42 protein-coding genes and 1 pseudogene are annotated in these 48,995 nt (G+C 62.6%); 4 read left to right on the top strand and 39 right to left on the bottom strand.

The genetic code is table 11. From position 1 onward, the window contains the following. From PMI07_RS06545 to PMI07_RS06460, 19 genes and pseudogenes are all read right to left on the bottom strand, one after another. Positions 1–1,950 (bottom strand): MG2 domain-containing protein (locus tag PMI07_RS06545; RefSeq protein ID WP_024163619.1); only part of this gene is annotated, 1,950 nt, incomplete at its 3' end. Positions 1,951–2,086: 136 nt separating this feature from the next. Continuing rightward, positions 2,087–2,836: an SDR family NAD(P)-dependent oxidoreductase gene (locus PMI07_RS06540; protein WP_007754725.1), complete on the bottom strand. Its 750-nt coding sequence runs from the start codon at positions 2,834–2,836 to the stop codon at positions 2,087–2,089. A 2-nt stretch (positions 2,837–2,838) separates the two neighbouring features. Continuing rightward, positions 2,839–3,159, bottom strand: coding sequence for a DUF296 domain-containing protein (locus PMI07_RS35575; RefSeq protein ID WP_245277107.1), 321 nt, complete (start codon positions 3,157–3,159; stop codon positions 2,839–2,841). A gap of 555 nt (positions 3,160–3,714) precedes the next feature. Next, positions 3,715–5,343, bottom strand: a pseudogene (locus PMI07_RS35570) (acyl-CoA synthetase); the annotation flags it as partial. Beyond that, positions 5,340–6,509: an acetyl-CoA acetyltransferase gene (locus PMI07_RS06530; protein ID WP_007754722.1), complete on the bottom strand. Its 1,170-nt coding sequence runs from the start codon at positions 6,507–6,509 to the stop codon at positions 5,340–5,342. The gene PMI07_RS06530 and the pseudogene PMI07_RS35570, both read right to left, overlap by 4 nt. Positions 6,510–6,525: 16 nt before the next feature. After that, entirely contained in the window at positions 6,526–7,407 is an 882-nt protein-coding gene (locus tag PMI07_RS06525; protein ID WP_024163618.1) for an IclR family transcriptional regulator, read from the bottom strand. Positions 7,408–7,442: 35 nt separating this feature from the next. Further along, complete coding sequence (locus PMI07_RS06520) at positions 7,443–8,462, bottom strand: TRAP transporter substrate-binding protein (protein WP_024163617.1); 1,020 nt, start codon at positions 8,460–8,462, stop codon at positions 7,443–7,445. A 49-nt stretch (positions 8,463–8,511) separates the two neighbouring features. After that, on the bottom strand, positions 8,512–10,368 hold the full coding sequence (locus PMI07_RS06515; protein ID WP_037085690.1) for a TRAP transporter large permease subunit: 1,857 nt from the start codon (positions 10,366–10,368) through the stop codon (positions 8,512–8,514). Positions 10,369–10,695: 327 nt separating this feature from the next. Further along, positions 10,696–11,499, bottom strand: coding sequence for an SDR family NAD(P)-dependent oxidoreductase (locus PMI07_RS06510; protein WP_007774079.1), 804 nt, complete (start codon positions 11,497–11,499; stop codon positions 10,696–10,698). Between the two features lie 122 nt (positions 11,500–11,621). Beyond that, entirely contained in the window at positions 11,622–12,632 is a 1,011-nt protein-coding gene (locus tag PMI07_RS06505) for an amidohydrolase family protein (RefSeq protein ID WP_007774077.1), read from the bottom strand. An 18-nt stretch (positions 12,633–12,650) separates the two neighbouring features. Then, positions 12,651–13,430 (bottom strand): ABC transporter permease, encoded by a 780-nt coding sequence (locus PMI07_RS06500; RefSeq protein ID WP_007774075.1) that lies wholly within the window; start codon positions 13,428–13,430, stop codon positions 12,651–12,653. Next, the gene (locus PMI07_RS06495; RefSeq protein WP_007774074.1) at positions 13,427–14,242 is read right to left on the bottom strand and encodes an ABC transporter permease subunit; all 816 of its coding nucleotides are present in this window, start codon (positions 14,240–14,242) and stop codon (positions 13,427–13,429) included. The genes PMI07_RS06500 and PMI07_RS06495 overlap by 4 nt, the downstream gene beginning before the upstream one ends. Then, the gene (locus PMI07_RS06490) at positions 14,239–15,033 is read right to left on the bottom strand and encodes an ABC transporter ATP-binding protein (RefSeq protein ID WP_007774072.1); all 795 of its coding nucleotides are present in this window, start codon (positions 15,031–15,033) and stop codon (positions 14,239–14,241) included. The genes PMI07_RS06495 and PMI07_RS06490 overlap by 4 nt, the downstream gene beginning before the upstream one ends. Positions 15,034–15,095: 62 nt before the next feature. Then, positions 15,096–16,079 (bottom strand): ABC transporter substrate-binding protein, encoded by a 984-nt coding sequence (locus PMI07_RS06485; protein WP_007774070.1) that lies wholly within the window; start codon positions 16,077–16,079, stop codon positions 15,096–15,098. A 68-nt stretch (positions 16,080–16,147) separates the two neighbouring features. Then, positions 16,148–17,434 (bottom strand): MmgE/PrpD family protein, encoded by a 1,287-nt coding sequence (locus PMI07_RS06480; RefSeq protein ID WP_024163615.1) that lies wholly within the window; start codon positions 17,432–17,434, stop codon positions 16,148–16,150. Beyond that, entirely contained in the window at positions 17,431–18,486 is a 1,056-nt protein-coding gene (locus PMI07_RS06475) for an aminopeptidase P family N-terminal domain-containing protein (protein ID WP_007767232.1), read from the bottom strand. Before PMI07_RS06475 ends, PMI07_RS06480 begins: the two co-directional genes overlap by 4 nt. Beyond that, on the bottom strand, positions 18,483–19,595 hold the full coding sequence (locus PMI07_RS06470; RefSeq protein ID WP_007767231.1) for a Xaa-Pro peptidase family protein: 1,113 nt from the start codon (positions 19,593–19,595) through the stop codon (positions 18,483–18,485). Before PMI07_RS06470 ends, PMI07_RS06475 begins: the two co-directional genes overlap by 4 nt. 10 nt (positions 19,596–19,605) lie before the next feature. Beyond that, positions 19,606–21,315 carry a hydantoinase B/oxoprolinase family protein gene (locus tag PMI07_RS06465; RefSeq protein WP_007767228.1) on the bottom strand — a complete coding sequence of 570 codons (1,710 nt, stop codon included), beginning with the start codon at positions 21,313–21,315 and terminating at the stop codon, positions 19,606–19,608. A gap of 3 nt (positions 21,316–21,318) precedes the next feature. Next, positions 21,319–23,382 (bottom strand): hydantoinase/oxoprolinase family protein, encoded by a 2,064-nt coding sequence (locus PMI07_RS06460; RefSeq protein ID WP_007767227.1) that lies wholly within the window; start codon positions 23,380–23,382, stop codon positions 21,319–21,321. A 233-nt stretch (positions 23,383–23,615) separates the two neighbouring features. Here PMI07_RS06460 and PMI07_RS06455 point away from each other — a divergent pair, with 233 nt between their 5' ends. Further along, positions 23,616–24,524, top strand: coding sequence for a LysR family transcriptional regulator (locus PMI07_RS06455; RefSeq protein ID WP_007767226.1), 909 nt, complete (start codon positions 23,616–23,618; stop codon positions 24,522–24,524). 58 nt (positions 24,525–24,582) lie between these two features. Here PMI07_RS06455 and PMI07_RS06450 read toward each other — a convergent pair whose 3' ends face one another. Then, positions 24,583–25,164, bottom strand: coding sequence for a DUF2239 family protein (locus PMI07_RS06450; RefSeq protein WP_007767225.1), 582 nt, complete (start codon positions 25,162–25,164; stop codon positions 24,583–24,585). Between the two features lie 56 nt (positions 25,165–25,220). Beyond that, positions 25,221–26,327 carry an acyltransferase gene (locus PMI07_RS06445; protein ID WP_245277092.1) on the bottom strand — a complete coding sequence of 369 codons (1,107 nt, stop codon included), beginning with the start codon at positions 26,325–26,327 and terminating at the stop codon, positions 25,221–25,223. Between the two features lie 170 nt (positions 26,328–26,497). Between PMI07_RS06445 and PMI07_RS06440 the strand changes: the two genes are divergently transcribed. Then, on the top strand, positions 26,498–27,301 hold the full coding sequence (locus tag PMI07_RS06440; RefSeq protein ID WP_007767218.1) for an MBL fold metallo-hydrolase: 804 nt from the start codon (positions 26,498–26,500) through the stop codon (positions 27,299–27,301). 55 nt (positions 27,302–27,356) lie between these two features. Here PMI07_RS06440 and PMI07_RS06435 read toward each other — a convergent pair whose 3' ends face one another. The 17 genes from PMI07_RS06435 to PMI07_RS06355 all read right to left on the bottom strand — a co-directional run bounded on the left by PMI07_RS06435 (position 27,357) and on the right by PMI07_RS06355 (position 45,501). Next, positions 27,357–28,370 carry an amidohydrolase family protein gene (locus PMI07_RS06435; RefSeq protein ID WP_007767215.1) on the bottom strand — a complete coding sequence of 338 codons (1,014 nt, stop codon included), beginning with the start codon at positions 28,368–28,370 and terminating at the stop codon, positions 27,357–27,359. A 173-nt stretch (positions 28,371–28,543) separates the two neighbouring features. Beyond that, positions 28,544–29,323: an IclR family transcriptional regulator gene (locus PMI07_RS06430; RefSeq protein WP_007767212.1), complete on the bottom strand. Its 780-nt coding sequence runs from the start codon at positions 29,321–29,323 to the stop codon at positions 28,544–28,546. Positions 29,324–29,418: 95 nt separating this feature from the next. Continuing rightward, a complete protein-coding gene (locus tag PMI07_RS06425) occupies positions 29,419–30,669 on the bottom strand; it encodes a LysR substrate-binding domain-containing protein (protein ID WP_245277091.1) in 1,251 nt (416 codons plus the stop codon). 79 nt (positions 30,670–30,748) lie between these two features. Further along, on the bottom strand, positions 30,749–31,672 hold the full coding sequence (locus PMI07_RS06420; protein WP_007772282.1) for a hypothetical protein: 924 nt from the start codon (positions 31,670–31,672) through the stop codon (positions 30,749–30,751). Between the two features lie 92 nt (positions 31,673–31,764). After that, a complete protein-coding gene (locus PMI07_RS06415) occupies positions 31,765–33,177 on the bottom strand; it encodes an aminomethyltransferase family protein (RefSeq protein WP_007772284.1) in 1,413 nt (470 codons plus the stop codon). Positions 33,178–33,337: 160 nt separating this feature from the next. Further along, the gene (locus PMI07_RS06410) at positions 33,338–34,042 is read right to left on the bottom strand and encodes a GntR family transcriptional regulator (RefSeq protein WP_037085321.1); all 705 of its coding nucleotides are present in this window, start codon (positions 34,040–34,042) and stop codon (positions 33,338–33,340) included. Positions 34,043–34,251: 209 nt separating this feature from the next. Beyond that, entirely contained in the window at positions 34,252–35,124 is an 873-nt protein-coding gene (locus tag PMI07_RS06405) for a DUF1932 domain-containing protein (RefSeq protein WP_007772288.1), read from the bottom strand. Positions 35,125–35,139: 15 nt separating this feature from the next. Continuing rightward, positions 35,140–36,195, bottom strand: coding sequence for a 4-oxalomesaconate tautomerase (locus PMI07_RS06400; protein WP_007772289.1), 1,056 nt, complete (start codon positions 36,193–36,195; stop codon positions 35,140–35,142). Positions 36,196–36,246: 51 nt separating this feature from the next. After that, positions 36,247–36,918: a 4-carboxy-4-hydroxy-2-oxoadipate aldolase/oxaloacetate decarboxylase gene (locus tag PMI07_RS06395; RefSeq protein WP_007772290.1), complete on the bottom strand. Its 672-nt coding sequence runs from the start codon at positions 36,916–36,918 to the stop codon at positions 36,247–36,249. Next, positions 36,918–37,646 (bottom strand): PIG-L deacetylase family protein, encoded by a 729-nt coding sequence (locus tag PMI07_RS06390; RefSeq protein ID WP_007772292.1) that lies wholly within the window; start codon positions 37,644–37,646, stop codon positions 36,918–36,920. Before PMI07_RS06390 ends, PMI07_RS06395 begins: the two co-directional genes overlap by 1 nt. Positions 37,647–37,661: 15 nt before the next feature. Then, positions 37,662–38,618, bottom strand: coding sequence for a VOC family protein (locus tag PMI07_RS06385; RefSeq protein WP_007772294.1), 957 nt, complete (start codon positions 38,616–38,618; stop codon positions 37,662–37,664). Positions 38,619–38,899: 281 nt separating this feature from the next. Further along, positions 38,900–39,556 carry a TerC family protein gene (locus tag PMI07_RS06380; protein WP_007772295.1) on the bottom strand — a complete coding sequence of 219 codons (657 nt, stop codon included), beginning with the start codon at positions 39,554–39,556 and terminating at the stop codon, positions 38,900–38,902. Between the two features lie 377 nt (positions 39,557–39,933). Next, the gene (locus tag PMI07_RS06375; RefSeq protein ID WP_007772297.1) at positions 39,934–40,815 is read right to left on the bottom strand and encodes an ABC transporter permease; all 882 of its coding nucleotides are present in this window, start codon (positions 40,813–40,815) and stop codon (positions 39,934–39,936) included. A gap of 12 nt (positions 40,816–40,827) precedes the next feature. Next, positions 40,828–41,754, bottom strand: a complete 927-nt coding sequence (locus PMI07_RS06370) for an ABC transporter permease (protein WP_007772299.1) — start codon at positions 41,752–41,754, stop codon at positions 40,828–40,830. An 11-nt stretch (positions 41,755–41,765) separates the two neighbouring features. After that, a complete protein-coding gene (locus PMI07_RS06365; RefSeq protein ID WP_024163613.1) occupies positions 41,766–42,749 on the bottom strand; it encodes an ABC transporter ATP-binding protein in 984 nt (327 codons plus the stop codon). Then, on the bottom strand, positions 42,746–43,759 hold the full coding sequence (locus PMI07_RS06360) for an ABC transporter ATP-binding protein (protein ID WP_007775423.1): 1,014 nt from the start codon (positions 43,757–43,759) through the stop codon (positions 42,746–42,748). The genes PMI07_RS06365 and PMI07_RS06360 overlap by 4 nt, the downstream gene beginning before the upstream one ends. A 110-nt stretch (positions 43,760–43,869) precedes the next feature. Then, positions 43,870–45,501 (bottom strand): ABC transporter substrate-binding protein, encoded by a 1,632-nt coding sequence (locus tag PMI07_RS06355; protein ID WP_007775420.1) that lies wholly within the window; start codon positions 45,499–45,501, stop codon positions 43,870–43,872. A 402-nt stretch (positions 45,502–45,903) separates the two neighbouring features. Between PMI07_RS06355 and PMI07_RS06350 the strand changes: the two genes are divergently transcribed. Then, entirely contained in the window at positions 45,904–46,722 is an 819-nt protein-coding gene (locus PMI07_RS06350) for a sugar phosphate isomerase/epimerase family protein (protein WP_007775416.1), read from the top strand. A gap of 42 nt (positions 46,723–46,764) precedes the next feature. Here the strand turns inward: PMI07_RS06350 and PMI07_RS06345 are convergent, their stop codons facing one another. Beyond that, positions 46,765–47,457, bottom strand: coding sequence for a GntR family transcriptional regulator (locus tag PMI07_RS06345; protein ID WP_007775413.1), 693 nt, complete (start codon positions 47,455–47,457; stop codon positions 46,765–46,767). A gap of 250 nt (positions 47,458–47,707) precedes the next feature. Between PMI07_RS06345 and PMI07_RS06340 the strand changes: the two genes are divergently transcribed. Further along, positions 47,708–48,985 carry a cysteine desulfurase-like protein gene (locus PMI07_RS06340; RefSeq protein ID WP_024163612.1) on the top strand — a complete coding sequence of 426 codons (1,278 nt, stop codon included), beginning with the start codon at positions 47,708–47,710 and terminating at the stop codon, positions 48,983–48,985. The last annotated feature ends 10 nt before the right edge of the window (positions 48,986–48,995 follow it).

The following is a 48,995-nucleotide window of genomic DNA, read 5'->3' as shown; positions in this document are numbered from 1 at the left end:
GTAACCGCCGAGCGAGCCGTTGTTGACCATGCGCCGATCCTCGACGCCATCGGGGCGCAGGAAAACGAAGGTGAGCGGCAGGTTCTCGATCGCCGTCGCATCGATATTGCGGGCAATCGCAGAAGCATGAACGGTCTCGCCGGGTCGGTAGATGCCGCGCTCCGTCCAGGGCAGGATGTCGATCGCACCCGGCGCCGGACGACCGGTGACGCCGCGGTCGGACAGGTCGAAACCGGCACGGGCCATGTCGAGGAAGACATAGTCCTGGCCGTTGTTCTGGGCGGCGAGCACGGCCGGCACCATGGCCGCCGTGCCGCGCATCAGGCCGGCGGTAAATACCGCGCGGCCATCCGCATCGGTCTTCGCCGTGCCGAGGATTTCGTTGTTCTTGGCGAGAAGCTGCAGGTCGACACCGGCCATCGGCTTGGCGCTGCCGAGCGAGCGGGCAAAGACGTTGAGACCGTCGGTGCCGGCATAGGTGGTGAGGCCGATATCCGAAACGACGAACCACTGGGTCGCCTTGGTATCGTATTCCTGGCTCGTCGCATTGGCGGCAGCCGCCGTCAGCATGTAGACGCCGGGCTTGCGGGTCGGCAGAGCCTCGTCGACGGGAAAGCTGGTCACCACGTCCTTGTTGAGATCCTGGGCGATATCGATCGTACCCTGCCAGACCAGTTCCCCGCTCTGCTCCTCGATCTGGCTCGCGTTATAGCCGTCCATCTGGGTCAGGAACTGCGAATTGGCCAGCAGCGGTGCGATGCTGCGGTCACCGACGCGGTAGAGTTTCAGATTGGCCTTTTCGGTATTGACCGAGACGATCGGGATGCCACGACGCGCGGTCGACGGCAGCACGAAACTGTCGCCGGTGAAACGCACGCTCGCCGAACGGTCCTTGACGTAGATGTCGATATCGACCTGGGCAACAAGCGGCTCGTCCACGGAAGACGGCAGGCCGCGGCGCAGCGACAACTTGTAGCGCTGGCCATGGGCGAGGCCTTCGACGCAGATCTGGTTGTCCTTGGCTTCCATCGCCTTCGGCGCCTGGCCGTTGAGCACGACGAAGGGCGCGTAATCGACACCGATCTTCACCAGCGGCTCGGAGAACTGCACGCAGACGCGCGGATTGGCGCTGTCGGCATCGACCGTGTTGCCGGTCATGCGGAAACCCTGGCGTTCGCGCAGGTCATTATAGGCAGCCTGGACGGTGCGGGCGTTCACGAGCGCAAGGCTCGCCTTGTAGGCGTTGAGTGCCGCACGATAATTCTGCTGCTTGGCAAGCGCTGCGGCGAGAACCGCCAGCGCATCGGCGCGGGTCTGGGTGGTGCGCGAAAGCTGGTAGCCGTTGACCGCGGCAAGCGTGCCTTCGCCATCGACCGTGCTGTTGTTCTTCGCAGTGCTGGCGGCACGGGCAAGCTCGATCCACAGCGCACCGTCATCGGGGATGATCGAGAGCGCGCCTTTGAAATTGTAGACTGCCGTATCGACATTGCCGGACAGGACCTGGCCCTGGGCGATGGTCTTGAGGTTCTCGACGCCATAACCCTGCTGGTTGTCGCCGAGTGTCAGGCCATCCTTCTGATCACGCGCCTGCTGGAGAACCTCTTCCGAGAGGAAGGACAGTTTCGGCGGGGCGCCGATATCCGGTTCAACCGCCGTGACGACGATCTTGCCGGCCGTAGCGCCCTGGAACGGGTTGAGCTGGCTGTAATCCGACTTGAGGAAGCACCATTTGGCCTTCTCGTTATAGGTGAAAGCCTTGCAGGCATTGTCGCCAATGCAGGCTGCCTCGCACTGGGGCTGGCTGACATTTTTCACGGTTCTGAGATCGAAACCGAGATAATCGCTGTTCGGAGTGCTTTCGATTCGCCGGTCGGCCGCGGTCAGCGGCGAGACGGAGGCGAATGCGGAAACGATGAGAGCGAGAAAGCCGAAAAACGCGCGCCTAGACATAGAAAGTCCCCCCGTGGCTGCCGTCGGAAGTTGCAGTTTTCTAATCTATCCCGTGACTTGTCAACGAACCTCAGCGAGTCGCGCCGCCTATTTTTATGAAGAGATTGTCATATCACGAATGGCGTGCCGGAACGGATCAGGCCATAAGCCCGGCAGCGGTAAATCCACCATCGACGGCGAGAATCTGGCCGGTCACGTAGGAAGACTGGCGCTCGTCGACGAGAAAGGCGATGGCCGTGGCGACCTCTTCCGGCCGGCCGTAGCGGCGCATCGGCACGGTGCGATTCCACTCCTCGCGTGTCACGGCCGTATGGTTTTCCTTGACCATCGGCGTTTCGACCGGTCCCGGCGCAATCGCGTTGACGCGGATCAGGTCGTCGGCAAGCTCGACGGCCATGATCTTGGTGAGCGTCACCAGCGCGCCCTTCGACGCGCCATAGGCGGAACGGCCGAGATTACCCTTGATGCCGGAGACCGAGGCGATGTGAACGATCGAACCGCCGCCGTTTTCCCGCATGATCGGCGCCAGAGCCTGAGACAATGCAAACGCGCCGACGACATTCACCTCATACATCCGCCGAAGCTGATCAGTCGTGGTATCGGCAAAACGAACGTTCGAACCGATGCCGGCGCTGTTGACCAATGCCTGAAGCGGGCTTTGAAGCGCCTGGCAACGATCGGCAAGCTCCGCGATCGCCTTTTCGTCGGTGATGTCGAGGATAACGGTGGTGAGGAGACCAGCGCGATTGCCGAGCCGTTCCATCAGCCGCTCGAGCGCTGCGGCGTCGCGGTCGGCGGCCAGCACATGCCAGCCGGCCTCGATCAGAAGCTCCGTCGTCGAGAGGCCGATACCCGATCCCGCACCCGTGACGACGACGCTTCGCATGTTCAGCTCTCCCGGTTTTCGATGATGACCAGTTCGAAGGTGACGCCGACCGGATTGTCGCCCCGCGCCAGCCGGCCGTGATAGATCGCGCCGTCCGTATCGACGACCGCGGCGTCGATCGAGGCCCGGAGCCCGTCCGGCGTGTTTTCGAGCAGGCCGTTCTCGATGGCGATCTCCGTCGCAAGGCAGACAATCCGGCGCCCATCCTCGAACACGGGCTCGTTGATGCTGCCGATGCCGTAGATCCGGGCGCTCTCGATGCCATGTGCCCGGCAGACGTCTTCGATCGCTATCCCGACATCCTCGTTCGGGCGCACCCGCATGAGGATCCCGTTGCCCTCGCCGCTCTCGCCCTTGGCGGAAAACAGCGTGAAATTGGTTTCGGGATCGGGGATCGACGAGAAGGTCGCGGTGGCGCTGCCATACCCTTTGACCGCGATCGGCCGGCTGACGATGCTGTCGAAGGGCAGCACATGCCCCATGCGCAGGGCGCCTTCGCCCGTGTCCCAGATGCCGTGACAATGCAGGAACGGAGCGCCGTCCCGTTCGCCGACCATTGCGGTCGCGGACTGGAACCTGCCGCCCGCTTCCGGCGCGAAAGTGGCGCTGTACCAGGCGGCATGGTCCTCGTCCGGCGAGAAGGCCGGCAGGACATAACGGAACGGATCGCAGGCGCCGCCCTCGACATTGAGGAAACCGCCCTTGCAGCCCGCCTCCGCGAAGATGCGCCCCACCTCGGCCATGAAGATCTCGCCGGGCCGCAGCACACCCTCGACCGGCTTCAACGCGGTCCGCACCGCCTCACGCCTGATCGGCGCGACAGGGCCCGGATGCTTGAGCTGGCGCAACGCCGGCAAATCATTAGCCGGCTTATTATTGAGTTCGCCGCGCGCCTGTAGCTCTTCGCGGATCATCTTCTTGGTGATCTTGCCGTAGGCGGATTTCGGCAGCGCATCCCAGAAGATGAAGCGCTTCGGCATCTTGTAACGGGACATCCTGCCGTCGATGAAGGCGAACAGGTCCTTCTCGGTGACCGCCGAACCCGGCTTGGCAACGCAGACGGCGATGCCGACTTCGCCCCAGAGCGGATCCGGCACGCCGAGCACCGCGACTTCGCTGATTGCCGGATGGGTGAGAAGTTTCTCCTCGATCTCGCGCGGATAGACGTTCGAGCCGCCGGAAATATACATGTCGGAGGCGCGGCCGGTGATGTAGAGAAAACCCTCCGCATCCATGTGGCCGAGGTCGCCGGTGCGGAACCAGCCGTTGCGGAACGCTTTTTCGTTGGCCTCCGGATTGTCGTAATACCCGGCAAAGACCGCCGGCCCGATACAGCAGATTTCGCCGGTCTCGTAAGGCCCGACCTCTTCGCCCGCATCGTTCTGGATCGACACCTGCATGCCGGTCCGCTCCATACCGCAGGTACCGATCCGGGCCGCCTCGCCGTCCTCGGGCGAATGCAAGGCCGGTGGCAGGACCGTTATCGCACCGGTCACTTCCCCGAGCCCGAAATATTGCACGATCACCGCACCGAGGCTTTTCAGCGCCCGCTTCTGGTCCTCGCGATACATCGGCGCGCCGGCATAAATGACGTAGCGCAGCGAGGAATGGTCGTATGTGTCGACGGCCGGATGCTCGACCAGCAGCTTCAAAATGGTCGGCACGGTGAACATCGTCGACACGCGCCATTTCTCGATCAGCGCCCATGCGGCGTCGATATCGAATTTTTCGGTCGGCAGAAGGATGGTCTTCACCCCATGCGCCACCTGGGTGAGTTGATGCACACCCGCGCCATGCGACAGAGGTGCGACGACCAGCGCAGCATCGGCTGAGGTGACGCCCGGCATCAGGTCGCAGAGATGGTTGTTGATCACGAAGGCCATCTGGCCATGGGTCAGCACCGCCGCCTTTGGCCGACCGGTCGTGCCCGACGTGAAGAAGAACCAGCAGGGATCGTCGCGTTCGACGCGCGCCTCGACCGGCCTCCTGCCACCGAACTCGTCGACAATAGCATCATAGGACGGCCCGAAATCCGCTTCGCCAATGGCAATGACGAAACCGATCTCCGGATTGTTCTCCCGCACCACCCGCGCATGATCCGGGAACGAGGCATTGCAGATCAGGCCGGTCGCGCCGCTCGCCTTGGCGAGATAGGCGACCTCTTCCGGCGTCTGCCGAAAATTGGTCGGCACCCAGACGGCGCCGATCCGGAAACAGGCAAACATGCTCTCGAACATCTGGTTGCAGTTCTGCGACTGGACCAGGATGCGGTCGCCCTTGGTCACCCCGAACCGCTGCTGCAGCGCCGCAGCCATCGCGTCGATGCGAGCCTCGAACTCTTCCCACGTCCACGTCTTCTCAGCCCAGACCAACGCGATGCCCTGCGGTTCGCGACGCATCGCCTGCGTCACGAACCGGGCGAGATTCATCACCCGCGTCGAACGGGGGCTGAGCCCGCCCTTCGGCTCAGTCCGATCGCCGACGCCAACCGAGGTCGTCGCATTCATTTCGTCCGCTCCAGGATCGACACGTAATTGGCGACGGCAGCGCCGCCCATGTTGAAGACGCCGGCCATCGTCGCCTTCGGCAATTGCATGTCGCCGGCTTCGCCGCAAAGCTGCATCGCCGCCATCACATGCATCGAAACGCCGGTCGCACCAATCGGATGGCCCTTGGATTTCAGCCCGCCGGACGGATTGACCGGCAGCCGCCCGTCCTTGCGGGTGATGCCTTCGCGGATGACGCGATAGCCCTTGCCGGGTTCGGCGAGCCCCATCGCCTCGTATTCGATGAGTTCGGCAATGGTGAAGCAGTCATGGGTTTCAACGAAACTCAGATCGTCGAGCGACACGCCCGCCTCCGCCAAAGATTTCTGCCAGGCCATACGCGCGCCCTCGAAAGCGATCGGATCGCGCCGCGACATGGCGAGGATGTCGTTGACGTGATTGTGCGCCTTGAAGGCGACGGCACGCTTCATGCCGGCCGCGACTTCCGGCGAGGCAATCACGATCGCCGCCGCACCATCCGAAACCAGCGAGCAATCGGTGCGCCTCAGCGGCGCCGCCACATAGGGGTTCTTGTCGGACACCGTGTTGCAGAAATCGAAGCCGAAATCCTTCTGCATATGGGCATAGGGGTTCTTCATGCCATTGGCGTGGTTCTTCGCCGCGATCATCGCAAGCTCTTCCGAACGGTCGCCATAACGCTGGAAATAATGGCTGGCGATGCGGCCGAAGAGGCCGGCAAACCCGCCTTCGACATCCGCCTCCTCCTCGCGATAGGAGGCCGACAGTAGGATGTCGCCGGTCTCCCTGGTGGGCAGCGCGGTCATCTTCTCGGCGCCGACGACCAGCGCGATCTTGCCGCGCCCGGCGGCGATGAAGTCGAGCGCCGAATAAAGCGCCGCCGAGCCGGTGGCGCAGGCATTCTCCATCCGCACGGCCGGTACATGATCGAACCCGTCGGCCGCCATCGCCACCAGCGCGCCCTGAAAATCCTGCTTGGAAAACCCGTTATTGAACACGCCGACGAAAATGCCGTCGACATCCCTGGCCGTGATGCCGGCATGTTCGAGGGCCGGATTGATCACCTCGGCCATCAATTCCCGTGTCGAGCCCGCTTCGGACTTGCCGAATTTGGAATGGGCCCAACCGACGATCTGCGCTCCTGCCATGACCTTCTCCTTTGTTTCAAACACGTTCCGGTGTTCTCGACCGTGACGTCTGCGGCGCTTTTCGAGGCGCCGGGTTTTCCGAACTGAACAGCGATTTCAGCTTGCCCTGGACCCGCTCGACCTCATGGGCCAGATGGGCCGCAAGCTCCTTCTGGCGCGCCTCACCCATGCGGCTGTCGATCGCGGCGATCGACAAGGCCCCGGCGAGCCGACCGTCGGGCAGCAGGATCGCCATGCCGATGCCCCACGAATTGGCGATCACCCGCCCGGGATTGAGCGCGTAACCAAGCTCACGCGTGCGGACGACGTCCTCGCGGATGATATCCGTCGAATAGCCGGGATACTGGGCGGCAATGACGCCCTCGATCCGGCCGAGGATGGCCTCCACGTCCGCATCCGGCAAGGCTGCCAGCATGGCTAGCGAACCGGCGCCGACGCCGAGCGGGTTCTGGTCGCCGGTCAGCAGAGCATGGGTGCGCACCGGATGCGTGCCCTCTTCGCGATGCAGGCAGACCGCATAGTCGTCACGCCGCATGGAGACGAAACTCGTGTCGGCCGACTTTCCGGAAAGCCGCTTCAGGCTTTCGCCCGCCATTTCCAGGAGGCCATGCCGGCGCGAGGCCAGCATGCCCAGCACATAAAGCTCCCCGCCGAGATAATATCGGCGGGTAAGCTCGTCCTGTTCGACGAGACGAGACCGCATCAGGGCCATCAGCAGCCGCCGGGCGGTGGGTTTGTTGAGGCCGCTGTCGGCGACCACATCGGCGAGCGCCACGCCCTTTTCCGCGCCGCGACCGACGATGGAGAGAAGCTGCAGCGCCCGCTCCACCGCCTGCGCACCCGAGCCGGAAGCGGCACCTTCCCGAAGACCCGACAGGTTTTCGATCACTTGTTCCATATGCCGCTTCCTACCCGATGCATGTCCGTCGCCGATCAGCTCAACGACTTGCCGATGGCCTTTTCGAGAATGGCCCAGGCCTCGTCGCCATATTTCGCCTTCCAGTCCTTGTAGAAATTGGCAGCGCGCAGCTTTTCCTGGAAAAGGGCGCCGTCGGGCTTGTTGAACTTCATGCCCTTGCCCTCGAGCTCGGCCTGGACGGTGGCGTTGAGGCCCATCACGTCCTTACGCTGCAGCTCGGCGGCGGCGTTGAAGTGCTTGGAGACTATGCCCTGCAGATCCGCCGGCAGCGCCTGCCAGGAGCGGCGGTTGAGCAGGATCCAGAAACCGTCCCACATGTGGTTCGTCATCGAGACGTATTTCTGCACCTCGAACAGCTTGGCCGTCGTCAGGATGGCGAGCGGGTTTTCCTGCCCGTCGACAATGCCGGTCTGCAGAGCCGTATAGGTTTCGGCGAAGTTGATGCTGGCGGGCGCCGAACCGAAGGCGGTGAACATCGAGGTCCAGAGCGGGCTGACCGGCACGCGGATCTTAAAGCCTTCGAGATCCTTCGGTTTTTCGATCGGTCCCTTCGATGAGGTGATCTGCCGGAAACCGTTGTCCCAGATCTTGTCGAGCGTCAGCAGCCCCTTCTTCTCGATCTCAGCGCGAACATATTTGCCGAGTTCGCCGTCCATCGCCGGCCAGACCTTGTCATAACTCGGGAAGGCGAAGCCGACGCCGTTGAGCGACGCATTCGGCACCAGGGTCGACAGGATGATCGGCGACAGGCTGAACATTTCGACGCCGCCCGAACGCACCTGGTTCAGCATGTCGGTATCGGCACCGAGCTGGCTCGACGGGAAGATGTTGATGGCCATGCGACCGCCGCTCTCCTCCAGGATCTTGGCGACCGCTTCCTTGGCGCGGACGTTCATCGGATGCGTGAGCGCCTGGTTGTTGGCGAACTTGTAGGTGAACTCGGCGGCATTGGCCGGCCGCGTGCGGATCGAAAAGGTGGTGGCGATGCCGGTCGTGGCCGCGCCCAAAAGAAGCGTTCTGCGATTGACGTTCATGAAATCCTCCTCCGATTTCAGTTCCCAGGTCTTTTTGGTCTCACGGCCTTCAAAGGAAAACCGTCGAGAAGTAGGGCACGGCTGCGATCACCAGAAGGCCGATCATCAGCGCGCCGATATAGGGCCAGATGGCCTTCATGGCGTCATCCGGCGAGACATTGCCGATCTTGCAGGCGATGTAGAAACCGATGCCGATCGGCGGCGTCATCAGGCCGATATTCATCGCCGTCACCACCACCATCGAATAGTGGATGTCGTTGATGCCGAGCGAGCGGGCAACCGGAAACATGATCGGCGCCATCAGCACGATCGCCGGCAGGCCTTCCAGCACGCAGCCGAGCACCATGAAGATCAGGATCGTGACACCCATGAAGGTCATCCACCCACCCGGCAGGCCCTGGACCGCCTGCACAAGCTGCGCCGCGAACCCCGTCTGGGTCAGTGCCCAGGCCATGGCGGAGGCGGCCCCCAGGATCATCAGGATCGCGCCGGACAGCGCCGCCGTCTCCACCAGCATGGAATAAAGCTTCTTCAGGCTGATGCCGCCATAAAGCGTCGCGCCGATGATCATCGCATAGAGAACGGCGATCGTCGAAACTTCGGTCGCGGTGGCAATCCCCTCGCCGACGGCGGTGCGGATCAGGAACGGCAGCACCAGCGCCGGAGCGGCGACCAGAAACGCCTTCTTGATCACCGAAAGCGGCGCGCGGCGAACACCGGCCATGGATTCGTGCCGCGCCTTCCAGCGCGCCAGGATCGCAAGCACCAGCAGCAGAACCATGGCGATCGCGAAGCCGGACGTGAACAGCCCGGCGATCGAGACGCCGGCGGCGGATCCAAGCACGATCAGCACGATCGACGGCGGCACGGTTTCCGCCATTGCCGCGCCGGTTGCCAGCAGCGCGATCATCTCTGGCGGCTTGTGGCCACGGCGCTTCATTTCCGGAAACAGGGCCGGCGCGACGGTCGCCATATCGGAGACCTTGGAACCGGAAATGCCGGACACCAGGAACATCGAGCCGAGCAGGACATAGGACATGCCGGCCCGGACATGGCCGAGCAGCGAGGCCAGCACCTCGACGATCGCCCTGCCCATGCCGGTCGCATCGAGCACGCAGCCAAGCAGCACGAAGATCGGCACCGAGAGCAAGATGATGCTCGACATGCCCTCGTCCATGCGGCCGATCATCACGAAGACCGGAACAGAGGTCGTGAACGTCAGAAATGCCAGCGTCCCGAGGCCGAAGCAGAAAGCGATCGGCACACCGAGCACGAGAAACAGTGCCACGAAACCGACGAGGAAGATCGGAATGTTCCAGTTGCCGATCTGCTTGAGGCTCGGCCCGACGAGCCAGAGCAACGCCGTCACGGCGGCGATCACCACCACCGACATCGCCACCTGCCTGAAGGTCGATCCCTTCAGCGCGTTGACGACGGCGAGGATCAGCATCAGCCCGACGCCGACCGGCAGGGCCGCGGCGCGAAAGCTCATCGGGATATTGAGCGCCGCCGAGGTTATGTAGGATTCCTCGATCGCATATTCATAGGCCGGACGCAGCATGACGCCCAGGAAGAGTGCCATCAGCAACAGGGCGAGCGTATTCGCCAACCCGTGAAGCTTCTCCGGCAGCATGCCGACGAAAAGCGTCAGCCGCAGGTGTTCGCTGCGGTCGACCGCCATGGCAGAACCGAGCATGGCAAGCCAGAGGAAGGAGATCGACGCCACCTCGTCGATCCAGACGATCGGCAGCGAGAAGATATAGCGGGAAATGACCCCGGCCAGCAGAAGCGCGATGATGCCGACGAGAAGTGCTGCGGCAACCGCCTCCACGGGGCGCATCCAGACGGAACCGCTCTGCTGCGGCGCCACGCCTTCGAGGCCGGCGAGCAGCGAAGCCTCGTCCATGGGCTCGATCGTATTATGGGCTGCCGTCACACATCATCCTCCTCTGTGCTGCGACGCGGACAGGCGGAAGAAATAGTCCGGATTGATCACGGGCCAGGCCGCAAATCCAGGCGGACAACGCCCCTCTCCGGCGTGACCGCTTCTCCTCCCGGCGTCCAGCTCCTCCAGCCATCCGCAGTGGTCCATGATCTGGATCTTATTCTTCTTCAAGTTGCCGGAGTTTGCTGAAGACAGACAGATTAGGCAAGCCTAAATTTGCCGCCAAAGAAGAAAACTTAGAAACCGATCCACATCATGGATCTCGCCTTGGCTGGACCTGCAATTGTCTCAGTTCAAGCTGCCGGACACTGTCACATGCAGCCCGCCATCGATCGGAAGCTCGACGCCGGTAATGTATTTTGCCTCGTCGGAAGCGAGGAAAACCGAGGCCCAGGCGATGTCCCAACCGTCTCCCTGGCGTTTCATCGGCGAAAGCGCGTCCCTTTTTGCTTTCATCTCATCGGCTGAACCATAGTAGCCGCTGATCTGTTTCTGGATGTGCGGCGTGTCCATCACGCCTGGTAAAATGGCATTGGCTCGGATGCCTTTGGCCGCATATTCGATCGCAATCGCGCGCGTGAAGTGGTTCAGCGCCGCCTTCGATGCATAATATGAAACGTAGGGATAACCGGTCCATCGGATGGAGGCGAGCGACGAAATATTGATGATCGCCCCGCCGCCCTGCTTCTCCATGATCGGCAAAACGGCCTTGCAGGTGAGGAAGGCGCTGGTGAGGTTCACGTCCATCACCTTGCGCCAACTCTCTTCGGTTGCCTCGGCCGCACCGCCCGGCAGGTTGATGCCGACATTGTTGTGCAGCACGTCGATGCGGCCGAAGCGATCCATGGTCGTTTCGACAACGGCAGCAATATCAATGGATTTGGTGACGTCGGCGGCGAGCGCCAGGCCTGTGCCGCCCTCGGCTTCGATGACGTCGAGCGTGTTTTGCGCCGCATCGAGATTGACGTCGACGCAGACGACGCTGCCGCCCTCGCGGGCATAGGCGACGGCGGCGGCCTTGCCGTTCCCGAAACCCGGGCCGACCGAACCGGCGCCGAACACGAGAACGACCTTGTTCTTCATGCGATCCATAAATTGCTCCTCCGAGCCACCCTCCCCGGCGGCTCGAAACAACTTAGGGTGCAGTTTCCGTTCGGTCCATGTTCAATCGCGAACAGAATATGTTCAGAAACGTATGTAAGCAGGAGCCGGGATCAGGCCGCCGCGGTCACCGGCATCTTCAGCCCGAGAATGCGCACCGCATTGTCATGGAAGATCTTCTGCTTCGTTTCCGCGCTCATCTCGATCTCGTCGAGAAGCTTCAGGCACACGACCGGATCCCAGCAGGGATAGTCCGTACCGTACATGACATTGTCTGCGCCGAAATAGTCGATCGCGAACTTCTGGCCGGCGGAATGTGGCGAGACCGTATCGGTAAACATCCGATGCAGGTAGTGGCTGACCGGCTTCGCCAGGCCTGCCGTCTTGGAGTTCTTGTCCATGCGGCCGGACTGGTAGGGCAGCGCACCGCCCGTATGCGACATGACGACCTTCAAGCCCGGATGGCGGTCCATCATGCCTGAAAGGATGAGGCGGGAAGCCGCCGCGCTCACTTCGACCACACGGCCAAGGCTCAAGTGCAGCGCATCGTTGTAGCCCTGCATGACATCGGCGAAAACGGCATCGGTCGGATGCAGAAACATCGGCAGGCCGAGTTCCGCGACACGGCTGTAGAACGGTTCGAGCCTGATATCATCGATCATGCCTTCCTTGCCGACGCTGCCCGGCAGGTTGACGCCCATCAGGCCAAGCCGGTTGACGGCATCGTCGAGCACTTCGATCGCCACCTTGGTATCGACGAGGGGAATGGCGGCGGACGCCCAGACGCGGCCCGGATAACGCCGCTGAGCCCAGGCCATTTCCTCGTTCCAGGCAAGTGCCGCATCGCGACCTTCCTCGATGGGAAGCTCGGAAAAATAGATCGAGAGCGGACCGATCGAGCAGACGACCGAGATATCGTGGCCGAGACTGTCCATATAGGCGAGCTGCTCGTCGAGATCGAACCATTCCTTCCAGCTCGCCACCGTGCCGCGCCGCCCATTGGCGCCGTGATAGGTATAGCCGCCGCGCGCGTTCACGACAGCCTTCGGAAACCCTTCGCGCTTCAGAAGCGGTTCGAAAATCGACCGCGGCCACCAGTGGAAATGGGAATCGATGATCTTCATGAGACTAACCTCGAAGTTTCAGCGGTTGCTATCGACGCGCCAGGAATCGGTCTTGCTTTCCAGAAATGACAAGATCTGGGTCAGCAGCACGCCGAGCACCACGACGATGACGATCGACACCATCATCTTGGTCGTCTGCATCAGCTGGCCGTAATAGGTGATGGCGTAACCGAGGCCGGCATTGGCGCCGAAGAGCTCGGCCACCACGACGCCGGTCAGCGCGCGGCCGACGCCGAGGCGAAGGCCGGCCATCATTACCGGCACGGATCCCGGCAGCGCGACGCGCAGGAAGATGTCGAGCGGCCTGGCCCCGAAGGAGCGCGCGGCGCGGGCAAGGTCGCGATCGGTATTCTTGATGCCGGACAGCGTGTTGGCATAGATCGGCGTCAGCGCGAAAAGGAAGGCGATCGCGATGATCGTCGGCGTGCCGTAACCGAGCCAGGCGACGAACAGCGGATAGAAGGCGACCGTGGGAGCCGAATATTTGAACCAGATGAACGGCTCCAGCGCCGCTTCCACATCCGCAAACCAGCCGGCCAGCATGCCGAGGACAATGCCGACCACGGCAGCAAGGCCGAGCGACCAAACGAAACAATACAGCGTCGCAGCCACGTTGGTGGCAACCGAACCGTCTTCGAACTGAGCCATGAACTCGGCGGCGACCTGGCTCGGCGTCGAGATGAAGAACGGATTGATGAAACCGGTATCGACGGCGATCTGCCAGAAAACCACGATGCCGATCATCGACAGGGTGCCAAGCACGAGCGCCTGGCGACGATAGAAAAGTTCGGCGATCATTTCGACCTCCAGTCGCGGACCTTGTTCTCCACGGAGCGGACGATGACGGTCAGCGTGTAACCGAAGGCGCTGACGATCAGTGCATAGACGAGCAGGCGGTCGATGCGCATGGCGGAACCATAAAGATTGAGCTGGTAGCCGATGCCGGCCTGCGACACGAACAGCTCTCCGACGATGACGCCGAGCACGGCGCGGCCGACGGCGAGCCTGAGACCCGTCAACAGCGCCGGCAGCGAGCCGGGCACCAGGACGCGCGTAAAAATGTCGAATCGGGTCGCCCCGAACGAACGCGCCATCCGGATGAACCGCGGATCGGCCTCGCTCATGCCGGCCATGGTGTTGAGGACGATGGGGAAAACCGCGCCAAGGAAAACCACTGCGATCTTCGGCGCCATGTCGATGCCGAGCCAGATGACCATGATCGGCAGCAGCACCAGCGTCGGGGCGATGTAGAGCGCCATCAGCGGCGGATCGATCAGGTAGCGGGCAATCTTCGAGGTGCCGAGCAGCACGCCGAGCGGAATGGACACGACGATCGCCAGCGCGAAACCGGCGACGAATTCGGTGAGGCTGATACGGGCGTGATAAAGGAAATTATCGTTCCTGAAGATGTCGATCGCCGCGACGAAAACTTCCGTTGGGCGGCTGGTGAACCGGCCATTCACCCAGCCCATGGTGGGAGCGATCTGCCACAGCACGAGAAATGCAAGGACTGCAAGCGTGCCGATCACCGCCGAGCGGGACGGACGCAGGAAGGAAAGGGAAAGCTGCCGGGTTTCCGCCGGTTCGGCGGTTATCTCTGCCGATCTCATGCGACCTCCTGCACCAGCTGCATGCTGGACATGTCTTCCGCCAGATGGGCGCGCAGACGCTTGCGCAATTCGTGGAAGGCGTCGCTGTCGAGGATTGCCTCATTGCGCGGGCGCGGCAGGTCTACCTTGATCACTTCCTTGATATGACCCGGATTGCGGCCCATGACGACGATCTTGTCGGCCAGGAAGATCGCTTCGTCGATATCGTGCGTGACGAACAAGGCCGTCTTCTTGGCGCGCTCCCAGATGCGCAAAAGTTCGGCGCCCATGATCTCGCGGGTCTGGGCGTCGAGCGCACCGAACGGCTCGTCCATGAGCAGCACTTCGGGATCGACGGCAAGCGCGCGGGCGATGTTGACGCGCTGGCGCATGCCGCCGGAAAGCTGGTGCGGATGATAGTCGGAGAACCGGCCGAGACCGACGAGGCGGATCATCTGCATGGCCCGCTCGTTGAGGTCGCCGCCGTTCCAGCGCTGCATTTCGAGCCCGAACTTGACATTGCCACGCACCGAACGCCAGGGAAGAAGGGATGCTTCCTGAAACACGACGGCCCGATCCGGACCTGGACCGGTGACTTGCTTGCCATCGATCTCGATCGAACCACGCGTCAGACTGACAAGCCCCGCCACCGCCATCAGGAGCGTGCTCTTGCCGCAGCCGCTTGAGCCAACGATGGTGACGAATTCGCCCTTTTCGACCGACAGCGCGACGCTGTCGACGGCGGAAAACACCTCGTTGCTCTTCGGCTTGCGGTAATCGATCCCGAGATCGCGGATTTCAATCTGCGCCACTGCTTTCTCCTCCTGGAGCGGGCCTCCGCCCGCTCTCGCTATACTATCATACAAACGGCAGCTTATTTCGGCTTCCACTCGTTGTAAGTGTCGTGGAAGGTGCCGACCCAATACTTGTCCAGAGGCATCGGCTCCTTGTAGCTGCCGTTCATGATGCCGATGTCCCAGAAGGTCTTCATGCCAGCTTCGCTCGGCATGCGACCGTCTTCGAAGATTTCGTCCATGAAGTCGTCGTAACCGCGGCTGAGATAGGTCTCTTCGAGGCCGAGCTTGGAAGCGAGAAGCTTGACCGACTCTTCCTTGTTGGCCTTGGCCCAGCGTACCGCTTTGGCAAAACCGCGCAGCACCGCCTTGATGGCGTTCGGATCGTTCTTGATGAAGTCCTCACGCGCGTAGAAGACGTGGAACGGGAAGTCTGGTGCAATCGACTTCTGCTGCAGGATCAGGTTGAAGCCGCGGTCGGCGGCCATGAACTTTTCCGGCGTCGCGAAGATGTTGACTTCGAGCTGGCCGGCTTCCATTGCAGCGAGACGCGGCACGGAGCCGCCGCCCTGGACGATCTGCACTCCGCTCTTCGGGTCGATACCCTTTGTCTTCAGCGCATAGCGGGTCAGGAAGTCGGTCGACGAACCGAAGGTCGAGATGCCGAAGCGCTTGCCCTTGGCCTCTTCCAGCGTCTTGATCGACGGCACGGCGTACCAGTCGAAGACGGCCATGTTGAAGCCGCCGTAGAAGATCTTCACGCCCTGGCCGGTCTCGACGCCGACAAGCGCTTCCGAGAACGCGCCGACGCCGATATCAACGGCACCGGCGACCATGCCGCGCACGAGATCCGTACCACCCTTGAAGGCCACGACCTTCACGTTGACGCCCTCTTCCTTGAAGAAGCCCTGGGCATCGGCGACATAGATCGGCAACAGGGTCGAGGTATTGAGCGGAAGGCCGATCGTGATGTCCTTCTTCTCGATCGCCTGGGCGCTCGCCGCCTGCCAGGACAGCGCGGCAAAAGCCGCCGCTGTCGCCATGGTTTTCAGAAATTTCAACATTCTCTCCTCCTTGTGCGATGCCGGCACTCCCTGCGGCATCTGTTTTTTTCGTAAATTCCAGGGTCTCTTCAGGCCGCCTCGCTCCTTGGGAAAGAGGCATCCGTAAGTTTCATGAGGAGGCTGCGGGCCTCCTGAACGGCGTCCGCGTCGGCATTTGCAAGAGCGGTTTCGAGCCGCTGCAATTGCTGCGCCGTAGCAGTGGAAAGGCTTTCGAGCTTGCGGCCGAGCATCACTTGCGCGGCGTCACCGGAAGTCTGTGGCCAGATGGCCTCGCGTGTCTGTCCCTTTTCCGTAACGACAACACGCGCTGGCCAATCTTCGCCGGCGAGCGTGTCATTGGCCGTGATCGTCACCCGCTTGGCGAAGGCCAGGACATCCGAATTGAAGGGACGAGCGCGGTCGACATCCATCAACCGTGCCGGCTCGAAGGCGGCGATGCCGAACTGCAGACCGAGATGGGCGATGGTCGATAGACGATCTTCGGTCGCAAGCGGCCGGCTGACGACGGGCGCTGCGACGGGTGGCAGAAAAACCTCGACACTATCGACGGCACCGGGATCGACGCCCTTTGCCAACAGGTGACGGAACGCCTGGATCGCATTGACGCCCTGGCGGGCGGAGACGAAAGGCTTCATGCCCACCCGCGCAATCGCCAGCGGATCGACATGGGCAGGTTCCAGGGCAACGGCGGCCGCCGCCTGCCCCTTCATCCAGTCTGGAGAAAGAAGTTCGAGATCGCCCTTGATTCCGGCTTTCGCAGCAAGCGCCGCACGAATGCCCTTCAATGTGGCTTCGCCGATCACCAGCCAGCGCGCCGACGGCATGCCGGAAGGGCGGCCATTGCGCCCGGAACTGCCGGCCATCGATAACACCAGCGCCTGCGCAACCTGTTCGCCCGAAAGGCCGAGTGCGATCGCCGCACTGACCGCCGCCACGGCAGGCGCGGCGAACAGGCCCGGCCAGGTTTCCGGCAAGGCTGAAACGCCGCCGACGGCTTCCGAAAGCGCCACGCCGACGGCGTGACCGGCGGCAACCGCCTTCACATACGCCTTATAGTCCTGCGCAAAAATTAGCGCCGCCGGTACCGCCATGGCATCGGGCGTCGCGCAGGAAGGCACATGGATCGCGTCCCATTCCGTGAAACGAATAACCGCCGACGCACCCGCAGCTGAGGAGATTGCGTCGCCGGCACCGGTTTCGCGATAGAAGGCGAGTAGTGAGGCGCCTTCCTTCGCACCGGCGCCGGCCGCCAGACATGCAAGCGCGTCGACGGTATGCAGGTTGACGAGATCGCGGAGTTTTTGGTCTCCGCCATCGATCGTCTTGAGAATGGAAACGAGATCGCGTGCGTTCATTCGGCCGCCTCCCGCGCTGACATGTCACCGAGCCCGACCGGACGCGACGCGACGATCGTCTCGCCGTCGAGAATGACGGCTGTCGTCAGGATGCCGTAGGGGACCGGCGCGGCAAGTGGCGTTTGCGCATCCGCCACGATTTTCAGCGGTCGGGTGCCATGCGGCGCTTCGAGATGCCAGTCGATCAGCTTGGCGCCATTGGGCAGATAGAAAGCCGAAATCGAGCCGTCGGCGGCAAGGGCGGGAGAAGCCCTGTCCAGCTCCGCGCTCACGGAGGAGAGGCGCGCGGCGATTTCGGAAACGGCTGAGAAGGTTTCGATCCGGCGGACCCAGACGCCGTTATAGGCGATCGACAGGCGCACCGCGAAGGTGCGGCCGAGTTCTTGCCTGCCGGTACGGATGAAACGGCGATCCTTGGAAAGATCGGGAGCGACGGCGACATAGCATTCTTCGGCGCCGGCAAGCCGCGCGGCCCGCTCGACCGGACCCGTGAAATCGCCGGCGTATTTGCCGTTAATATCACCCGCCTTGAACGCCTCGCGGGCGATATTGTCGGTGTGGCGCACGAGATCGAGCTCGGCGCGATCCGCCTGGCCGCGAACCGCGGTGAAAAGCTCCGTCGCATCGGAAAGCTCGACCGGCAGGACGGACAGGATCTCGTCCACCACGCCGCCCGGCATACGGTCGAGCTCGACCACGCCGAGACGTTTTGCCCCGACCTGGGCCAGGCGTTCACCAGCAAGCTTGCCAGGGAACGGCGAATGGGCAACTTCGAAGGTGGGGGCAACGGACTTCACCCATTCGCCGACACGCTTCGACAGCGCCGTCAGGAAGATCGGCAGGCCTTCGCGCAGCACCAGCACCAAGCCGTCCGACCAATAGGGCGTGAAGCCGGAGACCCAGGTGACACCGGCCGAGCGCACATGGTTGGTATAGATCAGCACGCCATCGAGACCGGCAGCGGCGATCGCCTGTTGCAGTCTCACCTGCCGGGCCTTCACGTCCGCGAGGGAAAGTTCATTCTCGCGCCACAGGATCAGACCGTGTCTCATGCCGCTGCCCTCCGGGCGCCGACCGAGAACAGTTCGCGCGGCGTCGTCGTCAGGATTTCCGGACCATCGGCGCGGACGATTAGCGAGTCGCCGTGCACGAAATAACCAATCTCCGGATTATAGGTGTTCGGGTGCACGATCAGCGACATGCCTTCCTCGATCACCGTGTTCACATCTTCGAGAATGTGCGGCTTGGTATCCGGAAAGAGGCCAAGGCCATGGCCGCGCACGCGGGTATATTCGCTGGTCACATACTCACCGAGGCCGTGGGCACGAAAAATGTCGTTCTCGGCGCGGGCGATGTCGGCTGCCGTCACGCCGGGCTTCACCACGGCAAGGCCGGCTTCCAGCGCATCGTTGTAGATGCCGAAAACCTTGCGCTGAGCTTCATTCGGCTCGCCGATGACGAGCGTACGGCAGATCTGGACGTAATAGCCGTTGACGCAAGGGGTAAGCTCGGTCGTCACCAGATCGCCGGGCTTCAGGATCTTGCCGAGCGGCGGCGCCATGCCGCGCACTTCCGGGCCGCCGACGCCGATAATCATGAAATTGTCGTCGACGCCTTCGTTGCGGAAGAAGGACTCGATCTCGGCGATCAGCTCGTAGTCCTTCTTGCCGACGGCGGCGGCATTGCGGAACACCGCATAACCTTCGTCAGCAAGTCGTGCAGCGCTGCGCACCGCGTTCAGCTCGTCGGCGGATTTCACCATCAGCAGGCGATCGACCAGCGCGGTCGCGTCCTCGAAACGCAGGTCGCCGCGCTGAGCGGCAAGCCCATACGGCAGATGCCGCTTGGGGCCAGCGGCGATGCGGCTGTTGCCGAGCCGGGCGATGACGCCGGACACCGTGCCGATCAGGTCACCCACCACGACAGTCTTGACCTCCGGGCATTCGACCGCGGCGCGCTCACCTTCCAGCTCGTCATCGAGATAGAGGGTTACCTCTCCATCACGGGTGACGACCGCCAGCCCCTCGCCTTCGAGAATGCCGAAATCGGCGGCATAACGCAGGTAGTCGTTCTGCCAGGCATTGCCGTAGAGCACGAGGCCGTCGAGCCCCGCCTCCTGCATCGCGTCGATCAACCGTTTCTTGCGGATTTCGCCGATCATCGCCATGTCCTCAGCCGTTCACTGCGATGCGGCGCGGCATCTGCGGTTCGGCATAACCGTAGTCACGCACAGCCGCTTCCCTGGAGACCAGACCATTGGCGATATCCTCGTCCAGATCGGTGCGCGAGCGCTTTCTGGGGTCGCCGTAACCGCCGCCGCCAGCGGTGAGGAAGGTGATGCGGTCGCCCGGCGCGAAGTGGACGTCGGTCGCCTTGTTGACCCGCTGCTGCGTGCCGTCGGCGCGATCGATGATCGCCACGCTGACCTCGCCGGTATGGCCGCCATGCAGGCCCCAGGGCGGGGTGACGGTGCGGTCGAAATTGATGTTGCCGCGGCAGGCGCGCAGGCAGCGATAGGTGAGCTCGATGCCGAGACCGCCGCGATGTTCGCCGGCGCCGCCGGAATCCGGCCGCAGGGCGTGCCGTTCGACGATGAAGGGATACTTGATCTCCTGCAGCTCGACCGGTGTATTGCGGACGTCGCCCTGGCAGACCGAGACGGCCGCGGATTCGCCGTCCTCATGCGGGCGACCGCCCCATCCACCGCCGAAGATGTTCATCAGCAGGAAGCGCGAACCATCTTCGTAGAAGCCGAAGAAGGAGCAGCCGCCCATGTCACCCTTGTGGGCGGCCGGGATGAGTTCCGGCACGGCCGGCGCCAGCGCCTTGAGGATCGTGTCGATGACGGTCGGCAGCGCGATGCTCCACTGGCCGAGTGCGGCGGGCGGACGGGCCGACAGGATCGTGCCGTCCGGCAGGTCGACGTTGAGAGCGCGGAAGCAGCCTTCGTTGACGTCGAGTTCCGGCGAGGTGAGCGCCTTGAAGGCGACGCGAGCCGCCGCGATGCCGCCCGAACGGCCGGAATTCAAGGGGCCGTTCACCTGTGGATGCATGCCATGGAAATCGACAGTGATGGTCGAGCCCGACACAATCACCTTGACGGCGATGCGCAGCGGCGTCGCCAGATCGCGGCCATCATTGTCAAGGAAGCTTTCGGCGGAATAGGTACCGTCCGGAATGCGTTCGATCACCTGGCGGGCGGCCTTGTCGGTCTGGTCCCAGATGGTCTCGACGCAGCTTTCCACCACGCCGCGGCCGTAACGGGCGACGAGTTCGGCATAACGCTTGGCGCCGATCTGGCAGGAGGCGACCTGGGCACGCAGGTCGCCGAGGCTGGCATCCGGATAACGGATATTGTCCTGGATGATCTGGTAGAGCGTGTCGTTGAGTTCGCCCGCCTTGTAGATCTTCAGGGACCGCATCTGCAGGCCTTCGGAGAAGATGTCGGTGGTTGCGTTGGAGCCAAAGCCCTGGCGACCGCCGCCGATATCCACCCAATGGGCGCGGTTGGCGGCAAAGCCGATCAGCTCGCCGTCATGGAAGCAGGGCGCGTAGACGACGACGTTGTTGAGATGCTGGCCGCAGATATGACCGTGGTTCATGACGAGGACGTCGCCTTCCTCGAAGCCCTGCAGCCCGTATTTCTTGATGCCGTCCTCGACGGCGATGCCGAGGTCGGCGAGGAAGATCGGCAGGCCGCCGCGGTTCTGCGAGATCATCCGGCCGGTCGTGTCGATCAGGCCGCAGCAATAGTCGCGGACCTCGTAGATCATCATGTTATAGGCTGATTTGCAGAGCGCCTCCGCCATCTCGTCGGCATAGGCGACGATGGCATTTCGGACGACTTCAACGGTGATCGGATCGTTCTTCATCGGGGTCATGTCTTATTCCTCGCTCTGCTTGGCGAGCGTCACCAGGAGATGGCCTGCCTCATGGACGACGACTTCGTCGCCGGGATGGATCAGGATGGTGGAATTCGGTTCTTCGATGACGGCAGGGCCGGTGAGCCTGAAGCCGGCCGGCAGCGCCGGGCGCCAGTAGATCGCCGTCTTCAGCGGCTTTGCCGCATCGTTGAACACCACGTCGCGGCTGCCGACTTCGGCTTCGGCTTCCGGCTCCCACGGGCGGGACAGCCATTCCTCGGCGACATTGTCGGTGCGGGCGGCGGTCAGGACCAGGCGAAGGCTGACGATTTCCAGCGCTTCGGTCGGCGCCGACTGGCTGTAGCGGCGGTCATGCTCGGTGTCGAAACGCTTGCGGACTTCGCTGGTGTCGCCGGACAACATGCCGGTGTTCTCGATCGGGATCGAGATCGCATGTTCCTGGCCAACGTAGCGAAGATCGGCAAAAAAGCGGTGATCCGCCTCGTTCTCGGCAATGCCGTCGCGCTTCATCTGCTCGCGGCCGGTGGCGACGAGTTCAGCATAGACCTTCTCGACGCCCGCCTCGGAAAGCTCGCCGATGCGGCCGATGAAGGTCTGGACGAAATCCTGGCGCCAGGATGCCATCAGCATGCCGAGGGCCGAGAAGGTGCCGGGAAGCTTCGGGATGATCACCAGCGGAATGTAGATTTCGCGGGCAATGGCGATCGCATGCAACGGACCGGCGCCGCCGAACGCGATCATTGCCGTATCCCGGGGGTCGATGCCCTTGTTGATCGAGACGGCACGGACCGACAGGGACATTGAGCTATCGGCGATCTTCGCGACGCCAAGCGCCGCCTCGACCGGATTGAGCTTCAGCGTGTTGCCGACCTTGCTCAGCATCGCCTGTTCGGAGGCAGCCTTGTCGAGCGGCATGCCGCCATTGAGGAAGCGCTGAGGGTTGATGCGGCCGAGAATGAGGTCCGCATCGGTGACGACGGGCAGGTCCGCTCCCTTGCCATAGCAGGCAGGCCCCGGGTCGGCACCAACACTCTGGGGACCCACATGCAGACCACCCGCATTGTCGACCCAGGCGATCGAACCGCCGCCGGCCCCGACTTCGACGATATTGACGACAGGCAACTGCATCGGCTGGCCATCCGCCTCTTCGCCGATCACGTAACCGGTTTCGATAGCCGGCGCTCCATCGGTGATCAGGCTCGACTTGGCGGTCGTGCCGCCCATGTCGAAGCCGATGCAGCGCTTGAGGCCGAGCATTTTAGCGAGACGTCCGGCGCCGATCATGCCGGCAACCGGGCCGGATTCCATCATCGAGACCGGCTGTTCCTGCGCCTGGCCGATCGACATCACACCGCCGTTCGACCGCATGATATGGATCTTGCCATCAAAGGCGCCGGAGCGGAGATAGGTTTCGAGCCGCTTCAGGTAACCCTCGACGCGGGGCCCGACAAAGGCGTTGAGTGCAGTCGTCGACGACCGCTCGTATTCGCGATACTCGCGCAAAATCTCGTGCGACAGTGTCACGAAGATATTCGGCAGCGCCTTGCGCAGCATGTCGCCGACGCGACGCTCATGGTCCGGATTGGCCCACGAATGCATGAGGCACACCGCGACGGATTCGGCGCCGGCCGCTTCGATCTCTGCAATCACCGCAGTAACCGTCGTCTCGTCAAGCGCTTCCAGCACTTCGCCGGACGCAAGGATACGCTCCGGAATTTCAAAAGTCAGGCTGCGCGGCACCAGCGGCTGGGGACGCTTGAAGAACAGATTGAAGGCCTGGATACGGTTCGAACGGCCGATCGCGTAAACGTCGCGGAAGCCGCTCGTGGTGATCAGCGCGGTGCGGGCGCCCTTGCGCTCCAGAACCGTGTTGATGGCGATCGTCGAACCGTGAAGAATTTCGTTGAGTTCGTTGGGATCGCAGTTCGCAAGCTCGAGGCTGCGGGCGATGCCCTGGGTCGGATCGGCCGGCACGGTCGACGTCTTCGACGTCACGATCTTGCCGTCGACATAACCGACGAGATCGGTAAACGTACCGCCAATATCAATTCCGACAATATTCATGCGTCCTCCTGTCCGCATGGAACCCATGCGGAATACTGTATCTTCGCGGATTGGGCCGAGACCTCGGCCAGCGGTGGCAGGAACACTCCGGCTGACGATTAAGGCGTCAGGCTCCCATTGAGATTGTTCATGTCATTCCTCATCCTCGAACAGCATTTGATCCATTCGAACGGCAACTAGCAACGGGTGCGGGGGCTTCAGGTTTGATAGCCTATAGGCTATAGGTTATCACCATGTTCAACGTCACGCTCCGGCGCATGGAAGTTCTGGTTGCAGTGGTCGAAGAGGGAAGCTTCGCGGCCGCGGCAGATCGTTTCGGTATCGCCCAGCCCTCTGTCAGCGCGCATATCATGGCGATCGAGAAGGAAATCGGCGGCCAGATCTTCGTGCGCCGCCGAGGCCGCAAGCCGCTGCTGACCGAGATCGGCCGCAGCGTGCTGCAACATGCGCGCGAGTTCCTGGCTGAAGCCGACGACATGCGGGCCGAGGTGGTAAAAATTCGCGGCCAGACCGGCCAGCAGGTGGTCCTGTCCTGCCAGCGCAGCCTCGCGAACTTCGTTTTGCGCAAGGAAATCACAGATTTCGCGCTGGCACGGCCGGATATCCAGCTGGTGCTCCGGATCGGCAAGCAGGAAGACGTTTTTTCCGAAGTGCGCGACGGCGTCGCCGATGTCGGCTGCTTTCTCGGCAACGAAGACCTGCGCGGCGTGCGCGCCGAGATCATCGGTCGCGAAAAACTCGTGCTGATCGCCTCGCCGAACCATGCTCTCGCCCGCCGCAAGCGGATCAGGCCGCAGGATATCGCCCGCTGCGATTTCGTCGGACCGCCGCCTTCCTCGCTGTTCGGCCGCGGGGTCTCCAAACTGCTGGCGAATGCCGGCATCAGCCACGTGAAGGTCGCGGCCCAGGCGACGGAATATCAATTCCTGCGCGAATTCGTGGTTGCCGGCGTCGGCATTGCCTGCTCGCTGGAAAGAAGCGTGGCCGCCGATATCGAACGTGGCATGCTTACGAAACTCGACTTTGCCGGCGACGACCTGACCTTCGACGTCCGGCAGATCGCCTCGATCCGCCGGCCCCTGTCAAAGCCTGCCGCGGACCTGATGGACTATCTCAGGACCCATCATAAGCCGTTCGCCTGAGGTTCATTGCGGCCGGCCCGAAAACTCACGCAAAGACCGATTGGTGGCGTGGCCAAATCTATTTCTTGTCGGCAGTGCCGGCTTCGAATGCGGCTCGCGCCAGATAGCGGGCATGGTCCCGGACATCCCTGGGCCACCTCTCCGTCAGCTCCTTGAAGCGCTCCTCCTGCCCGGCATAAAGCGCCCGCGTCGCTTCCTCGTATCCCGGCTGGTCTCCGCCAAGCGCCCGCATGAAACGGTCGGCCGCCTCCTGGGCCCGACGCCTGCCATCTCCCGCACTGCTGGCCGCGCGTGCTGCATCGACGAGTTTGCGCAGCACCACCGAGGCGCCGCCGGGCTGCTGGCCTAGCCATTCCCAATGCCGCGGCAGCAGTGTCACCTCACGCGGCACCACACCGAGCTTCGGCCGCCCGGGCCGCCGGGCCGCGTGTTCGATGGATTCTGCGTCATCCTTGGGGAGACGGCCGAGACAGTCTTCAAGGGTGCCACGCAGGTCGAGATCGACCGGCTTTCCGGTCGCATCGTCAATGACCAGAACGCCGTCAGGCCCACCGACCTTGATCGCCGTCACGACCTCCACAGGCGATCCGCCCGCGACGCGGCTTTCACCCCGAAACGCTGTCCAATGAAAATCCGCCATCTGCTTCCCCTTATCTGGATGCAGATTTATCCGGGTAAAATGAATGCGTCAATCGATCAGGCAGTCCGCTGCCTCAGTCGCCCGAAACCGTCTCGAAGATGACCCGCGGCGCGGATGATCCCTCGCCGCGCCCCCGGTTCGATCGTCCTTGCGATCACCCAGGCGACGAAAAGCAGTACAGCGACCAGCACCAGGGCGACAAGCCAGCGGTTCCCATCCGTTCCGAACCGGGCAAACACCGCATAGCCGATGTTCTGATGCAGCAGGTAGAGGGGATAGGTGAGACCGCCGAGCCCGATCGCCAATCCGGGCGAAATGCGCAATGACGGCGCCGTCGCGCAGACCGTGACCGCTGCGAGCGCCAGCGGCCCGATGAGCACGAGTCCGACGGCACTGCGGCTCAGCCCGTATGTTTCGACGAAATCCGGTTCGGTCAGGAAGGGCGTGGCCATCGCCCAGCAGGCGGCGGCTGCGAGCACGCAGAGGCTCGACAGGGAAGCGTGCTGCCTCACCTTGTAGAGCGCCAGGCCGAAGGCGAAATAGCCGGAATATTCGGTAATCAGCAGTTTCTGGATCGCACCGCTGCCGATGAAGGCCTCGTTGACGACGGAAATCGCCAGCCACGCCAGCACGACAATGCGCCAGCCGCGCTCGAAAAGACCGGTGGCAATCAGCAGGAAGACCCAGAAGTAGAAAATGATCTCGTAGGCGATGGTCCAATAGGCGCCGTCGAGGAAGGGCTGGCCGAGGCTCCGCGAGATGATCACCCCATGCGCAAGCCATTGCTTGACGGTCGGCGGATCGAGCGTCGGCACATGCCAGACAGCGAGCACGACGGCGGTGATCGTCGCGCAGACGATGAAGGTCGGCCAGAGCCGCGCAAAACGGCCGGCGGCAAAATCATAGGCCGAGCGACCTTCGGCGGACATGGTGATGACATAGCCGGAAATCGCAAAGAAGATCAGCAGGCCCGTATCGAACCATATGGCGAAGGGCGCGAGTTCGGGAAAGCCGATGCCGCGGCCCTCGCCGGAAATCCGCATGCGGAAACCGTAGTGGAACGTCAGCACCATCAGCGCCGAGACAAGGCGCAGGATATCCAGGTTCAGGAGCCTTGGCATCTTCTGGGCCGTCATCCGTTCCTCGGGCGTGAAATAGCTCAAGCCGGACCCTATCGCAGCAGCCTTTGGAAAAGGTGAATCCGTCAGCCAGAATATGAGCGGTCCCGACTGGACGTCGCGGGACGTAAAGCAAAGACTTCCCTTTCCTCGCCGAATATCGTTTCTTATCAAATTCATGACAGGACCTGCCGAGGGTCCTGAGGGAGGGTTCGATGTCGATTTTTCTCTGCAGCGCCTGCGGCACCTCGTTCGGAGAGACGGAAGATAGGCCGGAAACGTGCCCCATCTGTGCAGACGAACGTCAGTATGTGCCGGCTTCCGGCCAGAGCTGGACGACGACGGAAAAGCTTGAGCGGACGCACCGAAATGCCTGGCTTCAGCTCGAACCGGGCCTAATGGCGATCCAAACCGTTCCGGCCTTCGCCATCAACCAGCGCGCCCTGCTGCTGCGGACGCCGGCCGGAAATATACTGTGGGACTGCATCGCGCTCCTCGACGACGCGACCAAGGCGATCATCCAGGCAATGGGCGGCCTCAGCGCCATCGCGATATCCCATCCGCATTACTACACGACCATGCAGGACTGGGCGGCGGCCTTCGATGCGCCGATCTATCTGCATGCGGCCGACAAGGAATGGATCTGCCGTCCCTCGGACCATGTCCGGCTATGGGACGAGGACGCGCTCGTGCTTTCATCCTCGGTCACGCTGGTCCATGGCGGCGGCCACTTTGCCGGCGGTACCGTGCTGCACTGGACGGGCGAGGACGGCAAGGGCGTGTTGCTGGCCGGCGATATCGTCCAGGTCACGCCCGGCGCCGACCATGTCTCCTTCATGTGGAGCTATCCCAACATGCTGCCGCTCAGCGCAGCCGAGGTGGCCGATGTCGCCGAGCGACTGGCGCCCTGGCCTTTCGAGCGCATCTACGGCGCATTCTCGCACCAGAATGTCCGGCAGGACGGCCAAGCGATCGTCGCCCGCTCCGCCAGGCGTTATATCGACCGGCTTTCCAAATGAAAAACGCGCGGGCGTTGTGCGCCCGCGCGTCCGATAATCCCGAAAACCTGATCGCTTATTTCAGGCCGAGAAGCTTCTTGGCATTGCCTTCGTAGATCTTCTGGCGGGTGGCGTCGGAGATGTTCATGTTGTCGAGAACCTTGATGGTCTCGCGGATGTACATCGGGCCGCCTTCCGGATCGAACGGCGCGTCGGATGCGAACACGACGCGGTCTTCGCCGAAGAATTCGATCGCATGCTCGACAGCCTTGGTCGAGCCGAAGCTCGCCGTGTCGGCATAGAATTCCTTGAAATATTCCAGATGCGGACGCTCCAGAGCCTTCAGCACGACCGAGAGATCGCGGTCGGAGGTGCGCTTGCCCATCTGGTCCCAGCCGGCACCAACACGGCCTTCGAAGAAGGGCACCATGCCGCCAGCGTGGTGGGTGACGACCTTGAGGCCCTTGTACTTGTCGAAGATGCGCGAGAAGACGAGGCGTGCCATCGCAGCCGAGGTTTCATACGGCCAGCCGAAGGTCCAGAAGATCTCGTATTCCGAACGGTCTTCGGTCAGGTAGTCCGGGAAGTTGGCGCCGCGCGACGGATGCAGGAAGACCGGCTTGCCGGACTTCGCCATATATTCGAAGAAGGGCTCGAACTGCGGCAGGTCGAGCGGCTTGCCGCTATAATTGGTGAAGATCTGGATAGCGGAGGCGCCGAGTTCCTCGATGTTCCGCTTGGTTTCCTTCATCATCCATTCTTCGTTTTCCATCGGCACGGTGGCGATGAAGGCCGGGAACCGCTCCGGATATTTCCGGCAGAGCTCGGCCATCGAGTCGTTGCCGATCTGGCCGAGATCGTAGGCGCGTTCCGCACCGGCCAGCTTTTCAAGCGGCGGCGAAGCGAGCGACAGAACCTGCTGATAGTCTTCGCCGAACGTGTCCATGACCTGGAAACGGCGGTTGAGGTCGGTCATCATCGGCACCGCGCCGCTGCGCATGGTGACGTCGGTCATCGTGCCGATATAGCCGATCAGGCGATCGAAGAACGGCTTTGGCCAGATGTGGTTGAAAATATCGATCTTCTTCATGGGATGGCTCCTCCTGTCTGTCATGGTGCGGCACCGCGAACTTGGAAGCGGCCAGTGCCCCGAGGCGTTTTAAAATCCGCAAGCGGAGATATGCCGAGGTCTCGGCCACGCTCCGCCGCGGCAAGATGCGAAGACAGATGCCGGAAGTCAACACATTTTCTTGTAATATGAGATTATTGACTCGAAACTTTATGTCGATGCGAAGCGAGCGCAGCGCTGATCTCGCCGGCTGCCAGCAGGACTTCCCCGCCGATTTCCTCCACGAGAGAACCGGGAACCTGATCCTGGGCAATCGTCACGGAAAAGCTTGCAATGGGGCTCTGGCCCGCATCAAAGATCGGCGCCGCGAAACCGATGACGCCCGGCGTCACCTCGCCATAAGCCACGGCATAACCTTTCTTGCGCACCGATTTCAGTCCGTCCAGGACGGTTTCCACGGTATCGCCGGCACCCGCCGCCTGCCATTCGTCGAGCGTGCGCTTGATCAGCGGCAGTAGGTTGCGGCGCGGCAGGAAGGCGACGATGGAGCGGCCGATCGCGCCACGGCTGAGCGGCATCGGCCGTCCGCGCGGATAGCTGCTGATCGCCTCGCGGCTGGAACTGAGCGAATCGACGCAGAGGATCTTTTCGCCGTACCAGCGCACCAGAAGCGCCGTACACTCGTAACGCCCGGTGAGCTTCTGGAGATAGGGCGCGCCGGAAAGGATGAGACTGTCGGATTTCCGCAGGAGGTAATCCATCTCCACCACCCGCGGCCCCAGGGTGAAGCCGGTATTCGGCATGGAGGTCAGAAAACCGCTGTCTTTCAGGATCTTGAGGTAGCGATAGAGTGTCGGCCGGCTATAGCCCAGCTCTTCCATCAGCTCTTCCGGGGTCCATTCCAGACGATCCTCGGTGAAAACCTCAAGGACGGCTTGCAGGCGCTCGAGACTGTTGACGGCCTTTTTTCTCAAGATGCTCCCGCTCTCTGCTGACGGCGCGCGACATCAGACCGGCCGGACCTATGCGGCAATAACGATAACCCCGAAAACTGCAATGACAAGTGGTGCTACTCGGCTGCTTTGAGCGGAGGCAGGCGGCTACCGTCAGAAACGCTGCCCGCCTCCTCTGTCGCCACCACGCGTCGGATCGCGGCCAGATATTCCGCCTGGAGAGCGGTCGGCTGCCAGTTGCGGCGGGTGGTGATGCCGATCGACAGCGGCTTTCCCGGCACGTCATAATTCAGAAGCGTCAGAAACCCCGCCTTCAGCTCATGCCGGAGCTGGTGGCGGGATAGCAGCGCCAGCCGATCCGTCTGCATCAGGATTCCACGCAGCGCCGTCAGAGAGCCGGTCTCGACGGTTCCCTGCACCTGCGGTCCATCGGGAAACTTCTCCGCCAGGGCATCGAACGTGCTGCGGTTGGGGGTGCCCTTGCGCGCCACCACCCATGGGTAGGAAGCGAGTTCGGCAAGCGAAACATCCGCCTTGCCGGACAGCGGGTGGCCGGCGCCGGCAACCACCGCAAGCCGGAAATCGAAAAGCGGTTCCTGGCTCAGAGACGGCGTGAGGCGGCTGCGCAGCGCGCCGATCAGAAAATCGATATGCCCCATTTCCAGATCGCTGAGCAGCTGTTCATAGCTGCCTTCGAGGATTTCGAACCGTGCCAGCGGATGGGTGAAAGCCAGCGACGCGATCGCATCCGGCACGATGGTGGTGCGCGCCATCGGCAGCGCGCCGATCGATACGAGGCCGTCGAACTTGCCGCGCAGCTCCTGCACTTCCTCGGTCGCGTTGCCGAGTTCTTTCAGCGAGAGGCCGGCCCAGCGGGCAACGGCGCGGCCGGCACTGGTGAACCGCATCGCGCGGCCATCGGCCTCGAAAAGACTTGTGCCGAGGATTGCCTCGGCATTACGCGCCGTGCGCTGAACCGCGGCACCCGATTGCTCGAGGATCCGCGCGGCACCCGGAAATCCTCCAGCCTGGGCAAAGGCCTGCAGGGCACGGAGGTGAGAGATCGTCAGCCTTGCATCCGCACCGGCGCCGCGCGATCCGGAATCCGCCTGGAGCTTCTGGCAGCCGGTCCGAATGAGTTCGAGCGCCCTGAGTGACCTCGCCTGAACGACCCGGCCTTCCGGCGTCGCCATGGCATGCCCGGTGCCTCGTTCGAGAAGCCGAATGCCGAAAAGGTCTTCGAGACGGGAAATGGCCTGCGATGCCGCAGGCTGGGTGACGCCGACGATATCGGCCGCCTGCGTCAGCGAGCCTGTGCGCAGGCAGGCGCAGAAAAGACGAATGTGCCGCAGATTGGGATAGTCCACGTATCTGTCCTCCCCTGCCTTTCTCCTCCCGGCAATGGTGAAGCGGGACGGGTCCATCACCTGTCCCGCCTCGGTTAAATCACAGCGCGATGCTGCGCTCGCCGGTCAGCTGTTCGTTCATCCATTCGGCGCTGGCACGGATACCGCCGAGCGGGAAGACATGGATGCTGTCGATCAGGCTTTCCGGATGGGCGGCCTTGTAGTTGGCGATCTCGGTCAGCACCTCGGTCGGCTCATAGGGAACGAGCAGCTTGCTGATGTCCATCGCACGCTTCTGCAGCACGCCGAGCGACGGGCCGACGCCGCAGGCGATCGCGAACTTGATCAGCGTCTGCAGCTTGGTCGGCCCGGCAATGCCGAGATGGATCGGCAGCTTGATGCCGGCGGCGGCAATCCGCTCCGCCCAGGCGATGACCGGCTTGGCGTCGAAGGCGAACTGGGTGGTGATCGCCATCTCCGCATCGGTACGGTCGGAATAGGCCTGTTTGAACTTCAGCGCCTCGTCGACGATCCTGGAACTGCCGTCCTTGTCGATGTCCTTGTTGCCCTCCGGATGGCCGGCGACATGCAGCCGCTTGAAACCGTAGCGGTCGAACAGGCCGGTCTCGATCAGTTGGATGGAACTGTCGAAATCGCCAGCCGGCGTCGAGACGCCGCCGCCGAGCAGCAGCGCCTGGTCCACGCCCGCCTCGTTTCTGTAGCGCTTGATCCAGTCCTCCAGGATCGCAAGGCTTGGAATGATGCGGGAGGGGAAATGCGGCATCACCGGGAAGCCGTCTTCGTGGAGCCGCCTTGCTGTCTGCACCATGTCCTCGATCGGCGTCCCGTCGATATGGGCAATATAGACCCGCGTGCCCTTCGGCAGCAGCGTCTTGAAATCCTCGATCTTTGCGGCCGTGCGCGGCATCACTTCAATGGAATAGCCGTCGATGAGATCCATGAAGCTAGCCGGCTCCGCGGACTTCTCTTCCTGCTTGCCCCTGAACAGATTCAAAAGTGCCATTGTTGTTCCTCCCCCCGTTTAGCCAATGAAAAATGTCCGGTCAGACGGACGGAGCGGCGTGCGAGAACAACCCGTTCTCGCACGCCAGGCCATCAGAGGGCCTTCTTGGTGCGCCAGCTTTCGGCGTAATTTTCACGCGCTTCCTGAGCGTAGGGCACGGCCGCGACACGAACGCGGATCTCAGCTTGGCGGTGGCCCTGCTCGACGGAGGTCTTGGAAGTGCCGCCATCCGGCTCGCCCCAGATGAGCGTCAGGATGTCGTTTTCCTTGATGTCGGCATCGACGACGCCGAGCGACAGCATGGAACGCTCGTTGTAGCTGTAGCCGTTGAACATCGACAGGCCGACGACCTTGCCGTCCTTCAGGACCTTGTCGAAGCTCGACGAGGCATAGTTGGAAAGCGGGAAGTCGATCCACTTGGCGGCCTGTTCGCCCGGCTGGAAGGCCGAAGCGATGACCTTGACGACGTCGTCGGAGTTCCACTCGAAGGTGACCTTGCGGCGCTGCGGGGTCGCCTTCTGCTTCTCGACCGCGGCGCGGCCGACGAAGTCGTGGTCGAACTTGACGTAGACGCCGTAACCCAGTTCGTAGGGGTTCAGGTAGTAGTCTTCGATATTGTCGGAAACGTAGCTGCCGCCGATCGAGCCGCTGGCTTCATAGCTCTGGGCTGAGAGCCAGTCGCGATAGGCCTGCAGTTCGTCACCGGTGTAGATCGCCGGAAGCGGCGACGGGATCCAGCCGGATTCCAGGGTGTTGGTGGCATAGGCGCGGCTGCCGACCGGGCGCAGATCGACGCCTGCTTCTTCGGCGGCCTTGATGATGGCAGCGCGGACTTCGTCCTTCTCCGCATACGGACCCCAGATTTCGAGACCCGGAGCGCCGGCCATGCCGTGACGCAGGGCCTGAACCTTGCGGCCGCCGACATTGATCCAGTCGACGTGGAAGAACTTGATCTCGGGGATCGGGCCGCCGTTCATCTTTTCGAAGACCTTCGGCGCATCCGGACCCTGGATCTGGAAGCGGTAGTGGATGCGGGTGACGAGCTTGCCATCCGGCCGCGAAGGCGAACGCGGGTCGTGGGTCAGCTTGACGTTATATTTGCCGAGCGATGCGTTGTAGAGCAACCAGTTGGCGGTCGGGGCGCGGCCGACGAGAACGAACTTCTCTTCCGTTTCGCGGAAGATGATCATGTCGCCGATGACGTGGCCGGCCGGCGTGACCGGAACGTAGTGCTTGGCGCGGTCGACGCCGAAATTGGCGAAGCTGTTGATCGACAGGCTTTCGAGGAACTTGGCCGCATCCGGACCTTCGACGACCAGTTCGTCCATGTGATGCGACTGGTCGAAAAGAACGGCGCCTTCACGCCATGCGGCCTGTTCCGAACGCCAGTTGGAGAATTCCGGAGCCACGACCGGGTATACATAGATGCCGGTCTTGGAGCTGCGCAGATGCTCGACAGTGTTGCCCGCATCCTTCAAAACTTGAGTGAGATTGGCCTGAGTCACGGAATTCCTCCCTATGGTTTGTCTGTGGCTTGCGATATCGTGTATACATGACGGCATCGCGAGACAAATTCAAGGGGAAATATTCGGCAGGCTTACGATCGCCTCCGGATAGTAAACCGAAGGCTTCCGGCCATCAAAATCTGCGGCAGGCAGCCGGGTCTCAGGAGTTGAGGAGCACCAGGCCGGGAACGGTCAGCATCAGCTCCGGATCCTCGAAGACGGCGTATTCGAGGTTCTTGCGGGCGATACGGGCATGTTCGCGGGCGATGAATTCGGCGCGTGAACCTTCGCGCCCGGCAATCGCCGTCACCAGGGTCCGGTGCTGATCCTGCGCGATATGCAGCGACTGGCGGAAGGCCGCCACGTGGGCCCGGCCGGACAGGAATGCCGATGGCGAAGCGAACGGCAGGCGTGTCGCGCGCTCGACCTCCCGCTGGATCACCGTACTGCCGGAAAGTTCGACCAGCACGATGTGAAACTTGGCATTCGCTTCGGAATAGGCTTCCAGATCCACGTCATCCGCGGCTTCGCCGAAACAATCGTCGAGCCGGGCCTGGATTTCCCGAAGCTGGTCCAATCCGGCCTGCGAGACGCCGCGTTCTGCGGCAAGCCGCGCCGCGGTCCCTTCCAGCACGCCGCGCAGCTCGATCGCGTCGACCGCATCCGCATAGGTGAAGCTGCGGACCACGAAACCGCCATTCGCCAGCCGGTCGAGCAGCCCCTCTTCCGCGAGACGCGACATCACCTCCCGCACCGGCGTCCGGGAAATCTGCAGCGTCTCGGCCAGCGACACTTCGAAAAGCCGGGTGCCGCCGGGATAGTCGCCGCTGAGGATTTTCTTGCGCAGCTCCATCAGCGCACGCATCGTATGGGTCGTTCTCGAGGTCTCTTCCAAATCCACACCTTTGCCTGAGACAAGCCGGCGCAACCTCCGCCTGTCGATCATAAATCTTAGCCATATCTGATGGATTGGCCAAGCCTCATGTATACAGGGGTTTCGGGCTGTGAGCGACACAGCGCATTTCGAACGGAAAAGATCAGCGCGTATACAAGGAAAGCACTGAAGAGGCGGGCTTATTTGCCTTCACGTCGAGCTGAAAGAACCTGGGCAACGGTGTCCCTGAGATCGCCCGTCGGCTTCACGCCGCTTGCCGCCATCTCGTCCTGGACGGCGGCAATCTCGCGGGCAAGGCCGCCGTTCAGCCCCAGCGCGTCGAGCGTGACACCGCTTTCGCGCATCTCGGCAGCCCGCCGGCGGCCGTGCCGGGTGGTGCGCTCGAACTGGTAATCCGGGAATTTCGACCAGTCGAGACCGGGGAAGCTGCCGGAAAGCGAAGCCAGGATTTCCTCGAAACAGCCAGAGGCCTCTGCCGCGAGCAACGCCTCGACGGTGATCGCTTCGAGACCTTTAACAAACACGGAGCGCACCATCTTGATGGCTGTCGCAGAGCCGACTGCTTCACCGGCGATATCGGCGCTGAAGCCGAGACCGCGAAAACGCTCCAGAAGCTCGGCGGCGCTCTTGCCGGCGATCAGGACCGGCGTCGCATGGCCCTTCGGATGGACGGGGGCCATGACGGCCATGTCGAGATAGTCGGCGCCGGTCTCGTTGATCAGCGCCGCAGTCTCGCGCTTGCGGCCCGGGGAGACGGAATTGATGTCGATCAGCAGCGCGCCCTGGCCGAGATGCGGCGCGATGGACTGGGCGGCCTTGAGGCTCTGGTCGGCCGTGACCGCGCTGAAGATCCACTCGGCATCGGCAAGACCCGCAGGCGACGCTTCCGGCCTGACGCCGCGACCGGTCATCGCTGACTGCATCTCACCCGCCTTGTCGGCATTGTCGAGCAGCAGGTCATAGGCACGGAATTCGCCATTCTCGAGATTCGGAGCGAGGCTGTCGTGAAAGGCGCGTGCCGCTTCGCCAAAACCCAGAAATGCTATCCTCATCCCCGTATCCTACTCTCAGTCGCCGAAAACCATGCCGTCGAAAAGCTTGCGCGCCGTGCGCAACACCGCCGCGCGATAGACCTCGCCATCCTTCATGGTCGCGATGACGCTCATTTCGCCGGTCGGATGTTCGACCGACAGCAGCTTCTCGTCGCCGTCCGGAATGACGGCCAGTTCGGACGCCGGGCCTTCCGGCAGAAGGCAGGCTGTCGCAACGCTGACCGCGCCGAGCACACCGATCGCATCATGACACGTATGCGGGATGAAGGTACGGGTCGAGATCGCCCCGCCCGCCGTCGGCGCCGAAACCATGGTCATCTTCGGCACGGACTTCTTGGAAACGTCGCCGAGGTTCATCATCGGACCGGCTTTCAGCCGGATCGCCTCCAGCTTGGCGCGCAGTTCCTGGTTCGCCTCGAGATCCTTGGGGCTCTCTGTGCCGGTAATACCGAGCACATCGCCGCGCATGACGACGCAGGGCATGCCGTTGTCGATCAGCGTGCAGGCGACGCCTTCGATCACGTCGACCGCATTTCCGGTCGGCAGCAGCGCGCCGCAGGAGGAACCGGCCGTATCGGCAAACACGATCGGCACCGGTGCCGAGGTTCCCGGCACGCCGTCGATCCGGGCATCGCCCTTGTAGGTCACCTGGCCGCCGGGCGTGTCGATCGTCGCGATTGCGATCTGCCCGGTGTTTTCCATGAAGATCGAGACTTCGGTCTTTTCGCCCTTGACCGGCACCAGCCCGCGCTCGATGGCGAAAGGCCCGATGCCGGCGAGGATATTGCCGCAGTTCTGCGCGTCGGTGACAATCGGCTGGTCGACGAAGACCTGCAGGAAAAGATAGTCGACATCGACCCCTTCCCGCTCGGACTTCTGCACCACAGCCACCTTGGAGGTGAGCGGATTGGCGCCACCCATGCCGTCGATCTGGCGGGGATCGGGCGAACCCATCACCCGCAGCAGGAAATTATCCCGATCGGCCGGCAGGTCGTCGGCGAGAAAATATCCGCCCTTGGACGTGCCACCACGCATCCACATGCAGCGCACGCCGGTATCAATGTCACTCATCTCAATCTCCCTTCTTCTCCCCAGCGGGGAGAAGGGAAGCGGCTCCACCGCTCAGATATACTTCAGGCCTTTTTCGGCGAGCTTGCCGCGCATGTCGTAGATATCGAGGCCGAGTTCACCGGCGGCGAGCCGCTTGCGCTTGTCCTCTTCGGCCGCGACCCTGGCCTCCGCCTTCTTGGCAACCGCTTCGGCTTCCTCGCGGGCAACCACGCAGACACCGTCGTCATCGGCAACGATCACGTCGCCGGGGCGAACATAGGCGCCGGCGCAGACGATCGGAACGTTGACGGAGCCGAGGGTCTCCTTGACCGTGCCCTGCGCATAGACCGCTTTCGACCACACCGGGAATTTCATCTCGGTGAGATCGACCACGTCACGCACGCCCGCATCGATGATCAGGCCCTTGCAGCCGCGCGCCTGGGCGGAAGTGGCGAGCAGGTCACCGAAATAACCGTCTTCGCAGGGGCTGGTCGGGGCGAGCAGCAGGATATCGCCGGCCTTCAGCTGTTCGATCGCCACATGCAGCATCCAGTTGTCGCCCGGAGGTGCGGAGATGGTGACGACGCTTGCCGCAAGGCGCGCACCCGGATAGATCGGCCGCATGTAGCTGGCAAGCAGGCCCTTGCGGCCCTGCGCCTCATGCACCGTGGCGACGCCGCAGGCAGCCAGCCGGTCAATGACCGACTGGTCCGCGCGCTCGATATTCTGGACGACGACCGACATCAGAGCTCGTCCACAGTGCGTGGGAAGACCGACTGGAAGCCTTCCGCGTGGGTGGACTTGCGTCCGCTGGCCTGACCGCCGGAATTGCGCATGAAGTGATTGCCGCGGTTCTCGGCGACGTTCTTGTAGAAATCCCAGAGGTGTTCCTGGCCTTCCATGCACTGGATGGCCGCCCATTTCTTTTCCCAGACGGGCGAGATGTCGAGGAAGACGTCCGGCTTCCATTCCATCTGTTCGGTCTGGTGCGGCTCGAAAAGATAGAGCTGCGGCGCGCCAAGGATCTTTTCACCCGGATTGTGGCCCCAGGCCTGGGCGATCATCCGTGCCTCGATCGCCACCTGCGTCGCATACATATGGTCGGTGTTGTAGGGGTCCCACTTGGAGTGGGAGAGCATGAATTCCGGCTGAACCTTGCGGATCACGTCGACCAGCTTGAACTTGGCGTCCTGATCGACGACCAGCGGATAGTCGCCGAGATCGAAGAACTGGATGTCGGTGACATCGAGTGCTCGTGCCGCGTTTTCCGCTTCCTTGCGGCGCTCCGTCTTCACCTTTTCGAGCGTCATGCCCGGGTTCTTCCAGAGTTTGGCGCTTTCGCCGCGCTCGCCATAGGACAGGCAGACGACAGTGACGTCATAGCCTTTTTCCTCGTGGAGCGCGATTGCGCCGCCGCAACGCCAGACGAAATCTGCCGAATGGGCGCTGATGACCAATGCTGTCTTTGCCATGGGATGCCTCTTTATTTACTTGTGTGCAACCGGCGGCGTGCCGTGCGTGTGGAAGGTTTCGATCGTCTTCATGCCCCAGGCCTGGCCCTTCTTGCGGTCGGCTTCGGTCCAGACGATCGGCTTCCAGTCGGGACGAAGGATCAGGCGGGCACCCGCATTGGCGACCTCGACACGGTTGCCGGCGGGCTCCCAGACATAGAGGAAGAAAGTGCCCTGGATCGCATGCTTGTGCGGGCCGGATTCGATATGGACGCCGTTTTCCAGGAAGATGTCGGCGGCGCGCAGAATGTCTTCGCGCTGGTCGCAGGCATAGGTGACGTGGTGGAAACGGCCGTGCGAACCGGTATGATCTTCGGAACAGGCGAGATCATAGGTCTTGTTGTTGATGGTGAACCAGCAGCCGCCGAGGCGGCCATTGTCGAGCTGGATCATCTCGGTAACCCGGCTACCCAGAGCCGTGGTCATGAATTCGCGGATCAGGCTGACATCGGCAGCCAGCAGATTGACATGATCGAGACGGCGCGGGCATGCGCCGCGGCCGTGGTAACGCTGGGCGATGTTCTTCAGCGCCGGCTTTTCTTCCGGCGGCGCAACATATTCCTTTGTATCCCAATAGAGTTCGAACAGATGGCCGTCGGGGCTCTTGAACTGATAGGCCCGGCCATGACCAAGGTCACCTTCCGTCCAGCCGACGCCCCATCCCTTTTCCTCGATCACCTTGACACGGCGCTCCAGCGCTTCCGCGGACGACGTGCGGTAGGCGATATGGCCGACCCCCGTGGTGTGATGCTTGGTGAGCTTCAGCGTGTGGAACTCGTAGTCGTCAAAGGCGCGCAGATAGACGCTGTCGCCCTCGCGGCCGCTTTCGGTCAGCCCGTAGACGCGGGTGAAGAAGTCGAGCGACTCCTCGAAACGGTCTGAATAGAGCTCAACGTGGCCGAGATGGGCGACGTCATAACAGGGTTCGGTCATGGCTTTTCCTAGATGATCGATCTACTGCGCCCGGCGGACAGGCGCATTCTCCTCCAAAATCGAGCCCGCGTCCTCCACTCCAACACGGGCGGCGCATGAGGCGCCGCAGCTTGGCATGAAGACATAAAAGCAGATCGGCAGCCTGACGAATAGGTTCTGCTGTCGCGGCATAAGTTTTGGTTGAGATGAGGGAAAAGCGGCTCGGCGAATGGCGAGCGAAGACGGGACGTTAAGGGCCCGAAGGAAACGGCGCGGCGGCAGGACCGCCGCGCCGGAAGACATTACCCGGCGATATAGGGCGCAACTTCGCTATAGCCGCGCCAGATCATCTCGAGCGCCACGTAAAGGATGACAGCGAGACCGACATAGGCAATCCAGCGATGCTTGTTGAGCAGCCGGGCGATGAAGCTTGCCGCAATACCCATCAGCGCGATCGACAGGACCAGGCCGAAAATCAGCACGGTCGGATGTTCGTGGGCAGCACCGGCAACGGCCAGCACGTTGTCAAGTGACATGGAGACGTCGGCAATGACGATCTGCCAGGCGGCCTGGGCGAAAGTCTTGCGTGGCGCACCGCCGGCAACCGTGCCATCGGCATTGAGGTCGGCATTCTGGAGCGCTTCGTTCGCTTCGTCCTCATGATGATGATGGGGGGTGCGCAGCTCGCGCCACATCTTCCAGCAGACCCAGAGCAGCAGGACACCACCGGCCAGCAGAAGGCCGACGATCTGCAGGAGCTGCGTCGTGGCCAGAGCAAAGCCGATACGCAGCACGGTCGCCGCGACGATACCCACCAGAATGGCCTTGGACCGCTGCGCTTTCGGCAGGCCGGCAGCCGCAAGACCGATGACGATCGCATTGTCGCCGGCCAGCACGAGGTCGATCATGATAACTTGCAGAAGCGCGGACAACGCTTCCGCGCTGAAAATTTCCATCATTTGGCACCCAATCTCTCAAAGGCGGGAGTGCCCGCGTGTGGACCGAGACGAACTTGAGACGCTCACGACCTGCATTTCCGCCTGCCGTAGGTCACCGCCGTTGCCGTCACATGATTTCCACGAACACCAGGCACCCAAGTTGGACTAATCCAGTCCGACATCACAGCTCAAAGATGAACTGTCAGAGGGGCCCGGTCCTGGTGGGCTGAGATTTAGCGGTATGATTGCAGAAACTCAAGTGGCGAGTTTATGAAACAGCCCGGATTAGCGCTATTACCGCCGGATCGTTGACGATCCGTTGCATTCTCACCCCCGATACAGACACAGGTGGCGGACGGTCTTGCGGCCGCCACTTGAGATTACGCCACCACTTAAGATTACGAAAGGGTCGGGTCGAGCTTGTCGCGCAGCCAGTCGCCGACAATGCTGATCGACAGCGTCGTCAGCATGATCACGACCGAGGGGGCAAGCATGATCCACGGCGCGCGGGTCAGGTATTCGCGGCCGAAACCGACCATGTTGCCCAGGCTCGTCTCCGGCGGCTGCACACCGAGGCCGAGGAAGGAGAGGCCACTTTCCATCAGGATGATTTCCGGGAAGGTCAGCGTCATCGAGACGATCAGCGTCGAGGCCACGTTCGGCAGGATATGGTGGAAATAGACCCGCGCCGGCGTCGCGCCGAGCTGCACGACGGAGGCCGCATACCCTTGCGAGCTCGCCGAGATCGCAAGGCCGCGGGCGATGCGGGCGTAGCGTTCCCAGCCGTAGAAACCCATCAAGCAGACCAGCAGCACCATCGACGAGCCGAAGAAGGCGAGCACCGCGAGCGACATGATCAGGAACGGCAGCGCCGCCTGGAAATCGGCGAGCACCAGCACGAGATGCTCGACCGCACCCCGGAACTGCGCGGCCGCGAAACCAAGCGCCGTGCCGAACACCGCCGAGAGAATCGTGGCGCCGAAGGCGATGATCAGCGATACCCGGACCGACTGGAGGAGGCGTGAAAGCACATCGCGGCCAAGCTCGTCGGTACCCAGCAGGTGCTTCAGGGCCCCTGGATGGGAAAGGCGGCTCGACAGGTCCATGGCCGTGATGTTGTAGGGGCGGATCTGGTCGGCGAAGATCGCAACCACCACCACGGCCGCCAGCCAGAGAATGCCGAGCCCGACGGTGAACGGCACGTTGCGGCGCAGGCGGGTGATGAGCGTCGCATACCAGCCCGGCGTCCGCGAGCTTTCCGACAGATTGATCGTAGTCATATCTCTTTATCCTCAATGCGCCGCGCTGGAGCGAAGGCGGGGGTCGAGCCAGCCGTAGAGCAGGTCGACGACGAGGTTCGAAACCACCATTGCGGCGGCGATGATCAGCAGGATGCACTGGACGACGGCAAGGTCGCGGTTGCTGACCGAGACGATCAGCAGGCGGCCGATGCCTGGCCAGGAGAAGATCGACTCGACCACCACGGCGCCGGCAATCAGCGAGCCGACCATGAAGCCGACGATCGTCACGATCGGCACGGCCGCGTTCGGCAGCGCATGGTTCCAGACCACGTCACGCCATTTCAGGCCTTTGGCGGAAGCGGTGCGGATATAGGGCTGGCCCATCACCTCGATCATGGCGCTGCGAGAGAAGCGGGCGAGAATGCCGATGCCGCCGATGCTCATGGTCACCGTCGGCAGGATGCCATGCACCCAGGTATCCTGACCGCCGGACGGCAACACGCCGAGAATGACAGCGAAGATCAGCACCAGCACCAGGCCCATGACGAAGGACGGGATCGTGAAGCCGAGGACCGCGAGCAGAATAACGCCGCGATCGGCAAAACTCTGGCGATGCAGCGCCGCATAGACGCCGGCCGGAATGCCGAAGACCAGCTTCAGGAGCAGCGCCGGCAGTGTGAGCTGCAGCGTCGCGGGCACGCGCTGCAGCACTAGGTCCAGCGCCGAGGCCTTGTCGCGCATCGACACGCCGAAATCGCCGGTGAAGATCGATTTGATATAGGCGAGGTATTGAATCCAGAGCGGCTGATCGAGGCCCCAGGACCGGCGGAACGCATCGACGGCTTCCTGCGGCACATCCGGGCCGAGCATGACCTGGGCTGGGTCGCCCGACATGCGCAGCACGACGAAGGCGAAGGTGACGACGGCAAAGATGGTGATCATTGCCCGGAGGAGGCGAACGGCTATGAAGCGGATCATCAGGGCTCCTCTCAGGCCGCGATCGGGGCGGCTTCGCCAGCCACGACATGGCAGGCAGCCGTGCGGCCATTGCCGATTGGGCGAAGCTGCGGAACGGCGGCGCGGCAGACATCCTGCGCCAGCGCGCAACGGGGGTGGAAGGCGCAACCGAGCGGACGGTTGGCCGGGTTCGGCGGCTCGCCCTGAAGGATGACGCGCCCTTCGAGGATTTTGCCCGGAACCGGCACGCTGGAGACCAGCGCCTTGGTATAGGGATGCTGCGGCGAGTGGAAGATCACGTCGGAAGAAGCCTCTTCGACGATCCGGCCGAGATACATCACCGCCACCCGGTCGGCGATATTGCGCACCACTTTGAGGTCATGGCTGATGAACACCATGGCGATGCCGTTCTTCTCCTGCAGATCGCGCAGCATATTGACGACCTGCGCCTGGATGGAGACGTCCAGCGCGGAAACCGGCTCGTCGCAGACCAGAAGCCTGGGGCGTGCGGCAAGCGCGCGGGCGATCACGGCGCGCTGCCGCTGGCCGCCCGACAGCTCGTGCGGATAGCGCCCGGCCTGATCCGGACGCAGGCCGACGGCCGCCATCAGTTCGGCGACGCGGGCCTCCTGATGCTGTTTCGGAATGAGCTTGTGGATGTCCAGCGGCTCGCCGATCTGCTTTGCGATCGTCACGCGCCGGTCGAGCGCTGCCAGCGGGTCCTGGTAGACGAATTGCATCTTCGCCCGCAGCGCGCGCCATTCGGGCGTCTTCAGCGCCGGCATCGGCTTGCCTTCGAACCGGACTTCACCGCCCTGTGCGACATCGATGCCGAGCAGCATCCGCCCGAGCGTCGATTTGCCCGAGCCCGACTCGCCGACGACGCCCAGCGTCTCGCCTGGCTTCAGCGCCAACGAAATGCCGTCCACGGCACGCACCGGATGCGGCTGTGCAAACACGCCGCGACGGATCTTGTAGACGCGAACGAGATTGTCCGCTTCGATGAGGGCGGTCATAGCAGCATATCCTCGGTCACTCTGGTTCTTGGCTCGGCGGGCTCGTTGGCCTGAACCGGCCGGAAGCAGGCGAGCTGCCGGCCATCGGCCGACGTATCGAGCGCAGGGCGCTCGCTGCGACAGGCCTCGAGCGCGCGAAAACAGCGCGGCTGGAAGGAGCAGCCTTCAGGCAGATGTTTCGGGTTCGGGACCGTGCCGGGGATGGGGATGAGCCGCTGGCGGGGACCGTCGATGCGCGGGATCGCGTCAAAAAGACCGCGCGTATAGGGATGGCGCGGTTCGGAAAAGAGCTCAGCGACACTGCCTTCCTCGACGATCCGGCCGGCATACATGACGCAGACCCGTTCGCAGACCTGGGAAACGGCGCCCAGATCGTGGCTGATGAACACCGTCGCCATGCCGGTCTCCGCCCGGAGCTGGATCAGCAGGTCGAGAATCTGCGCCTGGATCGTCGCGTCGAGCGCCGTGGTCGGCTCGTCGGCGATCAGCAGGTCCGGTTCGCCGGCAAGCGCCATGGCGATCATCAGCCGCTGACACTGGCCGCCCGAGAATTCGTGCGGATAGAGATCGAAACGACGGCGGGCATCGGGAATGCCCACCATGTCCAGCAGCCGCAGCGCCTCTCTCCGCGCCGGGTCGCCCCTGAGGCCGCGATGCAGCGACAGCGCCTCGACGATCTGGCGGCCGATCCTGAGCACCGGATTGAGCGAGCTCGACGGGTCCTGGAAGATCATGGCGATCCGCCCGCCACGCACCTGTTCGAAAGCCTCGCGGGGACCACCGGCAAGTTCCTGCCCATCAAGCCGCACGGAACCGGTGACACTCGCCTTGCCGGGAAGCAAGCCCAGAGCCGCAAGCCACGTCACCGACTTGCCGCATCCCGATTCGCCGACGAGGCCCACTGCTTCGCCCCAGCCGACATTGAGGTCGATGCCGTGCAGAACCTGGACGCCGTCGAAGGCGACCTTCAGATCGCGCAGCTCTACCAGATTGGACGATGCTCTATCCATATCCCGCCATACTCCTGCCTCCCGCCGTCACCAGGCCGAAGACATTGCCGTTTTTGAAAACAAATGCTCCGGCGGCCGCAGGGTCGCCGGAGCACAGAAGAACGATCCGATCAGATCGCCCAGTTGGAGGCGCGGAAGTCCATCGCGAAAGCCGGAGCAGCCTTCCACTTGAGCGACGACTTCATGCCCGTGAACACGGCGTTCTGGTGCAGGACCTGATAGACGGGGTCTTCGCGCTCGCAGATTTCCAGCATGCGGGCGAAAGCCTTCTTGCGGGCAGCCGGGTCGGTGCTGGTTTCCAGGACCGAAGCCATCTGGTTGACTTCGGCATTGGTCCAGTCCTTCTTCTGCTGCACTTCGCCGTTCGGGCCGAACTGGGCGACGATCGAGGAGACCGGATCGCTGAAGGCGGCCGAGGCCGACCAGTCCCGAACACCCTTGACGCCGGCCGGATCGTGGATCTGGCCCCAGTTTTCCTTCATTTCGATCTGAACGTTCAGGCCGACCTGCTTCCACATCTCAACCATGATCTGACCGTTCGAGGTCTGGTTGGTGTAATAGTTGTTGAGGAGGCGGAACGGGATCACTTCACCCTTGTAACCGGCCTGCTTGATCAGGTCCTGGGCGAGCTTGGCGTTGAATTCCGGAACCTTCCAGCCCTCGACGAACATCGAGCCGTAGAACGGGAACTGCAGGCCAGCCGGGATCTTGGTCTGGCCGGCCCAGAGCGCTTCGACGATCGCCTGGCGGTCGATCGAATGCGTCATGGCGCGGCGCATAAGCGGGTTGGCAAGAATAGGATTCTGAGTGTTGAAGACCGAGATCCGGTGATTGTTGATCGTCGATCCCTGAACTTCAAAGCCCTTGGCAGCCTTGACCGTTGCGATCTGATCTGGCGGCAGGTCGCAGGCGAAGTCGTATTCGCCGGAGAGCAGACCGTTGACGCGGGAAGCGACTTCCGGAACCTCAACGAAGCGGATCTGAGCGAGCGGCGGACGGCCACCCCAGTACTCGTCGAAGGCGACGAGCGTCAGGGAGACGTCCGGCTTGAATTCGCCGATCATGTAAGCGCCTGTCGTGACGGGCTTGCGAGCCCATTCGACGTAGGTCTTGGCTTCGTCCCAGGCGCGACGGTTGGCGATCTGGCTGCCGAAAGCATAGAGGCGGCCTTCGAGCGTAACGTCCGGCGTCGCGTTGTGGAAACGGACGGTATATTTGTCGACGGCTTCGACACCCGCGAGTGCCGGCCACAGACGGCGGCCGACGCCTGGGATGGTGGCTGGCAGTTCCTTGGCGGTAACCGGCTTGTTGTCGTCGGCGAAGATGGTCTTGCCGCCAGCCGGCTGGGTGCTGCCGAACAAGCGCTGGGCGGAAAAGCTGAAGGCGACGTCTTCCGCGGTCAGTTCGTCGCCGTTGTGGAACTTGACGCCCCGGCGCAGCTTCAGTTCCAGCGTCTTGTCGTCGATGCGCTTCCACTCGGTTGCGAGACCCGGAAGCGGACCCTGGTTGCCCATCCAGTCACGCAGGATGAGACCTTCCCAGACGTTCGGGAAGAAAACGCGCTCGCCGACATTCGACTGTTCGTTCCAGATGTCGAGCGTGTTGTTGTTGGTGATCTTCTGAACAGCGATCGTGATCGACGGGCGCTTGGCGCCCTGGGCGATCGAGAAGCGCGGCAGGATCAGCGAGCCGGCAGCGGCGCCGGCAAGGCCAAGCGTGCTGCGGCGGGTGAAGTTGACCATGGAAATTGTCCTTTGGCTTCGGGTTATTGAACGAGCTCGATCAGCCCCTGCGAGCTCGAGCGGTGACGGCTGAGGGGTTCGCAGAGCTTCGCCTGCCAACGGCACGCCATCCGCCCGGGCCGCGGACCTGAAAACCGCTCGCCCCGATGAACAACGTTAAGAAGCGTATTGCTACGGCTCACGACTACCTCCTGATTTGCAGGGGTTATTTGGCCAGCCTGTGTATCAGTTCCGTGACGCTAGCTTGGCGATTCGATGAAATTGAACACGGATGCAAATTTCATCATCCCGCGTTACAAATGTAATATTACCGACACAAAATTCTGACATGGGAAGCCCTGCGCGGACTTTTCTCCGGCGCGTCCCTTCCCCGACATTTCCTTTGTCTTGATGGAGTTTTCCATGTCTTCCCTTCCCGTGATCGGCGCGGCCATGACGCTTCGCGACCTCGAAATTCACCGCAACTGGCTTTTCGACAAGCAGCGCGATCTCGAACTCCAGGACTTCACCACTGGTGATGTTCTGAACGGCGACTGGACGCCGCTCGCCGAGCGCGCCAGAAAGCTGCTCGATGGTTTCGAAGGCCGCCTCGGCATCCATGGCCCGTTCTGGGGCTTCACCATCGCTTCCCAGGATCCGGACATCCGCGCCGTCGTCGCCAAGCGCCTGAAGCAGGGCCTCGACGTCTGCGCGGCGATCGGCGCAACCCAGATGGTCGCACACAGCCCCTACACGACCTGGTCCTACAACAACCTCGACAACAACAAGGGCGAGGGCGAGCGCGTCGTCGAGCACGTGCACATGACGATGCGCGATGCCGTCAAGCAGGCCGAGGATATCGGCGCCGTGATCGTTCTGGAAAACATCGAGGATATCGACCAGCATATCCGCGTGGCGCTTGCCGACAGCTTCAACTCGCCGGCCGTCGCCGTGTCGATCGATACCGGCCACGCACATTATGCACATGGTTCCACCGGCGCTCCGCCGGTCGACTATTATGTGAAGGCAGCTGGCAACCGCCTGCAGCACGTCCATCTGCAGGATGCCGACGGTTACGCCGACCGCCACTGGGCGCTCGGCGAAGGCAATATCCTTTGGCCGTCGGTCTTCCAGGCACTCGCCGATCTCACCAGCAATCCGCGGCTGATCGTCGAGATCAAGGAGAAGTCGAAGATCCCGGCTTCCGTCGAGTATCTCGCTTCGCTCGGCCTCGGCCAGTAAGCCTGACTTTACAAGCTCACACCCCGGCGCACGGCGCCGGGGTCACCGCAGTTCCGGGGACATGTCCCGCAGGTGCGACTGGGTGGCGAGGATATCCTCCACCATCATGTCCCGCGCGAGCGCGCCGTTCCGCTCGCGAAGCGCCGCGACGATCCGGAAATGATAGGACGAGAACGGGTGCACGACGCCCTTGTCGAATTCCTTTTCCACGTAATTGGTCAGCATCCGCATATAGGGGCCGAACCGCAGCCAGAGCATTTCGATATGCTGTGGCAGCACTTCGGAGCGCGACGCCTCGTAGATACCGAAATGGAACTCCTGGTTCTTGCGCAGCATGCCATAGACGTCGCCGGCCTTGCCCATCTCCTCGTGCTCGCGGGCGAGCGCCTCCGAACGGTCGATATCCTCATCGGTCATATGCACGGCGGCGAGTTCCGTCGCCAGGCCCTCGAGCGCGATGCGCGCCTGGCAGAGATCGTCGAGCCGCTCGCGGGAAACCGCCGGCACCCGCGCCGATCCGTTATGGCCGATCTCCAGGCCGTTTTCCGCCGCGAGCCTTCGGAGCGCTTCGCGCACCGGCATGTGGCTGGTGCCGAACTCGGTTGCCAGCGACGAAATGGTGATGGCCTGCGCCGGGGCAAAGGAACCCCACATCAACGCCCGGCGCAACTGTTCGTAGACCGTATCCTGAACAGTCACGCGCGACGTGACCTTCAAAAGCCCGCTATCCGCCATCCTTGTCCTCTGACCCATTCAAATCACAACCAGGCCTCGCATAACGGGCCGCGCTCTTCAAGTCTCTTGGGCGACGGGTCATCTACCGTTCCCGACGCAATTCCCCTTGATCAAATGCCGACGGCACAATAGAACATTTACAAGTTTGATCAAATGCTCATTCGGCAACAGGCCAAACATAAACAGAGGGAAGCTCGTTGTCACCTGCATCCCTTCTTCTTCGATAAATACGACACCCTGGGAGAAATCCATGAACACGCATGTCACGGCAGGCGATAACCTCGCCAAGGCTTTTCCGGTCGATGAACTCAGGCTGAAGTTTCCGGCTCTCCAGAAATACAAGGACTTCATCTTCTTCGAAAATGCCGGCGGCGCCCAGGTGCCCCAGGCCGTGGTCGATGCGGTCGCAGCCCATCTCGTCGATTGCAACGTGCAGCGCATGGCGCCCTATCTGCACAGCCAGGGCGTTGACCGCACGATCGCCGAGGCCCGCGTTTCGGTCGGCCTGCTGGTGAATGCCTACCGACCGGAGGAAATCTCCTTCGGCCTCAACGCCACGTCCTTCATCCGCCTCGTCAGCCTCGGCATCGCCAAGATGCTGCAGGAGCGCAACGAGATCATCGTCACCGACATGGACCATGACGCCGACATCGCCACCTGGATGGCGCTGGAAGCCGACGGCGCCAGGATCGTCTGGTGGAAGATGCGCGAAGACGGCATGCTGCATACCGACGACCTGAAGCCGCTGCTGAACGACAAGACCCGTCTGGTCGCGTGCACCGTAACCGCCCATTCGATCGGCACGATCGTCGACGTGGCGACTGTCGGCAAGCTGGCGCATGCGGCCGGCGCGGAGGTTTTCCTCGACTGCGTGCATTACGGCCCCCACGCTCTGATCGACGTTCAGGCCTGGGATTGCGACTATCTGGTCTGCTCCGGCTACAAGAATTTCTCCCCGCATATGGGCTTCCTCTGGGGCCGTTATGACGCACTGGTGAAGCTTCCGACCTTCAAGGAAGACTTCATTCCGGACGTTCCGCCCTACAAGATCGAGGTCGGCACCTTCACCTACGAAAACGTCGCCGGCATGAATGCCGCCGTACTTTATCTGGAAGACCTCGGTCGCAAGTTCCTTCCCGACGGCGAACATTCGCGCCGCGATGCGCTCGCCGCCGCCATGGGTGCCATCCGCGCCTACGAGCAGACGCTGTCGAAGAAGATGCTGTCAGTGCTGAAGAAGCACGGCGCCACGATCTACGGCGTTTCCGATGAGAACCAGGTGGAGAAGCGCGTTCCGACCATCTGCTTCAGCATTCCGGGCCTGACGCCGCAATATCTCTCCGCCGAACTCGGCAGGAACAATATCGGCAGCCGCGACGGCCACATGTTTGCGCCGCGCCTGATGAAGCGCCTCGGGCTCACCATGGAAAGCGGCTGCATGCGCGTGTCCATGGTCCACTACAACAAGGTGGAAGAGATCGACCGTTTCGACACTGTGCTCGGCGAGATCATCGCCAAAGCCAAGTAATGCAAAGCCG

It is taken from the genome of Rhizobium sp. CF080, assembly GCF_000282095.2.
Taxonomy (GTDB): domain Bacteria; phylum Pseudomonadota; class Alphaproteobacteria; order Rhizobiales; family Rhizobiaceae; genus Neorhizobium.
Note: the sequence above shows the minus strand (reverse complement) of the source record. Positions and strands in the feature narration are given on the sequence as shown.

What these genes read in the sequence shown, in the direction of transcription:
- PMI07_RS06540 (WP_007754725.1), bottom strand. Translation starts at nt 2,836, where the DNA reads ATGCGAAGCGTCGTCGTCACGGGTGCGGGATCGGGTATCGGCCTCTCG.
- PMI07_RS35575 (WP_245277107.1), bottom strand. Translation starts at nt 3,159, where the DNA reads ATGCGGGTGCGCCCGAACGAGGATGTCGGGATAGCGATCGAAGACGTC.
- PMI07_RS06530 (WP_007754722.1), bottom strand. Translation starts at nt 6,509, where the DNA reads ATGGCAGGAGCGCAGATCGTCGGTTGGGCCCATTCCAAATTCGGCAAG.
- PMI07_RS06525 (WP_024163618.1), bottom strand. Translation starts at nt 7,407, where the DNA reads ATGGAACAAGTGATCGAAAACCTGTCGGGTCTTCGGGAAGGTGCCGCT.
- PMI07_RS06520 (WP_024163617.1), bottom strand. Translation starts at nt 8,462, where the DNA reads ATGAACGTCAATCGCAGAACGCTTCTTTTGGGCGCGGCCACGACCGGC.
- PMI07_RS06515 (WP_037085690.1), bottom strand. Translation starts at nt 10,368, where the DNA reads ATGGACGAGGCTTCGCTGCTCGCCGGCCTCGAAGGCGTGGCGCCGCAG.
- PMI07_RS06510 (WP_007774079.1), bottom strand. Translation starts at nt 11,499, where the DNA reads ATGGATCGCATGAAGAACAAGGTCGTTCTCGTGTTCGGCGCCGGTTCG.
- PMI07_RS06505 (WP_007774077.1), bottom strand. Translation starts at nt 12,632, where the DNA reads ATGAAGATCATCGATTCCCATTTCCACTGGTGGCCGCGGTCGATTTTC.
- PMI07_RS06500 (WP_007774075.1), bottom strand. Translation starts at nt 13,430, where the DNA reads ATGATCGCCGAACTTTTCTATCGTCGCCAGGCGCTCGTGCTTGGCACC.
- PMI07_RS06495 (WP_007774074.1), bottom strand. Translation starts at nt 14,242, where the DNA reads ATGAGATCGGCAGAGATAACCGCCGAACCGGCGGAAACCCGGCAGCTT.
- PMI07_RS06485 (WP_007774070.1), bottom strand. Translation starts at nt 16,079, where the DNA reads ATGTTGAAATTTCTGAAAACCATGGCGACAGCGGCGGCTTTTGCCGCG.
- PMI07_RS06480 (WP_024163615.1), bottom strand. Translation starts at nt 17,434, where the DNA reads ATGAACGCACGCGATCTCGTTTCCATTCTCAAGACGATCGATGGCGGA.
- PMI07_RS06475 (WP_007767232.1), bottom strand. Translation starts at nt 18,486, where the DNA reads ATGAGACACGGTCTGATCCTGTGGCGCGAGAATGAACTTTCCCTCGCG.
- PMI07_RS06470 (WP_007767231.1), bottom strand. Translation starts at nt 19,595, where the DNA reads ATGATCGGCGAAATCCGCAAGAAACGGTTGATCGACGCGATGCAGGAG.
- PMI07_RS06465 (WP_007767228.1), bottom strand. Translation starts at nt 21,315, where the DNA reads ATGACCCCGATGAAGAACGATCCGATCACCGTTGAAGTCGTCCGAAAT.
- PMI07_RS06460 (WP_007767227.1), bottom strand. Translation starts at nt 23,382, where the DNA reads ATGAATATTGTCGGAATTGATATTGGCGGTACGTTTACCGATCTCGTC.
- PMI07_RS06455 (WP_007767226.1), top strand. Translation starts at nt 23,616, where the DNA reads ATGTTCAACGTCACGCTCCGGCGCATGGAAGTTCTGGTTGCAGTGGTC.
- PMI07_RS06450 (WP_007767225.1), bottom strand. Translation starts at nt 25,164, where the DNA reads ATGGCGGATTTTCATTGGACAGCGTTTCGGGGTGAAAGCCGCGTCGCG.
- PMI07_RS06440 (WP_007767218.1), top strand. Translation starts at nt 26,498, where the DNA reads ATGTCGATTTTTCTCTGCAGCGCCTGCGGCACCTCGTTCGGAGAGACG.
- PMI07_RS06435 (WP_007767215.1), bottom strand. Translation starts at nt 28,370, where the DNA reads ATGAAGAAGATCGATATTTTCAACCACATCTGGCCAAAGCCGTTCTTC.
- PMI07_RS06420 (WP_007772282.1), bottom strand. Translation starts at nt 31,672, where the DNA reads ATGGCACTTTTGAATCTGTTCAGGGGCAAGCAGGAAGAGAAGTCCGCG.
- PMI07_RS06410 (WP_037085321.1), bottom strand. Translation starts at nt 34,042, where the DNA reads ATGCGTGCGCTGATGGAGCTGCGCAAGAAAATCCTCAGCGGCGACTAT.
- PMI07_RS06405 (WP_007772288.1), bottom strand. Translation starts at nt 35,124, where the DNA reads ATGAGGATAGCATTTCTGGGTTTTGGCGAAGCGGCACGCGCCTTTCAC.
- PMI07_RS06400 (WP_007772289.1), bottom strand. Translation starts at nt 36,195, where the DNA reads ATGAGTGACATTGATACCGGCGTGCGCTGCATGTGGATGCGTGGTGGC.
- PMI07_RS06395 (WP_007772290.1), bottom strand. Translation starts at nt 36,918, where the DNA reads ATGTCGGTCGTCGTCCAGAATATCGAGCGCGCGGACCAGTCGGTCATT.
- PMI07_RS06390 (WP_007772292.1), bottom strand. Translation starts at nt 37,646, where the DNA reads ATGGCAAAGACAGCATTGGTCATCAGCGCCCATTCGGCAGATTTCGTC.
- PMI07_RS06385 (WP_007772294.1), bottom strand. Translation starts at nt 38,618, where the DNA reads ATGACCGAACCCTGTTATGACGTCGCCCATCTCGGCCACGTTGAGCTC.
- PMI07_RS06380 (WP_007772295.1), bottom strand. Translation starts at nt 39,556, where the DNA reads ATGATGGAAATTTTCAGCGCGGAAGCGTTGTCCGCGCTTCTGCAAGTT.
- PMI07_RS06375 (WP_007772297.1), bottom strand. Translation starts at nt 40,815, where the DNA reads ATGACTACGATCAATCTGTCGGAAAGCTCGCGGACGCCGGGCTGGTAT.
- PMI07_RS06370 (WP_007772299.1), bottom strand. Translation starts at nt 41,754, where the DNA reads ATGATCCGCTTCATAGCCGTTCGCCTCCTCCGGGCAATGATCACCATC.
- PMI07_RS06365 (WP_024163613.1), bottom strand. Translation starts at nt 42,749, where the DNA reads ATGACCGCCCTCATCGAAGCGGACAATCTCGTTCGCGTCTACAAGATC.
- PMI07_RS06360 (WP_007775423.1), bottom strand. Translation starts at nt 43,759, where the DNA reads ATGGATAGAGCATCGTCCAATCTGGTAGAGCTGCGCGATCTGAAGGTC.
- PMI07_RS06355 (WP_007775420.1), bottom strand. Translation starts at nt 45,501, where the DNA reads ATGGTCAACTTCACCCGCCGCAGCACGCTTGGCCTTGCCGGCGCCGCT.
- PMI07_RS06350 (WP_007775416.1), top strand. Translation starts at nt 45,904, where the DNA reads ATGTCTTCCCTTCCCGTGATCGGCGCGGCCATGACGCTTCGCGACCTC.
- PMI07_RS06345 (WP_007775413.1), bottom strand. Translation starts at nt 47,457, where the DNA reads ATGGCGGATAGCGGGCTTTTGAAGGTCACGTCGCGCGTGACTGTTCAG.
- PMI07_RS06340 (WP_024163612.1), top strand. Translation starts at nt 47,708, where the DNA reads ATGAACACGCATGTCACGGCAGGCGATAACCTCGCCAAGGCTTTTCCG.